The following is a 42,160-nucleotide window of genomic DNA, read 5'->3' as shown; positions in this document are numbered from 1 at the left end:
GGACACTAGCACGACACCCTCCTGCCGACCCGCAACGCACCGCCGTCGGCGTTGACTACCCCATCGGCGATTCGGACCTTACTGGCTATTAAGGAAACGAGTCCAGCCACGGAGTGTCTGAGTCGGAGATCTCGGTCACAGTGACCGGGCTCGATGTTCCTCTGACTCGATGGGACCACGAGAATGGCGGGGACCACATCCATATCGTGCCTCGTGCGGGTTGTGTTGGGGGTCATGTGCGTCGTTCGGCGGTGCGCGTTGACTGGGGTAACCTTCGTCTGGCTTGCGGGTTCAACATGCCTGAAGGTCCGTCGGGGGCAATAATCTGTGGACGATTAGGTTCACCTGGCGATATTCGGAGATGGACGTGGCGGAAGACAGGATCCCGGGGCAGGACGTGACCCGGCCGGGACCTCGTGCCGTGGAACGCAGTTCGGATGTGGAGAAGCGGCAGATCAGCAATGAGGCCCGCCTGATCCGAGGGGCATTCCGGGCGGCTGGGCTGGCGGTCGGCACCGCGGTGCGCGGGACCGAGTGGGCGGTCGGCACCAGCTTCGAGATCACCAAACAGCTGACCCAGGCCGCGCTGGACGGCGAATCCTCGGCCGATATCGCCGAGCGCACGGGGGCGGCGCTGCGATCCATCGCGCGCAGCGCGCTGGGCGTCACCGAGGGGTCGGTGCGCGAGATCGTCAGCTACGTACCGACTCCCATGGGGCAGCCGCAGCAGGCCATCGCCACCGGGCTGATGCGCTCGGCCACCAATGACGAGCTGCGCCGTCGCGGCGACGCGCTGCTGGCGCGCTCGGCCGACGTCTACTTCACCGAGGACGTGCACCCGGCCTACGACCGCATCCTCGATCAGCTCGCACCGGACGAGGCGCGCATCCTGCGGTTCATGGCCCTGCAGGGGCCGCAGCCGTCGGTGGACGTGCGCACCAACCGGCCCCTGGGCATCGGCTCGGAGCTGGTCGCGGGCGACCTCACCTCGGTGCCCGAGCAGTCCGGCGTCCGCTACCCGGACCGGGCCCGGCACTACCTGATCAACCTGAACCGCCTGGGCCTGACCATGACCTCCGAGGATCCGGTCATCCTGTCGCGCTACATGGTGCTCGAGGTGCAGCCGGTGGTCGAGGAGGCGCTCAAGAAGGCGGGGCGGGTGCCCAAGATCGTGCGAAAGAGTCTGCGACTGACCGAGTTCGGCGAGGATTTCTGCAACACCTGCTTCACCATCAACGGATAGCCCGGGAACTTTCGGGGGGCCGGTGCTCCCGTGCCTCCGTCCCTGTGTACCGGGCTGATAGCGATCCGGTACAAATCTGTGCCGATCCCTGAAGGTTTCGTATACCTGATGGGATTGTGGACGGTATGGATTCCGATGCCGTCGCCGCGATCAGCCGGCTGAAGTTCCGCTACCTACGCGCGTTGGACACCAAGGCGTGGGACGAGTTCGCCGACACCATGATTCCGGAGGCCACCGCCACCTACAGCGAGTACCTCCAGTTCGAATCGCGCGACGCCTTCCTGGCCTTCATGCGCAACACCCTGGGTCCGCACGTCATCACCGAACACCGTTGCGACCATCCGGAAATCGACGTGGACGGCGACGAGGCGACCGGGACCTGGTACCTGGCCGACAAGGTGCTGATCCCGGGCCACAATATGCTGCTGCGGGGGGCCGCTTTCTACAGCGACCGCTACGTGCGATGCGATGACGGGCAATGGCGAATCGCTCATACCGGATACGAGCGCACCTACGAGGTCGTGCTCTCGCTCTCGGATCTGCCGAGTCTGCGCCTGACCTCGAGCCGCTGGGGGCTGATCGCCCGCGATCCGGCGGACTCGCCGCGCATCGAACCCAGCTCGGACGGCTCCGGCACGCTCGGGTGAGCGTGAATTCGCGCTGAAATTTCTTGCGCGTCAGTGCAATTGATTCTGCGCGGTCTCCAGACCCACGCGCAGCAGCAGTTCGACCGCGTCCGCGGCCTGTTCCACGATCACCGGAACCTCTTTGCGCTCCGGCGCGGCGAAGGGCTTCAGCACGAAATCCGCCGGATCCTGCCGCCCCGGCGGCCGTCCGATCCCGAAGCGGACGCGCAGATAGTCCTTGGTGGTGAGGGCCTGCGAGATCGACCGCAGCCCGTTGTGCCCGCCCTCGCCGCCGCCGCGCTTGAGCCGGACGGCTCCGAACGGGAGGTCGAGTTCGTCGTGGACGACGATCACCTCGGTGGCGGGGACGGAGAAGAATTTGGCCAGCGCCGCGACGGGCCGCCCGGACAGGTTCATGTAGGTGCGCGGCTTGGCCAACAGCACCTTGCGCCCGTCCAGGCGGGCCTCGAGCAGATCCGCGCCGGACTTCTTGTGCACGGTGAAACGGCCGCCGACGCGCTCCGCGAGCACATCGGCGACCATGAAACCGACATTGTGCCGGGTGCGCTCGTATTCGGATCCGGGATTACCCAGACCGACCACGAGCGTGGGCCCGGCGGTTGCCTCGGTCATTGAAAACCGTTAGGGGAGTAGAGAATTACTCGGCGGCAGCTTCTTCGGAAGCGGCTTCCTCGGCGGCGGCGGCCGGGGCGGCGATGATGTTGACGATCAGGGCCTCGGCGTCGCCGGCCAGGGTGGCGCCCTTCGGCAGCGCGATGGCGCCCGCGAGGATCTGAGTGCCGGCCTCGGCGCCCTCGATGGAGATCTCGATCGACTCGGGGATGTGCAGGGCCTCGACCTCGATGGAGAGGGTGGTGGCCTCCTGGGTGACCAGGGTGCCCGAGGCGGCGTCGCCGACCAGGGTGACGTGCACGTCGGCGGTGATCTTCTCGCCACGACGCACGATCAGCAGGTCGGCGTGCTCGATGTAGCGGCGGATCGGGTGGACGACGACCGACTTGGTCAGCGCCAGCTGCTTCTTGCCCGCGATGTCCAGGTTGAGGACGGCGTTGGTGCCGTGCTCACGCAGGATGGCGGCGAAGGCCTGGGCGTTCACGGACAGGTGCTGCGGCTCCTCGTTGTGGCCGTACAGCACGGCGGGAACATTGCCGTCGCGGCGGGTGCGGCGGGCAGCGCCCTTGCCGAACTCGGTGCGAACGGTGGCTTCGAGAAGGCTGGCGTCGGACATGATTGTCTACTCCTACGGCTCGTCCGGGCTGTAATGTCAGCGGGTCGCCAGGCGACGGGGCCGCCCTGGCTGAGGTTGGTCTGCTCGTCGGCGACAACCGAACATGGACGGCCGAATGGGCCGAGCCGCGTCGATCACGGTGGGCAGTTTGGGTGCCGCACCCTCGCCGAGACAACCTGAAGACTCTAACATGCGGCCGGAACGGCTTTGCGCCACCCCCTGTCGAGGGTCACCCCCGGTCAGAACAATGCGCGCGATTACCTGATCTTTTTCCGGACAATCTGACATACTTCCGTTTCGGATGCTGCCCGGGGTTCAGGGAATGGCTTGCATCCTAAGGAATTACGCTCCAAGTTAGGAACAGATTCATGACGAACCTCCGCAGGGTGAGCTTGGGCGCCGCGGGCATTGCCGCGATCTCCGCCACCGTCGCCGTCGCCGCCCCGTTCGCCGCCGCGGACACCACCGCCAATGGTCTGACCGTTTCGGGCAGTAACTACGCGGTCGGCACGACCTACACCATCACCGTCGTCACCGGGTCGCCCGGCGTCACCGCGGCCGTGTTCGACACCACCGGTTCCAACACGGTGGGGCTGGGCACCGCCACCCCGTCGGGCACCAGCACCTCGGCCGCCATCTACTGGACCCCGTCGGCCGCGGGCACCCACCGCATCTCGGTCACCCTCAGCAGCGGCGGCCAGGCCGTCGGCCCGGTGGACGTCACCGTCACCGCGGCCTCGACCAGCACCGGCAGCGCGGAGTCGTTGATTCCGTTGATCTCCGGCGCGTTCGGTGGGGCGAGCGCGTACTCGCGGGTCAGCTGAATCGAAATCAGGCGGCCGGTTCCCGAGGGAACCGCCGTTTTTCGTTTACGCGGCCTGCTGCTTGAAAGTGGCCGCGTAGCAATCGACATAGGGGCGGCCCGAGCGGCGGACGAGATCGGCCATGAGTTCATCGGTGGCGCGACGCACGGCCTGCTGATCGGCGGGCTGGAAATAGCGCGGGCGGCCGAAGGCGATGTGGAATTCGCGACCGCGCGGCCGGAAATGTTCACCCTCATGTTCCGCCACGATCTGCTCGAGGGCGCGGGGGAGAACCGGCGGGTGACCACGACGCTGCCGATGTTCGCGCGCTGGCGCGAACTCGTCGCGGAGTGCGTGCCGGATCCGTCCGGTGAACGCGCGCTGAGCCTGTGGACGCAGGTGCACGGCATCGCCGTGGTGGTCGCCAATCGCAGCATCGAGGCGATCGCGCCGGGTGCTGATGTCGAAGGGCTGGTCGCGGCGGCTGTGGCCCGGCATATCGAGGGCTCGTAGGGCTTGTTTCCCTAATTCTGAAGCATTATCGTTTCGCATCAATTCTTCCGAGTTAGGAACAGTTGTATGAAGAACATTCGTCGGGCCGGAATGGGTGCCGCGGGTATCGCCGCCATCTCCACCGCCATCGCCCTCGCCGCCCCCTCCGCCGTCGCCACCACCGGCAACGACTGCCCGCCGACCACCACGCCGCCCACCACCACGACGACCTCCCCGTCGACCATCGGGACCGGTAGCGCGAGCTCGATGGGCTCGCTGCTCAACAATCTGCTGAAGGGCCTCGGCTCCGGCCTGCCGGGCGCGAGCTCCAGCGGTGCGGGCGCGGCCGTCAGCTGATTCCCGGCTCGCCGGTTGTCCGGATCCCCGGTGTATTCGGACAACCGGCCGTTCTGGCTCACGGGCTGGTCGCGTACCCTGGGGCGGTTGCCTCGTCCGCACAAAAGGAGTCCCCCGTGAGTTCCCCGACTGCCAGCGCGACCTCAGCTACCGCCGGGCGGCTGGCCGACGAGGCGGCGCGGCGGCGCACCTTCGCGGTGATCTCCCATCCGGACGCCGGTAAATCCACGCTCACCGAGGCCCTGGCGCTGCACGCGAAGGTGATCTCCAAGGCGGGCGCCATTCACGGCAAGGCCGGACGCAAGTCGACCGTGTCCGACTGGATGGAAATGGAGAAGGCGCGCGGTATCTCGGTCAGCTCCACCGCGCTGCAGTTCGAATATGGGGACTGCGTCATCAATCTGGTGGACACCCCGGGCCACTCCGACTTCTCCGAGGACACCTACCGCGTGCTGACCGCGGTCGACGCGGCGGTCATGCTCATCGACGCCGCCAAGGGCCTGGAACCGCAGACGCTCAAGCTCTTCCAGGTCGCGCGCGATCGCGGGATTCCGGTCATCACCGTCATCAACAAGTGGGACCGGCCGGGCCAGGCCCCGCTCGAACTGCTGGACGAGATCGTCGAGCGCATCGGGCTGACTCCGACCCCGCTGTTCCTGCCGGTCGGTATCGCCGGTGACTTCCGCGGCCTGCTGCGCCGCGGCGAAGAGGGCGCGGCCACCGAATACATCCACTTCACCCGCACCGCGGGCGGCGCGACCATCGCCCCCGAGGAGCACTACTCCCCCGAGCAGGGCGCCGAGCGCGAGGGCGAGGCGTGGACCACTGCCGCCGAGGAGAGCGAACTGCTCTCGGCCGCCGGGCAGGACCACGATCAGGAACTGTTCCTGGCCGGGCACACCTCGCCGGTCATCTACGCCTCGGCCATGCTGAATTTCGGTGTGCGCCAGATCCTCGAGACGCTCGTCGAGCTCGCGCCGCCGCCGCGGCCCCGCAAGGACAACAACGGCAATCCGCGCGAGATCACCGCGCCGTTCAGCGCCGTCATCTTCAAGGTGCAGGCCGGGATGGACACCGCGCACCGCGACCGGCTGGCGTTCATGCGCATCGTGTCCGGTGAGTTCGAGCGCGGCATGGTGGTGACCCACGCGCAGACCGGGCGGCCCTTCGCCACCAAGTACGCGCTGACCGTGTTCGGCCGCGAGCGGACGACCGTGGATACGGCGTATCCGGGCGATGTGGTCGGTCTGGTCAACGCGACCGCGCTGGCTCCGGGGCACACGCTGTTCGTGGACAAGAAGGTCGAGTTCCCGCCGATTCCGTCCTTCGCACCGGAGCATTTCGCGTCCCTGCGCGCCAAGACCGCGGACAAGTACAAGCAGTTCCGCAAGGCCATGGATCAGCTCGATTCCGAGGGCGTGGTGCAGGTGCTGCGCAATGACGCCCGCGGCGATCAGTCGCCGGTGCTGGCCGCGGTCGGCCCCATGCAGTTCGAAGTCGTCACGGCCCGAATGCAATCCGAGTTCAATGTCGAGACCCAGCTCGACTTCCTGCCGTTCCAGCTGGCGCGGCGCACCGACGCGGAATCGGCCGAGGAGCTCAGCCGTCAGCGTGGTGTGGAGGTGTTCACCCGCACCGACGGCGCGATCCTGGCGCTGTTCAGCGACAAGTGGCGGTTGCAGTACATCGCCAAGGAAATGCCGAAGCTGACCCTCGAAGTACTGGTCGCCGGAACGGAATAGCGCTACGGCAGCTGGGTCGCCGTGGCCGAGCGGCGCAGCTTGCCCGAGGAGGTCTTGGGCAGCGCGCCCGGGCCCAGCACGGTGACGCTGCGCGGGCGGACGCCCACCTCGCTGAACACGGCGTGCACGATGTCGTGCTCGATGCGGTGGACCTCGTCCGGATTCTGGTGATCGTTGGATTCGACCACCACGGCGAAGCTTTCGCGTTTCTGGCCCGCGTCCAGCCGCACGGCCACCGCATTGCCGGGGCGAACGCCCTTGACGCGCAGGGCCGCTCGTTCGATATCGGTCGGGTAGATATTGCGGCCCGCCATGATGATGACGTCCTTGATGCGGCCGCAGACGACCACCAGGCCATCGTCGGTGAAGTAGCCGATGTCGCCGGTGTCGAGCCAGCCGTCACGGTCCTGGGCCGGGCGGAAGCCGTCGACGGTGACATAGCCGGAAGTGACCGCCGGACCGCGCAATTCGATGACACCGACGCTGCGGACGGGGAGCGGCTGATGCTCGGCGTCGACCACCCGGCCCTCCAGATTGTCGACCAGGTAGCCCAGCGTGGGCAGGCGGCGCACACCGCCGTGATGATGCTCGGGATGGCGGACCGGGACGGCCTTGCCGAGTGCCTCGAGCAGGTCGGCGTCGACGATATCGAGGATCTGGCCCAGGCCCGGATCCGGAATGGACACGGCGAGCGTGGTTTCGGCCATGCCGTAGACCGGGGTGAGCGACATGGGGTTGAGGCCGAAGCGTTTTCCCGCCTCCGCCAGGGTATCCATGGTGTCGGCGTCCACGGGCTCCGCGCCGTTCCACATGTAGCGGACACTGCTCAGATCGACCGCGCCGTCCTCGGCATTGCGCAGGCGGCGGGCCAGCAGCGAGTAGGCGAAATTCGGTGCGGCGGTGACGGTTCCGCGGTATTTCGAGATGAGCTCGGCCCACAGGATCGGGCGGGTCAGGAAGTCCAGTGGCGTCACGCACACCACTTCCGCGCCGAATTGCATTGGGACGGATAAAAATCCGACCATGCCCATATCGTGGAACAGTGGCAGCCAGCTGATCATCACATCGTCGTCGAGCTGGAACTTCACCCGGTCGAACATGGCGTAGGCATTGACGAAGAAGTTGCCGTGCGTGATCCGCACCGCCTTGGGCGAGCCGGTGGAGCCGGAGGTCAACTGCTGCAGGGCGATATCGTCCTCGCCGGTCGGCACCGGATCGATGGGGGAGCCGGCGCGCATGGCGTCGATGGTGATGACCGCGATACCGCGTTCGCGCAGCAGCGGTTCCGCGATCTCGAAGGGTGCGCCCAGGATCACCGCGCGCGCCTCGATCATGTCCAGCACGGTCTCGGTGTCGTGGGTCCACACCGCCAGATCGGTGCGCGGGGTGGGCTGGTGCAGCATGGTGATCGAGGCCCCGCGCATCCACACCGCCTGGCAGGCGGGCGCGATATCGACCGGCATGCCGGCCAGCACCCCCACCGCGTCGCCCGGGCCGATGCCCGCCGCGGCCAGACCGCCCGCCATGGCGCGGGCTACCTCGTGGATCTCACCCCATTCGTGCCGCACCGGCGCGTCCGGTTCCCCGGTCACCAGCCCCCGGCGAGAGACGCGGGCGGTGGCATACATTTCGTCGGTGAAGCGGCTCACGATGGACTCCTCGAGCGCAGAACCAGCACCACAAATATCCCGCGAGTGGTGAAGGCTGTTAACCGTTTCGGACCAATGCGGCCGGTTATGCGAGGGTTGCGACCTTCCCGATGAAGCGATCGAGGTCCTCGAAGCTGACGAAGCAGTGCGGGGAGGCGCGCACCACCGAGTTCAGTTCGCGCGCGGACATGTCCAGCAGGGTCGAGCCGCGGAAGCTGACCGTGACGGTGATGTTCTCGGCCGCCAGCCGGTCGCGAACCCGGACCGGTTCCAGGCCGTCCACGGTGAAGGACACGATGCCCGCGTGCTGAGTGCCGCGGTCGCGCACGTCCACGCCCGGAATCTCCTGCAGCGCCTTGCGCAGGTACTCGGCGCGCTCGGCCACGGCCGCGTAGACCTGTGCCGGGCCGAGGTCGAGCAGGTAGCGCACGGCCGTGCCCAGGCCGAGGCGGGCGGCCACGCTGTGCTCCCAGAATTCGAAGCGGGTGGCGTCGGGGGCCAGCACGTAGTCGTCGGGGGCGGTCCACTCGGCGCTGTGCAGGTCCAGACGGGTGGGTTCCAGGCTCAGGGCCAGCTCGGGGCGGACGTAGAGGAAGCCGGTGCCGCGTGGGCCGCGCAGCCATTTGCGGCCGGTCGCGGACATGGCGTCCACTTCGAGCTCGGCGACATCGAGGGGCAGTTGCCCGGCCGACTGGCAGGCGTCCAGCAGCACCACCGCGCCCACCCGATGGGCCAGGCGGGCGGCCTCGGCGACCGGGTTCACCAGGCCGCCATTGGTCGGAACATGAACCAGCGACACCAGTTTCACGCGCTCGTCCAGCATGGCTTCGAGCGCGTCGAGATCGAGCTGGCCGCTGGAGTCGCTGGGGATTGCCTCGACGGTTGCGCCGGTCGCGCGGGCGCGCTGCAGGGCGGCGATGGCATTGCTGCCGTAATCCGCGCCGGAGATCAGGATGCGGTCGCCGGGCGCGAGCGGGATCGAGTAGAAGAAATCGCTCCACGAACGGCTGGCGCTGTCGCTGAGGGCGAGGGCGGCCGGGTCGGCGTTGATCAATTCGGCGATGGCCGTGCGGACGGCGTGCAGGTCGTCGATGCGCTCGTTCGCGGCCCGATAGCCACCGATCTCGGCCTCGCGGCGCAGGTGAGCGATGGTGGTGTCGACGACGATGCGCGGGGGCAAGGAGGAGCCCGCACTGTCGAGAAATACCTGATTTTCACAACCGGGCGTATCGGCCCGTAGCCCCGCGATTTCCAGCATGGCGGTTTTTCTTTGCACGATGCGACGATAACGGTTGGTGTGTTCTCCATTTCGTCAGATTTGTTGTCATAGGTGGTCGCTACTCTGGTTTGGGTCGCCGTCATGATCCTCAGCGGCGATCGCATCAGACGGAGGTTGGCAATGGCTGTCACAGCGTCACCCGCCGATGTGCTGCGCAGTGGCCTGGCCGAATCGGAGCCGGGCGGCGAGTTCTCCTCACGCGCCGCCGCCGAGGCTTATATCGGCAAAGTTTGCTTCAAACAGGGCCCACCGCTGCTCATCGGTGCCGAACTGGAGTGGCTCACCGCGCAAGGTGAACTTTCGGCATCCAACTCGCGTCCGGATCTCACGGTCCTCGCGGACGCCCTCGGGCCGTATGCGCCACGGTCCATTTCCCCCGATTCCCCGGCCGTTCCGTTGCCGGGAGGCAGCCGGGTCACCCTCGAACCCGGCGGTCAGATCGAACTGTCCAGTGCCCCGTTCGGCTCCGCCGCCGAATTGTGCGAGCGCTTGCGGGCAGACGCGATCCTGCTGCGGGAGCTGCTCGAATCCCGCGCCATCCGAACCTTTTCCGCCGCGGCCGACGCCACCCGGCGGCCGCTGCGCGTGCTGCAACTGCCGCGGTACCGGGCCATGGAGCGATCCTTCGCCGGTATCGGGCCCTTCGGCGCGCTGATGATGTGCAATACCGCGGCCACGCAGGTCAGCGTCGACGCGGGGGCGAATCCCGCCGAGGTCGCGGCCCGCTGGCGGGTGCTGTACGCCATCGGCCCGGCACTGCTGGCCGCGTTCGCCTGTTCGCCCGGCCTGCACACCGCCCCGCCGGGGGATTGGGCGTCGCAGCGCATGCGGGCCTGGCAGCGGCTCGACCAGCTACGTACCCGGCCGCCCGTGCACGACTGGGCCGATCCCATTGCCGGGTACGCGCGCTGGGCGCTGGACGTGCCGCTGCTGTGCATCCGTTCCGAGGCGGCCGATTGGTCGGCTCCGCCGGGGGCCACCTTCGCCGACTGGCTGTGCGGGGCACTGGACGAGGAGATCGGCCGCCGTCCCGACCGGGCCGATCTGGACTACCACCTCACCACGTTGTTCCCGCCGGTCCGCGCGGCCGGCCACCTCGAGGTGCGGTACCTCGACGCACAGCCGGGAGACGGGTGGTCGGTGCCGGTGCACGCCTTCGAAGCGCTGCTGTCCAGCCCCGGAACCATCACGGAGGCAATGGAGTCGGCGGCATCGACCGCGCATCTGTGGTCGGAGGCCGCGCGCCTGGGGCTGGCCGATCCGGAGCTGCGGTCCGCCGCGGTGGCCTTGCTCGATCTGGCCACCGCGAACGCTGCCACCCCCGAGGCCGCCAAGGAGCTGGCCGCCGCCACCGATCGATGTCGCAGCGGATGCCCGCCCGTCGCGGGTGAATCCGGAGGCGGCGCATGACATTCCACCTCGGCCGTATCGCCCGCGTAGGCGGGATGCACCGGCCGGGGCAGCACCCGCTGCGCTTGTCGAACTTCGGCGCCCCGGGTGCGGTCTCGGCGCGCCTTCTCCACGAATCGGGAGTTCTCTCATGACTATTCAGCATTCGCCGGGATCGGATCTGACGGAGACCGAGCGGCTGCGCGAGCGCATCGCCGACACGCTCGAGCGGGCCCGGCGGCGGACCATCGGGCTGACCGAATGCCTCGACGAGGCGGAACTGGTCGCCCAGCACTCGCGGATCATGAGTCCGCTGGTCTGGGACCTCGCGCACATCGGGAACCAGGAAGAACTGTGGCTGGTGCGCGATGTCGGCGGGCGGGAGCCCGTGCGGCAGGACATCGATCACCTCTACGACGCCTTCAAGCACGCGCGCGCCGATCGGCCCGCACTGCCGCTGCTGGATCCCACGCAGGCGCGTGCGTACGTCGGCACGGTGCGCGAAAAGGTGCTGGATGTGCTGGACCACAGCCCATTACGCGGCGGTGATCTCGTTCGGGACGGCTTCGCCTTCGGCATGATCGCCCAGCACGAGCAGCAGCACGACGAGACCATGCTGGCCACCCACCAGCTGCGCTCCGGCGAGGCGGTGCTGTCCGCGCCGCCCACCCCGCCCGCGCGGGTGGCGGTCACCGGCGAAGTCGTCATTCCCGCAGGCGAATTCATCATGGGCACCGACGCCGACCCCTGGGCGCTGGACAATGAGCGCCCCGCGCATCCCGTCCACGTCGACGCCTTCGCCATCGACGCCGCGCCCATCACCAACGAGCAGTACCTCGCCTTCCTCGACGACGGCGGCTACGAGCGCCCCGAACTGTGGTCCCAACGCGGCTGGGCGCATCGCGTCGAAGCCGGGCTGACCGCGCCACAGTTCTGGGAGCAGGACGGCGGAGGCCGTTGGTGGCGACGGGTTTTCGGCACCATGCAGCCGCTGCGCGCCCACCAGCCGGTGGTCCATGTCTGCTTCTTCGAAGCCGAGGCGTACGCGACCTGGGCGGGCAAACGCCTCCCCACCGAGGCCGAATGGGAGAAGGCGGCCCGCTTCGACCCCGCCACCGGCCGCTCCCGCCGATACCCTTGGGGCGATGCCGATCCCACCGATTCGCTCGCGAATCTCGGCCAGCACCACCTGGAACCGGCCGACGTCGGTGCCTATCCGGCGGGCGCGTCCCCGGCGGGCGTCCACCAGCTGATCGGCGACGTCTGGGAGTGGACCTCCTCCGGCTTCGAGGCCTACCCCGGCTTCCGAGCCTTCCCCTACCGCGAATACTCCGAAGTCTTCTTCGGCGGCGACTACCGAGTCCTGCGCGGCGGCTCCTTCGGCGCCGACCAGGTCGCCTCCCGAGGCACCTTCCGCAACTGGGACCACCCCATCCGCCGACAGATCTTCTCCGGCTTCCGCCTGGCCGGAGACCTCACCCCGGACGCACGCTGATGTGCCGCCACCTGGCCTACCTCGGCCCGCCGACCCCGGTAGGAAGCTTGCTGACCCGGGGCCCGCACTCGCTGCGAACCCAATCCTGGGCTCCCAGCGAAATGCGAGGCGGCGGCACCATCAATGCCGACGGCTTCGGCGTCGCCTGGTGGCACCACCCCGACGCCGCCACCCCCGACCACGGCCCGGGCGTCATCTGGCACGGCGGCGCACCCCGAGACTCCGCGGAAACCCCCACTCCCATCGCAGAACTCGTGGTCAGCCGCTACCGCAACGCCGCCCCGATCTGGACGGATCCGGCGGTGGACGAAGTACTCCCGCAGATTCACTCCACGGCGGTGCTGGCCGCGATCCGTTCGGCGACGGTCGGAATGCCGGTGGAGCGAGCGGCCTGCGCGCCGTTCACCCACGGCCGCTGGGCTTTCAGCCACAACGGCGCGATCCCCGACTGGCGGCGTGTGCTGAGTGAGGTTGCGGCCGAATTCGATTCGCCCCCGCTGCTCGAGGCCGAGTCCCTCACCGACTCCGCCGCGCTCTGGGTGATCCTGCGGGGGCTGCTCGAAGGCAATGTCGCGGAACCGCCGCACGGGTTCTCCACCACGGTCACGTTCGGGTCGGCGGTTCACGTGAGCTCGACTTCCGGTGCGCCGCCGGAGGTTCGGGCCTGGGGGTGGGCGGCCGGAGACGTCACCGGGGCGGCCGGCGCGACCGGATCCAGCTCTGAGGGCCGGGATTCGGAGTCGCCTTCGGGCATGGATCCGGGGGAGGCGCTGCGGCTGGTGATGGCGGCGGTGTTGAAGCGGTCGCCGAAGGCTCGGCTGAACTTGTTGCTGGGGGATGGGGTTGGGGTTTGGGGGACGACCTGGCATCACTCTTTGTCGGTTTCGGAGGCCGACGGGTTCGTAGTGGTGGCCTCGGAACCGTTCGATGACGATCCGCGGTGGCGGCCGGTTGCTGATCGGCGGTTGGTGCGGGTGCGGGGCGGGCGGGTTTCGGTGGGGCCGCTGGATATCGAGATCGGAAGGGCTGGTTCATGAGTACGGTTACGGTGGAGATTCACCTCACGGATGCGGATTTGACCGAGGCGTTGCGGGAGGACGTGCGGCGCGGGCTGACGGCGGAGCCGAAGTGGTTGCCGCCCAAGTGGTTCTACGACGCTCGGGGGAGCGAGCTGTTCGAGAAGATCACCGAGCTGCCGGAGTACTACCCGACTCGGACCGAGCGGGCGCTGCTGGAGCGGGTGGTGGGCGAGATCGCCGGGATCGCGCGGGCCGCGGTGCTCGTGGAGCTGGGGGCGGGGTCGGCGACCAAGACCCGGCTGCTGTTGAATGCCCTGACGGCCGATGGATTGTTGAAGACCTATGTGCCGCAGGATGTTTCCGTTTCCGCGCTGCGCATGGCGGCCGACGAGGTGGCGTCGGAGTTTCCGGGGCTGACCGTGCACGGCGTGGTCAGCGATTTCACGGCCACGCTGGACAATCTGCCCGGTGGTGGCCGGCGCATGGTCGCGTTCCTGGGCGGCACCATCGGCAACCTGGTTCCGGCCGAGCGAGCCGAATTCCTCGGCGGCATCCGGGATGTGCTGGAGCCGGGTGAGCAACTGCTGCTCGGCGCGGGCCTGGTCATCGATCCGGCGGTGCTGGTGCCCGCCTACGACGATGCCGCCGGTGTCACCGCCGAGTTCAATCGCAATGTGCTGCACGTGCTCAATGCCCGGCTGGGCGCGAACTTCGATCCGGAGAAGTTCGCGCACGTCGCCATCTGGGACGGCGAGCACGAGTGGATCGAGATGCGACTGGAGGCCACCGAGGCCATGACGGTCCGCATCGCCGAGCTCGACCTGACCGTCGAGTTCGCCGCCGGTGAGCAACTGCGCACCGAGATCTCGGCCAAGTTCCGGCGCGAGGTACTCGAAAGCGAGCTGGACGCGGCCGGTTTCACCACCGAGCGGGTCTGGACCGACCCCGACCACCGCTTCGCCCTGGTGCTCGCCGAACGGCGTTGAGCCGGGCTACTTCTGGTCGGTCACCGCGGCCAGCCACTCGATGAGCGGCCGCATCTGCTCCCACGCCGCCCGGATCTCCCGGGCGGCGCGGGGCGTGCTCAGCCACTTGGGCGCACCGAAATCCTTTCCGGCCGTGAGGGATTTGTGCCGGAGCAGGTCGATGCGCGGATGCTCGAGGTCGTAGCCCTTGGGCTTGGTGGCCAGCTTGTCCCCGCCGATGGCATACCCGTTCGACTCGAGCTCCGCGATGAGCCCTTCCAGCTCGGCCCCGCGCACCTCGTCGTCGATGGCCGCCCGCAGCGCGGTCAGCTGGGCGGGCGAGGCGGCGTACATGCCGCCCGCCACCCGCAGCCCGGCCGCCCCGATCTGCACGTACCAGCCGGAATACTGCGCGGAGTACACCACCGCGCCCTGATGGTTCTTATAGGGCGACTTGTCCTTGGCGAAGCGCACGTCCCGGTACGGCCGGAAGATCTTGGCCGCCCCGAAGTCCGGTTCCAGCTCGGCGACAAGGGCTTTCATCGGATCCCGCACCGAGGACTCCCACACCTGCTTGTGGGCGTTCCAGAAGGCCTTGGAGTTGTCGGCTTCCAGGTCCTCGTAGAAGTCGAGTCCGGCGAGTGGGAATCCGGTGAATGCGGTCATGGTCAATCAGTGTTCGGCATGGCCCCGGTGTGGTGAACGGCGACCCCGGGCTAGTCGCCCGGTTCGTCCACGATATCCATGGCCGCGACCTCGGCGGGCCGGTCGTCCTCGGAGCCGTACTCCTCGCGTCGCCGCCGCCGCGTCCACTCCTGATCCAGCTCGGCCCCGATGCCCAGGCGGCCGGTGTCGTCGTTCTCGCGATTGCGGATGACGAGGTCCTCGGGCGGATCGCTGATGAACCGCTCGTACTCGCGGATCTCGTCTTCCTGGTCGTCGTCGCCGAGGTCGTAGTCGAGGTTGTCGACATCGCCGTCGAAGACCTGATCGGTGTCGAAGACCTCGTCCATCAGCCGGGCGTCGTCCTCGTCGGGCCGGTCGGCCATTCGGCACCACCTCTCCGCGCTATCAGCGCACCAGTAGCAAACCCAGCGTCCGGGTCCAACGCTACCGCCTGGCCAGCAAAACGGACATCCATTGTCGCCCATTCATGACGAAAGCCCCTGCCGCGGTGCGGCGGGGGCCTTCGGGAGCTATTTTCGAGCCGGTTACGCGTTCCCGTTGAAAAGCCCGGTGACGGAACCGTTTTCGAACACCTCGCGGATGGTCTGGGCCAGCAGCGGGGCGATCGAGAGCACGGTCAGCGTCGGGAACTTCTTGGACTCGTCGATCGGCAGGGTGTTGGTCACCACGCCCTCCTTGGCCCCGCAGCTCGCGAGCCGCTCGGCGGCCGGAGCCGACAGGATGCCGTGGGTGGCGGCGATGACCACGTCGCCCGCGCCAGCCTCCTTGAGCACCTTGACCGCGCCGGCGATGGTGCCGCCGGTGTCGATCATGTCGTCGATCAGGATGCAGGTGCGGCCCTCGACCTCACCGACCACGCGGTTGGACACGGTCTGGTTGGGGACCAGCGGGTCGCGGGTCTTGTGGATGAAGGCCATCGGCGCGTCCGCCAGCGAGTTGGCCCACTTCTCGGCGACCTTCACGCGGCCGGCGTCGGGGGAGACGACCGTGATGTTGTGCAGGTCGTAGTTGTTGCGGATGTGCTCGGCCAGCTGCACCTGCGCGTGCATGTGATCGACCGGGCCGTCGAAGAAGCCCTGGATCTGATCGGTGTGCAGGTCGATGGTGATGATCCGGTCCGCGCCCGCGGTCTTGAGCAGGTCGGCGATCAGGCGAGCCGAGATGGGCTCGCGGCCGCGGTGCTTCTTGTCCTGGCGGGCGTAGGGGTAGAACGGCAGCACCGAGGTGATGCGCTTGGCCGAACCGCGCTTGAGCGCGTCGATCATGATCAGGTGCTCCATGACCCACTGGTTCAGCGGGGCCGGGAAGCTCTGCAGCACGAAGGCGTCGGAGCCGCGGACCGATTCCTCGAACCGGACGAAGGTCTCACCGTTCGCGAAGTCGCGGGCGGTCTGGGGAGTGACGTGGACGTTGAGTTCCTTGGCCACCGCCTCGGCGAGCTCTGGATGAGCGCGCCCCGAGAACAGCATCAGATTCTTCTGGTTATCGGTAGAGAACGCGGTCACTGACGTTCGCCATCCTTTTGCTCGTTGGATATCTCGGTGGTTCCCGGCAGATCCGGGATTGCCGCGAGGGCCGCTTCGGCCGCGCGGGCAGCATCGGTGCCGGGGCGATTGCGCTGCACCCAGCCTTCAAGGTTGCGCTGTGCTCCACCCGACACCGCGAGCGCTCCCGGTGGAACATTTCTGCGCAGTACAGTACCCGCTCCGGAGTACGCGCCGTCACCCACGGTGACCGGGGCGACGAACATATTGTCGCTGCCGGTGCGCACGTGCGAGCCAACGATGGTGTGGTGCTTCTTGACTCCGTCGTAATTGACGAAAACGCTGGACGCGCCGATATTGCTGTACTCGCCGATGGTGGCGTCGCCCACGTAGGTGAGGTGCGGGACCTTGGAGCCGGTGCCGATGGTGGCGTTCTTGGTCTCGACGAAGGTGCCGATCTTGCCCTTCTCGCCCAGCGAGGTGCCCGGCCGCAGGTAGGCGAAGGGGCCGACATTCGCGCCCGGGCCGATGCTCGACTTCTCACCGTGGGTGCGGATCACCTTCGCGCCGTCGCCGACGGTGACGTCGGTGAGCGTGCAGTCCGGTCCGATCTCGGCGTCCTCGCCGATCACGGTGTCGCCCAACAGCTGTACGCCCGGGCGGATGATCGCGTCGCGGCCGATCACCACATTGCCGTCGATCCAGGTGGTGCCCGGATCGATGATGGTGACCCCGGCGCGCATGTGCCGTTCCAGGATGTAGCGGTTGAGGGTGTGGGCCGCCCCGGCCAGCTGCACCCGGTCGTTCACGCCGGTGACCTTGGCGTGGTCGACCAGCCGCGCGCCGTGCACCGGATGCCCGGCCTCGCGGGCCAGCTTGAGCACATCGGTGAGGTAGAGCTCATGGCGGGCGTTGGCGGTATCGATGCGGGAGATCATGATTCGCAGCACGGACGCGTCGAAGACGTAGACGCCGGAGTTGACCTCGGTGATGGCGGCCTGCTCCGGGGTGGCGTCGGCGTGCTCGACGATCTCCATCATGCGACCGTCGGCGTCGCGGACGATGCGGCCGTAGCCGTTGGGGTCCTCGGGCTCGACAGTCAGTACGGTGACGGCGGATCCGTCGGAATAGCTGTTGTGCTCGTCGAGCAGCGCGTTGAGGGTGTGCCCGTCCAGCAGCGGCACATCGGCGTAGGTGACCAGGACGTTGCCCGCGAAATCGTCGGGGAGTGAGCTGAGCGCGCACTGTACGGCGTGACCGGTGCCGCGCTGTTCCTCCTGCACCGCCAGGGTGATCTGGCGCCCCAGTTCCGCGCCCACCTTGCCGACCGCGTCGCCCACCGCTTCGCGGTCGTGGCCGATCACGGTGATGAGCGACGTCGGGTCGATCTCGTGCGCGGCATGCAACGCGTGCGCGAGCATGCTCCGACCGGCGAGCGGGTGCAACACCTTGGGTGTCTTGGACCGCATTCGGGTTCCGGCTCCGGCGGCGAGAACGACGACGGCGGTCTGCTGTGGCATGGATCTCCCTCGGCTGCCGGTCATCGTGTGCTGGAAAGCAATATGCGGGGCCAACGATACGGCCCTGCTCGCGAGCTCCGCCGCCAGGACTCGAACCTGGACAAACTGAACCAAAATCAGTTGTGCTGCCATTACACCACGGCGGATTGCAGCGTCATGCGGGTCTGATCCTCGCATGAAGTACCCCCCAACGTCGAACCGCTTACACAGATTCGAACGTGTCTGTCGATAGGCTACCTACGAAAGCGCGGCGGCAGACTGCCCCGCACCCCCTGCGAAGACGCTCGGGGGAGGGCGAAAGGGCAGGTGGGCAATGACCGGTGGCGAGGGGCCGAGGCCGGCGCGGGCGCGCATGACCGGTACCCAGCGCCGTCAGCAGCTCATCGAGATCGGGCGGGCGCTGTTCGCGGAGCGCGGGTACGACGCCACCTCGATAGAGGAGATCGCGGCGCGGGCGCAGGTGTCGAAACCGGTGGTGTACGAACACTTCGGCGGCAAGGAAGGGCTGTACGCGGTTGTCGTCGATCGCGAGATGTCCACTTTGCTGGAGATGATCACCGCCTCGCTCAGCCAGAACCGGTCGCGGGTGCGGCTCGAACAGGTGGCGCTGGCGTTGCTCACCTATATGGAGGAGCGCACCGACGGGTTCCGGATCCTGATGCGGGATCAGCCGGTGTCCGCGGCCGAGGGCACGTATTCGAGCCTGCTGAACGAGGCCGTGAATCAGGTGGCCCACATTCTGGCCGGGGATTTCGAGCGCCGCGGGCTGGATCCGAATCTGGCGACGCTGTACGGGCAGGCGCTGGTGGGAATGGTTGCGACGGCGGCGACCTGGTGGCTGGACGAGCGCCAGCCGTCCAAGGAAGTGGTGGCCGCGCACCTGGTGAATCTGTGCTGGAACGGCCTCACGCATCTGGAGGCGGACCCCGTGCTGGCGTCGGAATGGCCGAGCGGCAAGGGGTTATAGAACCCCGCGGTCTGAATTTTGGTCTGGTATGTCTGTCCTAGCGGGGCAGAACTGGACAGTTAACCAGCGAATTGCGAAGGAGGACGGGCCGAATGCTCGAATCGGCTGGCGGTGCGCAGCCGGGTGGTACGGTTCACCCATCCTTCGAGTGCTGTTCGAACTGTGATGTCGGTCAACTTCGGGATATCGGTCTACTTCAGGATGGCTGGTTTGATGACAGGCGGCTCTGATGGCTAGGCAAGCGCGTGCGGAGATCACTCGCGATTCCGTGCTCGCGGGTGCGGCGGATGTCTTTCTGCGACTGGGTTACGCGAACGCGTCCCTGTCCGAGATCATCGCGCAGTCGAATGTGACCAAGGGCGCCTTGTACTTTCACTTCGGCTCCAAGGAGGAACTGGCCCGCGCCGTCGTCGATCAGGGCAACGAGCGACTGATCAGCGCCTGCCAGGGCTTCTTCGATCCGCGGGTGCCCGCGCTGGAGGCGTGCATCGGGATCACCTACGTGGTGGCGGATCTGACGATGAACGATCCGATGGTCGGCGCGATGCTGAAGCTGACCCATCAGATCGGCGACTACCGCGGCGCGACCGGCGACAATATCGCCAAGACGTGGGGCGAGACGCACCGTTTGCTCGCCGAACGCGCCATTGCCCAGGGCGATCTGAAGGCCGACCTGGATCCCGACACCATCGGCCTGCTGCTGCAGGAGATGACCACCGGCGTCCACATCGTCGCGGTCAGCACCGAATCCATCGATCAGATGGCGACCCGGATGGAACGGGCCTGGTACTTCCTGCTGCCGAGCATCGTGCCGGATGAGAAGGTGGCGTACTTCCGCGAATTCGCCGCCCGCCGCCTGCGGCGCTACGTGCAGTGACATTGGCCCTCCGCTTCGCTCCGGGCGGGTTCGCGGCCCTGCAAGCTCGGTCTTCCCTCCTCCGCTCCTCCGCTTCGCTCCCCCGCTCCGTCAGTCCAGACCGAGCCGGGCCGCGAACTTGGAGCGGTTGTTCAGGGATGTGGGGGTGCGCGGGTTGTCGTCGGGCGGCACTAGACTCGAACGGCCGTCTGAAACGCTGATCCGCGCCGAGGAGTCTGCCCCATGACCACCCATCGTCCACCTCTGGCTGGCCTGGCTGCGGTGGCCGGTGCCGACGCTGCTCTCGAGCAGGTCAGGAGCCTGGTCGGGCGGAAGTCGGCCATGCTGGTCGCGCCCTCGGCGGTGCGGCCGTTCGTGGCCTCGACCATCGCCGGACAGCGGCCGCTGCTGGTGGTGACGGCGACCGGGCGCGAGGCCGACGATCTGACCGTGGAGCTGACCGAGATCCTCGGCGACACCGTCGCGCTGTTCCCGTCCTGGGAGACGCTGCCGCACGAGCGGCTCTCGCCGGGCGCGGACACCGTGGGCCGCCGGTTGCAGGTGCTGCGACGGCTCGCGCATCCCGACGACCCGGGCTCCACCGGACCGCTGCGCGTCGTGGTCACCACGGTGCGTTCGCTCATGCAGCCGATGGCGGCCGGGCTGGGCGATATCGAGCCCGTCGTGCTGCGCCCCGGCGCGGAATTCGACTTCGACGAATTGCTCACGCGGCTGGTGGAATTCGCCTACGAGCGGGTCGACATGGTCGGCAAGCGCGGGGAGTTCGCGGTGCGCGGCGGCATTCTGGACCTGTTCCCGCCGACCGCGGATCATCCGGTGCGCGTGGAGTTCTGGGGCGACGAGGTCTCCGAGCTGCGCGCCTTCTCGGTGCAGGATCAGCGCTCGATCCACGAGGTGCCGATCGATCTGGTGGTCGCGCCGCCGTGCCGGGAACTGTTGCTCACCACCGCGCTTCGCGAGCGCGCCGCGCAGGTGGCCGCCGAGAACGCGGCCGATGCCGCCCTGGTGGAAATGCTGGAGAAGATCTCCGAGGGCATTCCCGTGGAGGGCATGGAAGCTCTGCTGCCCGTGCTGCAACCGGGCGAACTTCAGCTGCTCGTCGACGTGCTGCCCGCGGAAACCCATGTGCTGCTGTGCGATCCGGAGAAGGTCCGCACCCGCGCCGCCGACCTGGTGCGCACCGGGGAAGAGTTCCTGGAGGCGTCGTGGACGGCGGCGTCCTTCGGTGGGGCCGCGCCGCTGGGCGCGCACGGACTCGACCTGGCCGCCTCCGGCTACCGCGGTCTGGACGTCGTGCACGCCGACGCCGAACGCCGCGGCCTGCCCTGGTGGACGCTGAGCCCGCTGGCTGCCGACCATCCGGACGAGATCGCGCTGCCCGTGCTGGCCGCCGCCTCCGCGCGCGGCTCCGAGGAACTGGTCGCCACCATCTTCGCCTCGCTGCGCGCGCACGTCGCCACCGGCGGCCGGGCGGCCATCGTGGTGGCCGGTCACGGTACGGCGCAACGCATTCTGGAGCGGCTCGCCGATGCCGAGGTGCCCGCGACGGCACTCGAGGCCGGGGCCGAGCCGCAGCCGGGCGTCGTCGCCGTGTTGTGCGGTTCGCTGCACGACGGCGTCGTCTTCGATGAATCCAAGCTCGTGGTGATCGCCGAATCCGATCTCACCGGCAACCGGGTCACCGCGCCCGGCGAGGGCAAGAAGCTGCCCGCCAAGCGGCGCAACCAGGTCGATCCGCTCGCGCTCACCGCCGGGGACATGGTGGTGCACGATCAGCACGGCATCGGGCGCTTCGTGGAGATGATCGAGCGCACCATCGCCGGGGCGCGGCGCGAGTACCTGGTCATCGAGTACGCGCCGGGCAAGCGCGGCCAGCCCGGGGACCGGCTGTTCGTGCCGATGGACTCCCTCGATCAGCTCTCCCGCTACGTCGGCGGCGAGATGCCGTCGCTGTCCAAGCTGGGCGGTTCCGACTGGGCCAATACGAAGCGCAAGGCGCGCAAGGCGGTTCGCGAGATCGCCACCGAGCTGGTGCAGCTCTACGCCGCCCGCCAGGCCGCGCCCGGCCACGCCTTCGCCCCGGACACCCCGTGGCAGCAGGAGATGGAGGACGCCTTCGCGTTCACCGAGACCGTCGACCAGCTCTCGGCCATCGCCGAGGTGAAATCCGATATGGAGAAGGCGGTCCCGATGGACCGCGTCATCTGCGGCGACGTCGGCTACGGCAAGACCGAGATCGCGGTGCGGGCCGCGTTCAAGGCGGTGCAGGACGGCAAGCAGGTGGCGGTGCTGGTGCCGACCACGCTGCTGGCGCAACAGCATCTGCAGACCTTCACCGAGCGCATGGCCGGATTCCCGGTGGTGGTGAAGGGCCTGTCCCGCTTCACCGATCCGGCCGAATCGCGGGAGATCCTGGAGGGCATGACGTCCAAGGACGTCGACATCGTGGTCGGCACCCACCGGCTGCTGCAGACCGGGGTCCGCTGGAAGGATCTGGGCCTGGTCATCATCGACGAGGAGCAGCGCTTCGGCGTCGAGCACAAGGAACATATCAAGGCGCTGCGCACGCACGTGGACGTGCTGACCATGTCCGCCACGCCGATTCCGCGCACCCTGGAAATGTCGCTGGCCGGTATCCGCGAGATGTCGACCATCCTCACCCCGCCCGAGGAACGGCATCCGGTGCTCACCTACGTGGGCGCGTACAACGACAAGCAGGTCGCCGCCGCCGTCCGCCGTGAGCTGCTGCGCGACGGCCAGGTGTTCTACGTGCACAATCGGGTGGCCTCGATCGACAAGGCGGCCAAGCGGATTCGCGACCTGGTGCCGGAGGCGCGAGTGGTGGTCGCGCACGGTCAGATGAACGAGGACATGCTCGAGAAGACCGTGCAGGGCTTCTGGGAGCGGGAATTCGACGTGCTGGTGTGTACCACCATCATCGAAACCGGCCTCGATATCTCGAACGCGAACACCCTCATCGTGGAACGCGCCGACTCCCTGGGGCTTTCGCAGCTGCACCAGCTGCGCGGCCGCGTCGGCCGGTCCCGCGAGCGCGGCTACGCCTACTTCCTGTACCCGCCGGAGAAGCCGCTCACCGAGACCGCCTACGACCGCCTCGCCACCATCTCGCAGAACTCCGATCTGGGCGCGGGTATGGCGGTCGCCATGAAGGACTTGGAGATTCGCGGCGCGGGTAACGTGCTCGGCGCGGAACAGTCCGGCCACGTCGCCGGTGTCGGCTTCGACCTCTACGTCCGTCTGGTCGGCGAGGCGGTGGAGGCCTACCGGGCCGCCGCCGACGGCCGGCCGATCACCGTGGACGAAGAGGTCAAGGAGGTCCGCATCGACCTCCCCGTCGACGCCCACATCCCGCCCGACTACATCGCCTCCGACCGCCTACGCCTGGAGGGCTACCGCAAACTGGCCGCCGCCCAGGACGATTCGGCCCTCTCGGCCGTGGTCGAGGAATTGGTGGACCGCTACGGCCCGCTCCCGGTCGAGGTCGGCCGCCTGGTCTCGGTCGCCAAACTCCGCCTCCTGGCCCGCGAATACGCCATCGCCGAAATCGGCGTCACCGGAACCACTCTGAAGGTCTCGCCCCTGCAACTCCCGGACTCGAAGCAGATGCGCCTCAAGCGCCTCTACCCCAACGCCACCTACCGCGCGGCGACCGGCATCGTGCAACTCCCGCTGCCGCGCGTGGAAGACAGTGTCGGCGCGGCCCGCGTCCGCGACGTCCAGGTCCTCCAGTTCGTCGCGGATCTGCTGCTCGCCCTGGACGGAAAGGCCCCGGGCGCAGTGGATGTGAAGGTCGCCGCGGAGGTCCTGGCCCCCCGATGAGCCCGGGCGAAGATCTCTCGACGGAAGCCGCGTCCGATACCGCGCGCATGACCGAGGCGCTCGGCGAGGCCGTCGACGTGATGGATCGGCTGTGGAACTTCGGCGGGTGGGAGGTCACGCAGTCGCACGATTCGCTGCGGCCCTACCTGCTCGAGGAGACCTACGAGCTGCTCGACGCCATTCAGGCCGAGGACGCGGAGACGATCAAGGAGGAGCTGGGGGATCTGCTGTTGCAGGTGCTGTTCCATTCCCGGATCGCCGAGGCCGCAGGGGAATTCACGGTGGCCGAGGTAGCGGCGGCGCTGGTGGCCAAGCTGGTGCACCGCAGTCCGCACCTGCACGCCGAACTCGGCGAATACGGCATCGATCCGGACGCCGCCGTGGCGGACAAGATCGCTGCCCAGGAAAAGGCTTGGGAGGAGCGGAAATCCGCCGAGAAGGCGCGGCGGTCCTGCCTGGACGGCATCGCCATGGCGCAGCCCGCGCTGGCCCTGGCCGAGAAGGTGCGCTCGCGCGGTATCAAGGCCGGTTTACCCGAGGACCTGGTTCCGGACGCGCTGCGGGTGGTGGAGCTGGGCGGGCCCGACAGTGCCGAAGAGCGGTTGCGCAAGGCCACTCTCGACTTCGCGGCCCGCATCCGCGCCGCCGAGGATGCCGCGGAAAGCGCCCGGGGTGAACGGCGCGCGCTGACCGCCGCGGACTGGCGAGCGTTCTGGTAACGGCGGTGTTGCCTCGGCCTCGTTTGGGCTAGCGTCTGAGGGGTGCATGCTTCGGGGCGCGAATCGATCACCGAGTACTACCCGTCGAGAACGGGTGCGGTCATCGCGCTGGTCTTCTTTCTGGTGATGACCGCGCTACCCGGTTTCGTGGTGTTCGACGGTAATGAGCAAGCGGTCATGCGGGTGCTGGGCGGATTGGCCATGGCGTTGTTCGGTTTCGGGGTGTACGCCATGGCCGATGATCTGATCCGCCCGCAGCCGACCCGGCTGATGACCGATCACGGCTTCACCTATCGCGGGTTCCCGCACGTGGCGTGGACCGAGGTGGACCGGGTGCGCCTCGGCATCGGCCGCCTGCGCAAGGGCGGCCGCGCGGAGCTGTTCGCCGAGGTGGTGCTGCGCGATCCCGCCGAATTCCGCGGCCGCGTCCAGGCTCTCGGCGATGTCGTCGCCCGCCGCCATGCCGACCGCCCGCTGTTCATCGTGGCCGAGCGACTACCGGTGCCGGTGCCCGAGGTCGTGGAATCCATGCGCGAGCACCACCCAGGCCTGATCGTGAGCACCGCCGACGACGCCCCCGCCGATCCGCCGCCCGCCGCCCCGCCGCGCTCGCCCGACCGCGACATGGTCGAAAGCGCCTTGGTCAGTGCCCTGACCGATATCCTGCCCGCCGACTGGGGTGCCGCCGTCCTCTGGTTCTCCCTGGTGGGCGATGACGGCCACGCCGGTGTCCAACTCGACTCACCCGACGCGGATCCCACCGAGCAGGAGCCCTCCGAGGAAATCCTCATGCTCCTCAACCGCCTCAAGGAAGTCTGCTACGACCAGATGACCGGAACCTGGCTCAGCGGCCAGCTGGTCCTGCGCGCCGACTCCACCAAGGCCCAATTCACCTTGTCGTTCAAGGAAATCCCCGACTGGCTGCCGCTCCCGGATCCGGCCGAGTGCCGCCGGGAACTGGCCACCTACCCCCGCGCGGGCGACGAAATCCCCACCTGGCTCCGCCAGCGCATCGGCTGAGGCTTACTCGGCGAGATACCGTTCCACGGTTTCGACCTTGGCGGTCATGGCATTCGTGACGCCGGGCCGGATGTCGGCCTTGAGAACGAGGCTGCACCGGGGAGCCACCGCCAGGATCGCATCGGTGGCCTGCTTGACCACCGCCATCACCTCGTCCCACTCACCTTCGACGGTGGTGAACATGGCATTGGTCTCATTGGGCAGCCCGCTGGCGCGCACCACACGAACCGCTTCGGCGACGGCGCGGCCGACATCCGCACCGGCGCCGAGCGGGGAGACCGAGAAGGCGACGATCAAACGTTCACGCCGTAATCGCGGGCGATACCGGCCAGGCCGGAGGCGTAGCCCTGCCCGATGGCGCGGAACTTCCATTCCGGACCGTGCCGGTAGAGCTCGCCGAAGACCATGGCGGTCTCGGTGGAGGCGTCCTCGGACAGGTCGAAGCGGGCCAGCTCGGAGCCGGTCGCGGCGTCGATCACGCGAATGTAGGCATTGCGGACCTGGCCGAAGGACTGGCGGCGGGTGTCGGCCTCGTGGATGGAGACGGGGAAGAAGATATTGGTGATGGTCGGCGGCATGGCGGCCAGGTCGACATTGATCACCTCGTCGTCGCCGTCGCCCGCGCCGGTGAGGTTGTCACCGGTGTGCTCGATGGTGCCCTCGGGGGAGCGCAGGTTGTTGTAGAAGATGAAGTGCGCGTCGGACAGCACGCGCTGGTTGGAGCCGCAGGCCAGGGCGCTGGCGTCCAGGTCGTAATCGGCTCCGGTGGTGGTGCGTACGTCCCAGCCGAGCGCCACCGAGACCTTCGTCAGGTTCGGGGCCTGTTTGGACAGTGAAACATTTCCGCCCTTGGCCAAGCTGACAGACACACGGTCTCCTTCGATACTCAGTTCCGGTCGGCCGCCATGGCTTTGAGCACCGCGACCCGTTGCTCCAGATAGCGTAGTTCGGAGTCGTCCAGGACGGTGCGTTGAATTCCCGTGGCCACCGCGAATGCCGACTGCCGGTGATCGTCGATCACCTCGACCTTCAGCTCCACCGCCACGTAATCGTCCGCGCCCGGCAGCGGGTCGGCCACCACCTCGGCGGTGCCGCGCGCGCACAGCGCCACATTGCCGCCGCCCAGGATCAGCAGCGCCACCGGGGGCCGCTCCCGCAGTCGCGCCAGCGAACCGCGATCGGACTTGAGGCTGAGCAGGATTCGCCGATCCCCGGCGCGCACCGGCCACGAGACCGGGATGGCGTGCGGTGCGGGATCGGTGGTCACCAGGACCGCGATGGTGTCGAGCGGCCAGTCGGGTAGGACGTCCAGTTCGGGGTGATCCTGCTCGCCTGCGGTGTTGCCGGTTACTGCCACTGTCGAGGGCTCCTGACGTTCCCGTGCTTCGGCCACCATCCGCGTCACCTCACCATCGGGTCGCGCACAGCGGGCTGGACTGTGCTGTGGCAAGTGTATGCCGTTGTCGCGCTGGCCCGCTGGCGTCCGCGGTGCGTCCCCATCCTGCGAGCCTTGTCCTGTTTGTCGGTTACGTCTGTGAAAACATAGCCGGACCTGCGGGGAAACGGATTGACGAGAAGCGATAACGGTTGCATCATTCGTTACAGTCCCTCGTCTGAACGAGGTCATGCGAGTAACCGGCCGATGACCGTCCGGTGAAGCTCGTCCGCCCACAGCGGCTTTTCCCCGAGCGCCGTGGTGTCGACGAACGCGAAGAGCTTTTCCGCCGGCGCGACAGGCGTCATGTGAACGAGTGAGGTGAGTGCGAATGGGATTCCGGCCGTATCAGCGACGACCGTGGAACACACCTCGCACCGCCCTGTCCGCTCCGTTCTTCTGACTGCGCAACAGTTTTCACGGCATGCGCCGGCCCCGGGTCCCCGCCCGGGCCGGCGCGGGGCCGTGTCGGCGCGGGGGAGCAGTGAGTGAAGTGCGAACAGAGCGGAGACGGTGATGGTGAACGAGTGGGTGGGTGGCGCGACCGTGGCGAATCTGGTGGTGTCGAATGCGGTGATCGACGATCTGCGCCATCTGCGTGGGGAATTGACCGCCGCCGAAGTCCCGTACCTGCTGGTGCGCGACGCATCCCACCGGCTGGTGCTGGCCGTGGACAGCGGTCATCGGGCCGCGCTCAGACGGGTGCTCGGGGCCGCCGTGGTCGCCGGGTTCTCGTGCAATGAGAAGCAGCACAATGTCTTCCGGCTCGGCCGCGACCTGGACACCGCCCATCACATCGAGATCGAGCTGTGGGAGTACCACGGCGACACCGTCGAGTGCCCGCGCCCGAATGCGTTGACCCGCATGGTCTTCGACGTCGCCGACGTCGAGCCGACCACCGTGCTGCTCTACGACGCCAGCTGGCCCACCCTGGCCGGCATGTTCACCCCGCACCCGACCGACGTCGGTTTCGATATCGACATCGTGTTCTCCTGGGTGGACGGCACCGACCCCGAATTCCGCGCCCGCCGTGCGGGAATGCTGGCCCAGGTGGTCGTCGGCGAGGGCGACGACGCGGATGCTCGCATCCGCCAGATCGACGAACTGCGCTACGCCCTGCGCTCGGTGCACAAGAACGCCCCGTGGATCCGCCGCATCTTCATCGCCACCGACTCCCGGGTGCCGGACTGGCTGGCCGAGGATCCGAAGGTCACCATTGTCCGTGCGGTGGACCATTTCTCGGACATCAGCGGGCTGCCGGTGTTCAATTCCCATGCGATCGAATGCCAATTGCAGCACATCGAGGGACTGTCGGAGCACTTCCTGTACTCCAACGACGACATGTTCTTCGCGCGCCCCGTGCGCCCGTCCATGTTCTTCACCCCCGCCGGCGTCAGCCGCTATATCGAGGCGGGCACCCGAATCGGCCCCGGCGCCAACAACGAACGCCGCAGCGGCTTCGAGAACGCGGCCCGCGTCAATCGCGCCCTGCTGACCCAGCGTTTCGGTCACGTCATCACCCGCCACCTCGAGCACACCCCGGTTCCCCTGCGCCGCAGCGTCCTCCACGAAATGGAACAGGTGTTCCCCGAGGATTTCGCCCGCACCCGCGCGAGCCGTTTCCGCGCCGCCACCGACATCTCGGTGACCAATTCGCTCTACCACTACTACGCCCTGCTCACCGGCCGCGCGGTGCCGCAGGAAGCCGCCAAGATGCGGTACGTGGACACCACCATGTACACCGGCCTGGCCCTGCTCGACGGCCTCGCCAAACGCCGCAATGTCGATTTCTTCTGCCTCAATGACGGCAGTTTCCCGGAGGTCCCGGAGGCCGAACGGGTGCGCGCCGTCAGTGAATTCCTGGATACGTACTTCCCGGAAGCGGCCCCCTGGGAGAAACCGGAAGCCGCGGTGAGCACGATGACGGCCTTCGAATCCGGCGCGGCCTGAGACTCGGACCGCCGACCATATGGGACGCTGGCCAGGAACGTCACTTTTCCGTCTGTACAGACCAGGAAGCGAGTGCGGGAATGGCCGAATACCCGGCTGTAGAGCCGACCCCGGAACCCATTGTCGGGCTGGATGTCTTCCCGCCCGAACAGCAGCGTCGCTGGACGGTCCTGCTCCGCGCGATCCTGGCCGTCCCGCACCTGCTGATCCTGATCGTCATCGGCCTGGCCTCGGCGGTGGTGGCCTTCCTCGGCTGGTTCGGTGCACTGTTCACCGGTGCGCTCCCGGCCTGGTGCGGCGATTTCCTGCGTGCCACCCTCGCCTACACCATCCGGGTGCTGGCCTACATGTACCTGCTGGTGGACGCGTATCCGCCGTTCAGCCTCGACGTCGACGCGAATTACCCGGTGCGCGTGCAGTTCCCCGCCCCCACCCGCCTGAACCGGTGGGCGGTGTTCTTCCGCTTCATCCTGGCGATCCCGATCCTCGCCTTCACCAGCTGGCTGTCGACGGGCTGGACGGTCATCGCCGTCATCATCTGGCTGATCATGCTCGTCACCGGCCGCATGCCCGCCGCGGTCTTCCAGGCCACCGCCGCCGTGCTGCGCTGCCAGGTCCGCACCGACGCCTACTGGCTGATGCTCACCCCGACCTACCTGACCCAGCCCTTCGGCGACGGCCCCGTCCCCGCACCGGGTGAGGTCCCGCCGCCCGGCTTCGTCCCCGCCTCGCCGACCCGTCCCCTGCTGGTCTCGCAGGCCGCGAAGGTCCTGCTCTGGGTCATCCTGATACTCGGCATCCTCTGGAGCATCTTCAACCCCGGCCCGGACTACAGCACCGACGACCAGCCCACCCCGACCCACATCGAATGGCCGCAGCCCACCCCCTGATCGCACCCGATCCCCAATTGCCCTGCGACCACCAATTGCCCTGCGACGTGCGCCGATAGTGTGCTGTTGGTATCCGATTGGTGCCCCCGCCCATCCTCGTGCCATGACCAAGAAGTTCCTGGCCGCCGCCCTCCTCGCCGCCGCCTCCACCGCCACCATCCTCGGCTCCGGCACCGCCTCCGCCGACGACAACCACATCTACTTCGCCTACGGCACCGACAACGGTCACGTGGACGGCCGCCTCATCGGCTTCAGCCACGACACCTGGAAACTCGACGCCCGCGGCGGCCAGGTCATGATCGTCGACGCCAACCCGAACTGGTCCGACGTGGTCGTCACGATCACGGGCCCCACCGGCACCCTCTCCTACCAGCGCCAGTGGTCCCGCGTCACCCTCCCGGTCACCGGCACCTACGAGTTGACGGTCACCTCTCCCCACCACAACACCATCGACTACGGCATGAACGTCAAAATCGACTGACCCCCAACAGAACACGAGCCGTGGAGCGCCTCCGGGGTGCGCTCCACGGCTTTTTTCATGCTCCCGTCGCCCGCATGGACTTGGTCACCCGCGACAGCCGGTTGATCTTCTCGAAATGGCCCTCGCCGCTCCGATTTCCGGATGTGAAGTCGGTCGACTCGAACCGCTCCCCATTGCATAGAGTGATTCGCCCGCTCGAGCCGACCGCTGTGATGACGCACCGGACATCGTCGCGTCCCGTCATCCGAAAGCGGACCGGCGCACCCACTTTCACCCAGTCCGGCAGCCTGATCACGGCCGCCTCCCCGCCCGCTCGTCGCGCAACCGCACGAGATGTCTTCGTAGCGCGCACCCAGCCCGTTCGCACGCCTCGCTGTGAGCCCGCAGCAGGGCCTCGATATCCCGATCGGAGAACACCGCGTCACGAGAGGGTCGGGCGTGCCAGGAGGGGTGATCGCGCAGCGACGCAGTGCGGTCCCGCCCGGGCGGATCGGCAGGTGCCACATAAGGATTGGTCATCATTGACTCCGATGTCAGAAGAGGTTGCGCGTCACCACGCGCGATGCCTGCCATGCCTGCGATGACGGTTCCGTAGCGGTATGCGCGGGAATCCACCCGCGACCTGCGCCGAATCCTCGGATGCGGACGAGGCGGCATCGGTGAAACCCCACCGAGCGATGGCCGTGAGGGTCGATCCAATGCCGGTAATCAGAAGTAAAAACCAAACGTCCCAAAGCATTACGTCAGCCCCTAGCTGAATACGCTTGTGGATACAGGATTTTGATCAATAGCGGCTTCGTGCCGTGTCTATGCAGTGAACCATACTCTGGTTTAGTAAACCTGGCAATGAATCTCTTGGGGTGTTCGAGACCTCTTGGGCTACGGTTGGGGCACCCCACTGCAGGGAAGAATCGAGGTCAGATGGCTCCGGTGTCTCCGACGGTTGCGCGCTGGGAACTGATGTTGCGCATCGGCTCTCGTGCCGAGGAGCGTGGCGAGAAGGGGCACATGCTCGCGCGGGCGGTCGATGTGACTCCGCAGTACTGGTCGAAGGTGGTGAAGGGGCGCGGCGTCCTGACCGAGGGGAAGCTGACGACGCTTATCAAGCTGCTCGAGTTCGAATCCGACGAACGGGATGAACTACTTGAGTTGCGTGAAGTCGCCAAGGGCAGTCATCCGTTCGCCGAATATTCCGCGCTGTTCAATGATCAGCTCATGCGCTTCTACGGCCTGGAGGCCGGCGCACAGAGTATCCGCAGCTTCGAGAACGTCGTGATACCAGGTCTTCTCCAGACCGAGGACTACATGCGCGTCCTCATGAAGTCCCGAGTGACAACCTATAGGCCGACCGAAGTCGAGCAACGGGTCAGTGCGCGATTACGTCGACAGCGGCGGCTGGAAGATCCCGACCCGCTCGAACTCTCGGTGGTGGTGGGGCAGGCGGCATTGATGTACAAGGTCGGCGGAGATGACATCCGCAGCAGGCAACTGCAGCATCTGATCTCCATGGCGGAACGGCATCCGGGCATCCTTGACCTCCGTGTCATTCCGTACGAGGCGGGCAGCGACATCGCAAGCCTCAATTCCGCTACCTTCCACCTCTTGGGCTTCGAAACCGCCCGCCTCCCCACGCTGGGCTGGGCTGAATCTGCCGCCTACTTCGAGATTGTCGATGAGCCGAAGCGAGTCACCGCACTCGAGTACCACTTCAACCAGATCCAATCGATCGCGCTCGACCGCGAGCGGTCGCTCGGTCTGATCAAGGAGGTCGCAGGCCGGAACTAAGGTGAAAACGTGAGTACCGAGTTCTTCAAGTCCACGTTCAGCGGCGGTGAAGGAACCTGTGTCGAGATCGCCCATCGCACCGACCGTGTTGTCATCCGAGACAGCAAGTACGCGGGTCCACCTCACATTCAGCCGATTCTCGAAATTGTCGCCGCCCTCTGGCCCACCTTCCTGGACCTGGTGCTGAGCGGCGAATCCGGCCGAATCGGAGATCGCCTGTCCCTCAACCTCTCAGCCGACGGCAGCGCGACCATCGACGACGCCCAAGGCTTTACTCTCGACTTCGACCCCGCCGAGTGGACCGCCTTCACCAAGGGTGTAGTCAACGGCGAATTCACCTTCTGAACAGTGCTTTAGCAACTTCACTGGTCTTCCGGCCTGAACCGCTTCCGCTGCTGGATTCTGCCCGGCGGGAGTTGGATTCGGTTGCTGGAACACAAGATAACTGGGCGTACACCGCCTCCCTGGAGAAACTGGTCAGCCTCCTGACGGTTGGCTGAGAGGTCGGGCTGATCGAACCGGTTCGGCGGACTACTTGGAGCGGTGGGCGGCGGCCCACTCCTTGCTCCAGGTCAGGACGGCGGCGAGGACGGGTTCGAGCTTGGTGCCGATGGGGGTCAGGGTGTAGCGGATCTCCACCGGGCGGGCCACGGTTACCTGGCGTTCCACCACCTCGGCTTGTTCCAGTTCCGTGAGGCGTTGGGAGAGCATGGCGTCGGTGATGCGGGGGATGCGGTCGCGTAGTTCGTTGAAGCGGTGGGGGCCGGTGAGGAGGTGTTGGAGGATCACGCCGGTCCAGCGTTTGCCGATCAGTTCGATGGCGGAGTGGAAGTCGGGGGTGGGGTCGGGCATGGAGTCATCCTAGACATGCATAGTTGGTATGGTCTTGATAGTGCACTATAAAAAATATAGTGTGATGGCGTAGTCGAAAACGGACGCCTTGGGAGGGGTTGTCATGACCATCGATATTGGGATCGCTTCGTTGGCCGATATGCAGGCGGTCACCGTGGACGGGGCCGGGCGCACCGCCGCGGAGCGGATCGAGCAGATCGTGTCGCTGGGCGAGCTCGCGGATCGGTTGGGGCTGGGTCACTTCGGGGTTGGGGAGCATCACAATCTGGATTTCTCCGTGTCGTCGCCGGCGGTGGTGCTGGCTGCGATTGCGGCGCGGACGGAGCGGATTCGGCTGACGAGTTCGGTCACCACGCTCGGGGCGCTGGATCCGGTGCGGGTGTATCAGGATTTCGCGACCGTGGATCTGATCAGTGGGGGGCGGGCCGAAATCGCGGTTGGTCGCAGCGCTTACCCGGAACCGTTCACCCTGTTCGGTGTCGATATGAGCCGCTACGACGAGCTGTTCGCCGAGAAACTCGAACTCCTGCTGCGGATTCGGTCGGAGCCGGTGGTGACGTGGCGGGGCGAGTTCCGCGCCGCACTCGAGGATGCCGCCGTCACCCCGAGGGCGGTGCAGGATCCGCTGCCGGTGTGGCTGGGAGTGGGCGGCACCCCGTCCAGCGCGGTCCGCGCCGGAACCCTCGGCCTGCCAATGATTCTGGGTTACATCGGCGGACCGTACGAACGCCTGCTGCCCCTGGCCGAAATCTATCGGGAAGCAGGTGAACGAGCAGGCCACGCCGACAAACTCCGCCTCGGCGTCGCCCTGCACTACTTCGGTGCGCCGACCATGGAAGCGGCCGCCGCGACCTATCCGTACTACTACGACTTCCTGCGGCCCAAGCACACCGGCGGCGGTGGGTTCATCGTGACGCCCCAGCAATTCCAGCGCGGACTGCAACCGGGGCAGCACCTGATGATCGGAACCAGCGAGTACGTCACGGCCAAACTCGCCGAGCTCCACGATGTGATCCGTTTCGATCGCGTTCAGGCGCTCGTCGACTGGGGTGGTCTGCCAAGACAATTGGTGGAGGAATCGATGCACCGCCTCGGTGCGGAAATCGCGCCTTCGCTGCGCCGCCTCGCCGATGCGACGCGGTCCGTCGCGGCCGGTTGAGGTCCGCCGCCGCGGCATTCCGACCGCGCGGCTTGTAAATACGTTGTGCTGCAAGGAAATTGGGGACTTGCGGCTCTGGCGGGTCATGTTGTGGGTCGAGACAATGGATGGGCGGCGCCCGCCCGCGGCTCGGGGAGCGGGTGATGTAGTGGCGATGCGCATTCGATAGCCACTGTGGAAGGCACGGAGATGACCACCCAGAATCGAATCAAGCCATCTTCTTCACCGCTCGTCAGTACGCGGGTGAACCGTACGTGTACAGCATCGACGACGGTGTAGTCGAAGTCCCCGGGCAGCTCAACGACAAGTTCCTGTCGGTCAAGGTCGGTGCGAACGCGAAGGTGATGGCTTGGCAGCACTACGGATTCGGTGGTGCCTACGCCGAGTGGGACACCGACCAGCCCGACATCAGCGGCATACACGGGCTGTCGGTGTTCACCGTCACCTACCGCAGCACGCAGTTCATAATGGCGCGCTTCGTGAATGCCACCCAGACCGACCGGACGCTCGCGATGAAGGTCAACACCGCCGGCGCGGATCCCGGGATCAGTGAGCGGTGGCTCGCGCAGGACGACCCGCACTTCTCTCCGATCGCCCTGGCGTTCGAGGACGGCAGACAGGTGACCACGGCGCTGTATGTCCGCGACGAGAACACCTACATCTTCAATCCCACCGGATCCTGCTACTTCCGGTGGAACAGGACCACGGATGCGGTCGAGTTGGATCCGGGCGTGAACTTCCCGCAGGGCATGAGCCACAAGCAGGCCAGCGCCAACGAATTCATCTTCGAACTCTGACAACCACATTCGACCGATACGAGAACTCGGGGCACCAGAAGGAGTGCCCGCAGTTGTCGCGGCTTGTCGGTTTCGGTGGCCTCTTGAACGATCATGGGGACTTTTTACAACGCACGAAAGCCGTTGAGTGCCAATGATCTACCAACCGGAGAACCCCGAAACCGACTCTGCCGGACCGATGCTGTCGGTCGTCATCCCGGTACTGAACGAGGCGCGGTGCATCCGGCGCACCCTCGACCGGCTCTCGGCGCAGGACGCCGTCCACGAGATCGTCGTGGTGGACAATGGGAGCACCGACGGGACACGCGAAATCCTCGGTGAGTACGCGCGTGTCAATCCGAAGGTGGAGGTGATCGACGAGTCCGAGCGGGGTGTGGCCCGGGCCCGGAACACCGGATTCGACAAGGCGCGTGGTGAATTCATCGCCCGCACCGATGCCGATACCGTCGTCGATGCCGACTGGGCAGCGGTGATCCGGGATCAGTTCGTTGCGCATCCCGGCATTGCCGCGCTCACCGGAATCACCACCTACTTCGATTCGCCCGTCGGTTTCTTTCTGGAGTTCGGTTACTGGCTCCAGGCCAGGCGCGGCAAGCTGGGTGGCCGGGTCGGCAATATGCACGGCCCGAACATGGCCATCCGGGCCACGGCGTGGGAGCGGCGGGTTCGCGAGGACACCGTCACCCGGCCCGATGTGATCGACGACCTGGACTTGGCCTTGTGCCTGACCAAGGTCGGACTGCACATCGAGCAATCGACGACCATGCGCGCGCAGACCTCGGCCCGCCGCCGCCGAACCAGCCCGGCCGGATGGTGGCGGTTCCAATTGAGCGGGCTGCGCACGATCACGAACCAGGGCTATGCGGTGCTGCCCTACCATCGGCTGATCATTATGGGCGCGTGGGCAACTCACACCGTCCAATGGCCGATCTACCGGTTCTGGGATTTCGAGCGCCGCCGATTCTCCTTGCGCCCGGGGCAGGAACGCGAGTTTCCGCTGATCGCCTCGCGGTGAACGTCAGCGCGTGAACCATGATCGATTTCGGATGCGGCGGAAGCGGATTCGGCTCCAGTCGCAGTACTCGCGGCCTCCGTCCGAGGACTGTCTCGCCGTCGGATTCGGGGGCCTCGGTCCGGCGGCGGAGGACGTGTGGGATTCGGGCCGCCGGGGGGATGACGATGCCGGCGTCGGCGAGTTTATTGGCGGCCTGCTCGGGATCCGAGGGGTTGCCGACGGTGGGGCCGTGGCCGATGGGGACCACGGAATGCACGATGGTGTCGGGGTAGACGTGGACGTAGTTGAAGGCTTGGGCCCCGTCGCGGCCGCGCTGGCCGCCGTCGGCGGCGGCCATGTCCTGGCTGTAGCAGGTGGCGGAGGCGACCGAGACCGGGATGCCCGCGAACAGGGCGGTGCTCGAAAGGTGCAGGTGCCCGGCCAGAATGGCGCGGACGTCGGTGCCGTCGAGAACGTCGGCCAGGCGGCGCTGGTCGCGGAGTTCGACCAGGACGGCCAGGTCCTGCACGCAGGGGATGGGCGGGTGGTGCATGGCCAGGATGGTGCCGAAGGGGGCTGGTTCGGCGAGTACGTCACGTAGCCAAGCCAATTGGGCGTCGGTGATCTCACCCCCGTGGTGGCCGGGGACGGTGGTGTCGAGGGCGACGATGCGTAGGCCGTCGAACATGTGGACGGTGTCGTACGGTGCGACGGAACGCTTTTCGTCGAGTAGGTGCTCGCGGAGTTCGGCGCGGCTGTCGTGGTTGCCCGCGACCCACACCACGGGCGCGCCGATGCGCTCGGCCCACGGCTCGACCAGATCCCGCAGCTTGCGGTATGCGCCCGGTTCGCCCTGGTCGGTGAGATCGCCGGTGAACACGATGGCGGTCGGCGCGATGCCGCTGGCCTCGGCCTGCCCCAGCAGCGTGGACAGCCGCGCCTCGGCGTCGACGGCACCGTAGAGCTCGGTGTCGGCGGCGATCAGGTGGGGGTCGCTGAAGTGGAAAAGCACATGGTCTGGCTTCGGATACTCGGCGACTCGCGTGATGTACACGGACATCCTCCCCGGCGTCGTTGATGGTGTGCGCCCTTGGCTCTGCCGATTCTGACGAGATTTGCGCTTGCCGATATCGTCGCCAGAATAGCGAAAGCCGTTTCTTTCAGCTTGCCTGCGGCCAGTGACGACATGCTTGCGGGAAGGTGAGATTTGGGTGTCGGGCTAATGCCCGAGGCTACCGGCCAGCACCCGCGGATGTTCCTGCTCACGCACATGCAGCAGGGTGAAGAAGCGGCGCAGCATAAGGGCAGCGGTGGTCGCGAGACCGGCGGTGAGACCCCACCACACGCCCGCCGCACCCAGGTTCGCGGGGAAAGCGAGCAGCAGCGCAGTGGGCAATCCCACAACCCAGTAGCCCACGAGGGACAGCCGGAAGCCCGCCCTGGTGTCCTTGAGCCCGCGCAGCAGCCCGACGCCGATGTTCTGGGCAGCGTCGAAGAATTGCAGCACGACGGCGATCAACAGCAGTGTGTGCGTCAGCGCCACGGTCGCGGAATCGCTGTCGGCCAGGAACGGCCGCAGCACCCAATCCGGCGCCAGCGCATAGGCGATTCCGGTGACCCCCGCGACCAGCCCCGCGCAGCGCAGCGCCAGCCACGCCACCGACCGCGCGTGCGCGAACTCCTCCCGCGCCACCGCCTTGCTGACCAGGATCGACGCCCCGTGCGAGAGCCCGATCGCCACCTGGAACACGATGTAGACGATCTGGTAGACGACATTGTGGGCGGCCAGCGCCGCGGCCCCGATGCCGCCCATCACCAGCGCCAGCACCGAGAACATCCCCGCCTCGGACCCGTAGGTGAGCGCGATCGGCGTGCCCAGGCGCAGCTCCTCACGCACCGTCGCCGCGTGCACCGGCCACATCCGAAGCGGCAGGGTCGCAACGAGTTTCGGATCCCGGCGCACCATGGTCCAGAACACCCCGAAGGTGATCATGAAGACCAGCGAGGTGGCCACGCCGACACCGGTCAGCCCGAGCTCCGGCAGACCCGCCCAGCCCTGGATGAAGGCCAGCGCCAGCACCAGATTCAATGCCACCGACCCCAGTGTCACCAGCAGCAGCGCCTGCGGCCGCTGCATCCCGACCGTGTACTGCCGCAACACCTGGAACCACAGGCACGGCACCAGACCCGGGGCCAGCGCCACCATCATCGGCCGCGCCTGCGCCAGCACCGCGGCGTCCTGCCCGAGCCAGCGCAGCGCCCAGCCGAGCCCGATCAGCAGTGCGCCGCCGAGCAATCCGGCCAGCGTCGCGATCAGGAAGCTGGACCGCACCACCTCCCGGACCTGGTCCTCGGCCCGCCGCCCCTGCTTCTCGGCCCGGCTCACCACCGTCGCCACCTGATTGCCGGTGCCGGTGATCAATCCGACGCACATGGTCCGAATCTGGTTGAACAGCACCAATGCCAGCCCGCCCGCGGCCACCTCCCGCACGCCGAGCGTGCCCATCAACGCGATATTGGTGGTGGACACCGCGACCTGGGCGCGCTGAGTCAAAGCGATCGGCGTGGCCAGCGAAGTCAGCTGTCGCCCATCGGATTGCCGGAGCGCTCCGGTCATTTCGCGGCAGCCCCATCCAGATCCATTGCCGGATCCGGCATCAGGATGGTGTGCGTGTTCTCGGCGCTCCGCATGCTCGCCAGCACCTGCGCGACCTGGGTGGCCTGATCGGTGAGCCGCTGCCGGTGCTTCTCCAGCGCCAGATAGACGTGATCGTCGTTCCCGGCGGCCAGCAGTTCGGCGATCTCGTGCACCGGCATGTCGACCAGGTGCAGCAGGTGAGTCAGCTTGGCCTGCGGCACCTGCCGATCGGCGTAATCCTCGAGCGTCGCCCCGGCCAGCCCGTTCTCGATGGCGAAGGTGTCGGGCAGCGCGTAATGCAGATGCCGCAGCACCTCGATCTCCCGCGGATCCGGGCGATGCCGCGGCCGGTACCGCTCGAGCAGCCCGGCGACCTCCGCCTCGCGCACCTTGTCGATCAGATCCCGGTCACTCATCCACTCGTCGTCGAAGACGGTGTCCAGGTATTTCTCCCCGTCGTCATTGATCACCACGACCACGGTCGAATGGTCCGGGAACTCATCGAGCCTGGTGAGCGCGGCATAGACCGAGCTGCCCGAGGACCCCCCGATCATCAGCCCGAGCCGCGCCGCCAGCGCCCGCGTGGTCGCGAAGGCGTCCACATCGGACACCTTGATCCGGTCCCGCTCGTCGATCCGACGCAGATCCTGATCCACGTGCACCCCCGGCACCGCGCCCTCGGGCGTCCCGGTCCCGGATTGCCAATAGTCGTGCGCCGGCCCGCCGAACGCGATGGACCCCTCCGGCTCGACCCCGATCAGCCGCGCATCGCAGCCCCGATCGCGCAGTCCTTGCGCGGTGCCGAACAGCGATCCACCGGTCCCCACGGCCCCGAGGAGAATGTCGATTTTGTCCAGATCTTCGAGCAGTTCCTCCGCCAGCGAGAAATAACCGACGCCATTGGCCAGATTCTCGTGCTGTGCCGGAAAGAAAGCGTCCGGACCCTCCAGGTCCGCCATCTCGGCCGCCCGTTCCTCGCGGACCGACGTCGAGAGCCCGTCCCCTTCGTCGGAAACGAATTCCAGCTCGGCCCCCATGGCCTGCATGGCGTTCAGTTTCGCGCTACAGGCGTGATGGTCGACCACCGCGGTGAATCGATATCCGCGCTCCCGCGCCACCACGGCCAGCCCCAATCCGGTGTTGCCCGAGGTCGATTCGATAATGTGCCCGCCCGGCCGCAGCAGCCCCCGCCGCTCGGCGTCCAGCACCATGGACCGCGCCATCCGGATCTTGGCGGCCCCGGTCGGGTTCATGGTCTCCAGCTTGAGAAATAGCCGGGTTCCGGTTTTATCGTCGACCGCCAACTCGAAGAGTGGGGTTTGTCCGATCAGCTCCGAGACGCGCCTGGCGACGACGGGCATTTTAAGGCTTCTCCTTCAGGAATTTGTGGCGATCGGACATGGCGGCGATCAGACACGCAACGTTAGTCCAACGGGCCGGGGTCTTCCAGTTCCCAATCGAAACTTCGCGAACCGTCCGAACTTCGTTTCAGCAGTACCTTGGGTGGAATTGGTAGCTGATGGAATGCGGATTCGTTCGAATCCATCTGATATCCGGCCGTATTGGGATAAATGAGCAGATCGTCCGTTTGTGCCGCGCGGGGGAGCGGGATGCGCCGCCACGACAGCATGTCGTCCTCCAGGCAGGAGGAACCGCCGACGCAGGTCGGGGTCACCGCGCCCGGATATTGCGGCCACAATGCCGGGTCCGGCAGGTATTCGCTGTCGAACCACTGCTCGGACAGGCTCAGGCTGGTGCCGTCCACGGTCAGGATGACATAGGGAATCTCATGTGCCAGACGGACTTTGACGCCCTGGACGCGGAAGACCGTGCAGCCCGCGCGATCCAGGAGGGCGCGGCCGGGTTCGATCGCCAGCCGGATGCCGGAGGTTCGCAGGCGGCGGCCGAGTTGATCGTGGTCGAGCACCGCGGCGAGCATGGCGGGGCCGGGGACCGGGCAGTGGTAGGGGTAGTAGGAGCCGGGTTGGGGGGCGCGGTCGCCGTGGAACCAGTGCGGATTCACACCGTCGAGGAAGGCGTGCCAGGCCTCGGCCGGGACGTAGTCGACACCGAAACCGCCGCCGATGGAGATGGTTCCGACGTACTCGTGGCCCAGGGTGCGGGCCTTGTGGCAGAGCTCGATGAGCTCGGCGGCCAGGCGGGCGCGCGGTGGGATCTCGTAGCCCTGGAGATGAAAACTGAAGCCCTCCAAGCGAATCGCGGAGGGATCGGTCAGGGTCAGGGCCAGGTCGAGTTCGACCTGGGTCATGCCGAAACGGCTGGGTGAATCCGGCGGGAGCACTCGCAACACCACGCGGGTCGGAATGCCGAGATCGGTCAGGCGGGCCAGCTCGTCCAGATCGTCGATGGCCACCAGCGCGCCGTAGGTCGCCGACATCCGCAGCAGCTCATCGGATTTCGCCGGACCGGTGACCATCAGGTCGATGCCGCGAATGCCGCCGCGCAGGGCGGCACGGAATTCCTGCGGACTGGAGACGTCCACGCCGACGCCGGTTTTCGCGCAGGCGCGGACCACGCTGGGGGATTTGTTGGCCTTCTTGCCGTAGTAGATGTCACCCATGACGCCCGTCTGCCGGAAGACCTGCTGGAAGGCGTCGATATTGTGGACGACCCGGGCCGGATACATGATGTGGAACGGTCGGTCGATCCGTCTCGACAGGGTGCGCAACAGATCCGGATCATCCAGCAGTTGCTGTTCCCAGCTGTCGCGATGCGCGGGCATCGGAGTGGCGGTGATATCGGAGATGCCGGGCGGCACGGTGAGCGGCTTCACGGTGTCGGTCAGCGTGCTCTCCCTTCGCCGGGGAATCGCCTGCGCCTCAGTCCCATAGCGACACCTCCGTGCCCCGGCCCTCGGCGATGGCGCGATTGGCCAGGGCGTGCGCGACGGCGATGTCGGTGAGGACCAGGCCGCTGTTGTAGACGAAGATGCGTTCGTCGTCGGTGAGGCGGCCGACGGCGCGGTGGTCGAGGATCTGGGGTAGCTCGGCGTCGACCCGGCGTAATCGGCCGTCGGGACCGGCCATGTCGGTGCCGGTCAGGGCCATCTGCTCGGCGCTGGTGGCGACCACGCGGTCCGCCTCGGTCAGAGTCGAGGGGGCCAGGCCGTAGCCGACCAGCACCACGGTCGTGCCGGGGGAGAGATCCTTGGCCTCGATGGCGACCCGGGTGCCCGGTCCGGCGGTGGCCAGAATGATGTCGGCCTCGCGCGCGGCCACGTGCGGATCGCTGACGATCTCCAACTCGGCCCGCGGATGATGCTGCGACAGTTGCTGGTACACCGCCTCCAGGCCCTCGGTATGGGTGCCGTAGAGCATCAGCCGGTTCAGGTGCGGGTTGGCCGCCAGCAGATGCGGCAGCGCGTTGCGGCCCTGGGTGCCGGTGCCGATCAGCAGCACGCTGCGCGCGCCCGGCCGCGCGCACTCGCGGACCAGCAGGGCCGACACCGCGGGTGTGCGCAGGGCTCCGACGCGGGCGCAATCCATCAGCGCGATGGGCGTTCCGGTGGCGTCGTCGTAGAGCGAGATGGTGGTGAAGTACCGCTTGTTGGAGCGATCGTGGTGGGGATCGAACTTGTAGCTGGTCTTCATGGCCACCACCCGGCGGCGGCCGTCGCGGCCCAGCATGGCGTAGGCGACCGACCAGCCGTCGGGATGCGCCACGCTGAGCTTGCGGGGATTGTCCGAATCGCCGCCCGCGAAGGCGAGATACGCGTCCTCGACGGCGCGCACCACCT

At 67.3% G+C, this 42,160-nt stretch carries 39 protein-coding genes, 1 tRNA gene and 2 pseudogenes; 23 read left to right on the top strand and 19 right to left on the bottom strand.

Going from position 1 to position 42,160, the window contains the following annotated elements:
- Nucleotides 1–361 precede the first annotated feature (361 nt).
- Both NS2_RS37625 and NS2_RS18910 read left to right on the top strand, forming a co-directional pair.
- The gene (locus tag NS2_RS37625; RefSeq protein WP_082062658.1) at nucleotides 362–1,243 is read left to right on the top strand and encodes a DUF4393 domain-containing protein; all 882 of its coding nucleotides are present in this window, start codon (nucleotides 362–364) and stop codon (nucleotides 1,241–1,243) included.
- A 125-nt stretch (nucleotides 1,244–1,368) separates the two neighbouring features.
- A complete protein-coding gene (locus tag NS2_RS18910; RefSeq protein ID WP_033088765.1) occupies nucleotides 1,369–1,890 on the top strand; it encodes a nuclear transport factor 2 family protein in 522 nt (173 codons plus the stop codon).
- 30 nt (nucleotides 1,891–1,920) lie between these two features.
- Here the strand turns inward: NS2_RS18910 and pth are convergent, their stop codons facing one another.
- Both pth and NS2_RS18900 read right to left on the bottom strand, forming a co-directional pair.
- A complete protein-coding gene (gene pth / locus NS2_RS18905; protein ID WP_033088766.1) occupies nucleotides 1,921–2,502 on the bottom strand; it encodes an aminoacyl-tRNA hydrolase in 582 nt (193 codons plus the stop codon).
- Between the two features lie 25 nt (nucleotides 2,503–2,527).
- Nucleotides 2,528–3,118 (bottom strand): 50S ribosomal protein L25/general stress protein Ctc, encoded by a 591-nt coding sequence (locus NS2_RS18900; RefSeq protein ID WP_033088767.1) that lies wholly within the window; start codon nucleotides 3,116–3,118, stop codon nucleotides 2,528–2,530.
- A gap of 386 nt (nucleotides 3,119–3,504) precedes the next feature.
- Between NS2_RS18900 and NS2_RS18895 the strand changes: the two genes are divergently transcribed.
- A complete protein-coding gene (locus NS2_RS18895; protein WP_052086617.1) occupies nucleotides 3,505–3,942 on the top strand; it encodes a hypothetical protein in 438 nt (145 codons plus the stop codon).
- A 45-nt stretch (nucleotides 3,943–3,987) separates the two neighbouring features.
- On the opposite strand, the gene NS2_RS18890 is transcribed toward NS2_RS18895, so the two are convergent.
- Nucleotides 3,988–4,188 (bottom strand): hypothetical protein, encoded by a 201-nt coding sequence (locus NS2_RS18890; RefSeq protein WP_045438184.1) that lies wholly within the window; start codon nucleotides 4,186–4,188, stop codon nucleotides 3,988–3,990.
- Here NS2_RS18890 and NS2_RS18885 point away from each other — a divergent pair.
- The 3 genes from NS2_RS18885 to NS2_RS18875 all read left to right on the top strand — a co-directional run bounded on the left by NS2_RS18885 (nucleotide 4,177) and on the right by NS2_RS18875 (nucleotide 6,512).
- Nucleotides 4,177–4,434, top strand: coding sequence for a hypothetical protein (locus NS2_RS18885; protein WP_052486697.1), 258 nt, complete (start codon nucleotides 4,177–4,179; stop codon nucleotides 4,432–4,434). The two genes, NS2_RS18890 and NS2_RS18885, sit on opposite strands and share 12 nt — an antisense overlap.
- Nucleotides 4,435–4,500: 66 nt before the next feature.
- Complete coding sequence (locus NS2_RS18880) at nucleotides 4,501–4,770, top strand: hypothetical protein (protein WP_036546312.1); 270 nt, start codon at nucleotides 4,501–4,503, stop codon at nucleotides 4,768–4,770.
- Nucleotides 4,771–4,886: 116 nt separating this feature from the next.
- Nucleotides 4,887–6,512, top strand: coding sequence for a peptide chain release factor 3 (locus tag NS2_RS18875; RefSeq protein WP_033088770.1), 1,626 nt, complete (start codon nucleotides 4,887–4,889; stop codon nucleotides 6,510–6,512).
- Nucleotides 6,513–6,514: 2 nt separating this feature from the next.
- Here NS2_RS18875 and NS2_RS18870 read toward each other — a convergent pair whose 3' ends face one another.
- Both NS2_RS18870 and NS2_RS18865 read right to left on the bottom strand, forming a co-directional pair.
- Complete coding sequence (locus NS2_RS18870) at nucleotides 6,515–8,161, bottom strand: fatty acyl-AMP ligase (RefSeq protein WP_033088771.1); 1,647 nt, start codon at nucleotides 8,159–8,161, stop codon at nucleotides 6,515–6,517.
- A gap of 85 nt (nucleotides 8,162–8,246) precedes the next feature.
- Nucleotides 8,247–9,419 (bottom strand): aminotransferase class V-fold PLP-dependent enzyme, encoded by a 1,173-nt coding sequence (locus NS2_RS18865; protein ID WP_033088772.1) that lies wholly within the window; start codon nucleotides 9,417–9,419, stop codon nucleotides 8,247–8,249.
- 141 nt (nucleotides 9,420–9,560) lie between these two features.
- On the opposite strand from NS2_RS18865, the gene egtA reads away from it, so the two are divergent.
- The 4 genes from egtA to egtD all read left to right on the top strand — a co-directional run bounded on the left by egtA (nucleotide 9,561) and on the right by egtD (nucleotide 14,329).
- A complete protein-coding gene (gene egtA, locus NS2_RS18860) occupies nucleotides 9,561–10,850 on the top strand; it encodes an ergothioneine biosynthesis glutamate--cysteine ligase EgtA (protein ID WP_081986025.1) in 1,290 nt (429 codons plus the stop codon).
- A 130-nt stretch (nucleotides 10,851–10,980) separates the two neighbouring features.
- On the top strand, nucleotides 10,981–12,324 hold the full coding sequence (gene egtB, locus NS2_RS18855; protein ID WP_033088773.1) for an ergothioneine biosynthesis protein EgtB: 1,344 nt from the start codon (nucleotides 10,981–10,983) through the stop codon (nucleotides 12,322–12,324).
- Nucleotides 12,324–13,361 (top strand): class II glutamine amidotransferase domain-containing protein, encoded by a 1,038-nt coding sequence (locus tag NS2_RS38240; RefSeq protein WP_033088774.1) that lies wholly within the window; start codon nucleotides 12,324–12,326, stop codon nucleotides 13,359–13,361. The genes egtB and NS2_RS38240 overlap by 1 nt, the downstream gene beginning before the upstream one ends.
- Nucleotides 13,358–14,329, top strand: coding sequence for an L-histidine N(alpha)-methyltransferase (egtD, locus tag NS2_RS18845; RefSeq protein ID WP_033088775.1), 972 nt, complete (start codon nucleotides 13,358–13,360; stop codon nucleotides 14,327–14,329). Before NS2_RS38240 ends, egtD begins: the two co-directional genes overlap by 4 nt.
- A 6-nt stretch (nucleotides 14,330–14,335) precedes the next feature.
- On the opposite strand, the gene NS2_RS18840 is transcribed toward egtD, so the two are convergent.
- The 5 genes from NS2_RS18840 to NS2_RS18820 all read right to left on the bottom strand — a co-directional run bounded on the left by NS2_RS18840 (nucleotide 14,336) and on the right by NS2_RS18820 (nucleotide 18,145).
- Entirely contained in the window at nucleotides 14,336–14,974 is a 639-nt protein-coding gene (locus NS2_RS18840) for a DUF2461 domain-containing protein (protein WP_071343586.1), read from the bottom strand.
- Between the two features lie 50 nt (nucleotides 14,975–15,024).
- Nucleotides 15,025–15,357: a hypothetical protein gene (locus NS2_RS18835; protein ID WP_033088777.1), complete on the bottom strand. Its 333-nt coding sequence runs from the start codon at nucleotides 15,355–15,357 to the stop codon at nucleotides 15,025–15,027.
- Between the two features lie 162 nt (nucleotides 15,358–15,519).
- The gene (locus NS2_RS18830) at nucleotides 15,520–16,500 is read right to left on the bottom strand and encodes a ribose-phosphate diphosphokinase (RefSeq protein WP_033088778.1); all 981 of its coding nucleotides are present in this window, start codon (nucleotides 16,498–16,500) and stop codon (nucleotides 15,520–15,522) included.
- Nucleotides 16,497–17,999, bottom strand: a complete 1,503-nt coding sequence (gene glmU, locus NS2_RS18825) for a bifunctional UDP-N-acetylglucosamine diphosphorylase/glucosamine-1-phosphate N-acetyltransferase GlmU (protein ID WP_147207232.1) — start codon at nucleotides 17,997–17,999, stop codon at nucleotides 16,497–16,499. Before glmU ends, NS2_RS18830 begins: the two co-directional genes overlap by 4 nt.
- A gap of 75 nt (nucleotides 18,000–18,074) precedes the next feature.
- Nucleotides 18,075–18,145, bottom strand: a tRNA-Gln gene (locus NS2_RS18820).
- Nucleotides 18,146–18,351: 206 nt separating this feature from the next.
- Between NS2_RS18820 and NS2_RS18815 the strand changes: the two genes are divergently transcribed.
- The 5 genes from NS2_RS18815 (at nucleotide 18,352) to NS2_RS18795 (ending at nucleotide 25,422) form a co-directional block, all read left to right on the top strand.
- The gene (locus NS2_RS18815) at nucleotides 18,352–18,966 is read left to right on the top strand and encodes a TetR/AcrR family transcriptional regulator (protein WP_033088780.1); all 615 of its coding nucleotides are present in this window, start codon (nucleotides 18,352–18,354) and stop codon (nucleotides 18,964–18,966) included.
- Between the two features lie 229 nt (nucleotides 18,967–19,195).
- A complete protein-coding gene (locus NS2_RS18810; RefSeq protein WP_036546290.1) occupies nucleotides 19,196–19,843 on the top strand; it encodes a TetR family transcriptional regulator in 648 nt (215 codons plus the stop codon).
- A 222-nt stretch (nucleotides 19,844–20,065) separates the two neighbouring features.
- Entirely contained in the window at nucleotides 20,066–23,683 is a 3,618-nt protein-coding gene (gene mfd, locus NS2_RS18805) for a transcription-repair coupling factor (protein WP_033088782.1), read from the top strand.
- Nucleotides 23,680–24,402: a nucleoside triphosphate pyrophosphohydrolase gene (locus NS2_RS18800; RefSeq protein WP_033088783.1), complete on the top strand. Its 723-nt coding sequence runs from the start codon at nucleotides 23,680–23,682 to the stop codon at nucleotides 24,400–24,402. The genes mfd and NS2_RS18800 overlap by 4 nt, the downstream gene beginning before the upstream one ends.
- Nucleotides 24,403–24,444: 42 nt before the next feature.
- The gene (locus NS2_RS18795; RefSeq protein WP_033088784.1) at nucleotides 24,445–25,422 is read left to right on the top strand and encodes a hypothetical protein; all 978 of its coding nucleotides are present in this window, start codon (nucleotides 24,445–24,447) and stop codon (nucleotides 25,420–25,422) included.
- Nucleotides 25,423–25,425: 3 nt separating this feature from the next.
- Here the strand turns inward: NS2_RS18795 and NS2_RS18790 are convergent, their stop codons facing one another.
- From NS2_RS18790 to NS2_RS18780, 3 genes are read right to left on the bottom strand one after another with little or no spacing between them, the layout of a single operon-like run.
- Nucleotides 25,426–25,719, bottom strand: a complete 294-nt coding sequence (locus NS2_RS18790; protein ID WP_033088785.1) for an MTH1187 family thiamine-binding protein — start codon at nucleotides 25,717–25,719, stop codon at nucleotides 25,426–25,428.
- The gene (locus NS2_RS18785) at nucleotides 25,716–26,291 is read right to left on the bottom strand and encodes a TerD family protein (RefSeq protein ID WP_033088786.1); all 576 of its coding nucleotides are present in this window, start codon (nucleotides 26,289–26,291) and stop codon (nucleotides 25,716–25,718) included. The genes NS2_RS18790 and NS2_RS18785 overlap by 4 nt, the downstream gene beginning before the upstream one ends.
- 17 nt (nucleotides 26,292–26,308) lie before the next feature.
- Entirely contained in the window at nucleotides 26,309–26,818 is a 510-nt protein-coding gene (locus NS2_RS18780; RefSeq protein WP_228102654.1) for a pyridoxamine 5'-phosphate oxidase family protein, read from the bottom strand.
- 555 nt (nucleotides 26,819–27,373) lie between these two features.
- On the opposite strand from NS2_RS18780, the gene NS2_RS18775 reads away from it, so the two are divergent.
- From NS2_RS18775 to NS2_RS18755, 5 genes are all read left to right on the top strand, one after another.
- Nucleotides 27,374–28,807, top strand: coding sequence for a stealth family protein (locus NS2_RS18775; RefSeq protein ID WP_063865021.1), 1,434 nt, complete (start codon nucleotides 27,374–27,376; stop codon nucleotides 28,805–28,807).
- Nucleotides 28,808–28,887: 80 nt separating this feature from the next.
- Complete coding sequence (locus NS2_RS18770) at nucleotides 28,888–29,697, top strand: DUF4389 domain-containing protein (RefSeq protein ID WP_052086619.1); 810 nt, start codon at nucleotides 28,888–28,890, stop codon at nucleotides 29,695–29,697.
- A 103-nt stretch (nucleotides 29,698–29,800) separates the two neighbouring features.
- Nucleotides 29,801–30,178, top strand: a complete 378-nt coding sequence (locus NS2_RS18765) for a hypothetical protein (protein WP_033088788.1) — start codon at nucleotides 29,801–29,803, stop codon at nucleotides 30,176–30,178.
- Nucleotides 30,179–31,099: 921 nt separating this feature from the next.
- A complete protein-coding gene (locus tag NS2_RS18760; RefSeq protein WP_033088790.1) occupies nucleotides 31,100–31,963 on the top strand; it encodes a DUF5753 domain-containing protein in 864 nt (287 codons plus the stop codon).
- 9 nt (nucleotides 31,964–31,972) lie between these two features.
- A complete protein-coding gene (locus NS2_RS18755; protein WP_033088791.1) occupies nucleotides 31,973–32,308 on the top strand; it encodes a DUF397 domain-containing protein in 336 nt (111 codons plus the stop codon).
- 186 nt (nucleotides 32,309–32,494) lie between these two features.
- On the opposite strand, the gene NS2_RS18750 is transcribed toward NS2_RS18755, so the two are convergent.
- The gene (locus NS2_RS18750) at nucleotides 32,495–32,815 is read right to left on the bottom strand and encodes a winged helix-turn-helix transcriptional regulator (RefSeq protein ID WP_033088792.1); all 321 of its coding nucleotides are present in this window, start codon (nucleotides 32,813–32,815) and stop codon (nucleotides 32,495–32,497) included.
- 103 nt (nucleotides 32,816–32,918) lie between these two features.
- Here NS2_RS18750 and NS2_RS18745 point away from each other — a divergent pair, with 103 nt between their 5' ends.
- The 3 genes from NS2_RS18745 (at nucleotide 32,919) to NS2_RS37620 (ending at nucleotide 35,786) form a co-directional block, all read left to right on the top strand.
- A complete protein-coding gene (locus NS2_RS18745; protein WP_033088793.1) occupies nucleotides 32,919–33,974 on the top strand; it encodes an LLM class flavin-dependent oxidoreductase in 1,056 nt (351 codons plus the stop codon).
- 215 nt (nucleotides 33,975–34,189) lie between these two features.
- Nucleotides 34,190–34,771, top strand: coding sequence for a beta/gamma crystallin domain-containing protein (locus NS2_RS18740; protein WP_228103006.1), 582 nt, complete (start codon nucleotides 34,190–34,192; stop codon nucleotides 34,769–34,771).
- Between the two features lie 133 nt (nucleotides 34,772–34,904).
- The gene (locus NS2_RS37620) at nucleotides 34,905–35,786 is read left to right on the top strand and encodes a glycosyltransferase family 2 protein (RefSeq protein WP_052086621.1); all 882 of its coding nucleotides are present in this window, start codon (nucleotides 34,905–34,907) and stop codon (nucleotides 35,784–35,786) included.
- Between the two features lie 142 nt (nucleotides 35,787–35,928).
- Here the strand turns inward: NS2_RS37620 and NS2_RS18730 are convergent.
- The 5 genes and pseudogenes from NS2_RS18730 to NS2_RS18710 form a co-directional block, all read right to left on the bottom strand.
- Nucleotides 35,929–36,825 (bottom strand): annotated as a pseudogene (locus NS2_RS18730) (phosphodiesterase); the annotation flags it as partial.
- A 159-nt stretch (nucleotides 36,826–36,984) separates the two neighbouring features.
- Nucleotides 36,985–38,382 carry an MATE family efflux transporter gene (locus tag NS2_RS18725; protein WP_033088794.1) on the bottom strand — a complete coding sequence of 466 codons (1,398 nt, stop codon included), beginning with the start codon at nucleotides 38,380–38,382 and terminating at the stop codon, nucleotides 36,985–36,987.
- Between the two features lie 350 nt (nucleotides 38,383–38,732).
- Nucleotides 38,733–39,764: pseudogene (locus tag NS2_RS18720) on the bottom strand (PLP-dependent cysteine synthase family protein); the annotation flags it as partial.
- Between the two features lie 62 nt (nucleotides 39,765–39,826).
- Nucleotides 39,827–41,197, bottom strand: a complete 1,371-nt coding sequence (locus NS2_RS18715; protein WP_228102653.1) for a type III PLP-dependent enzyme domain-containing protein — start codon at nucleotides 41,195–41,197, stop codon at nucleotides 39,827–39,829.
- Nucleotides 41,198–41,243: 46 nt separating this feature from the next.
- The gene (locus tag NS2_RS18710) at nucleotides 41,244–42,158 is read right to left on the bottom strand and encodes an ornithine cyclodeaminase family protein (protein WP_147207230.1); all 915 of its coding nucleotides are present in this window, start codon (nucleotides 42,156–42,158) and stop codon (nucleotides 41,244–41,246) included.
- Between the last annotated feature and the right edge of the window lie 2 nt (nucleotides 42,159–42,160).

The organism is Nocardia seriolae NBRC 15557 (genome assembly GCF_007990715.1).
Taxonomy (GTDB): Bacteria; Actinomycetota; Actinomycetes; order Mycobacteriales; family Mycobacteriaceae; genus Nocardia; species Nocardia seriolae.
Note: the sequence above shows the minus strand (reverse complement) of the source record. Positions and strands in the feature narration are given on the sequence as shown.

Excerpts from the sequence above, each read along its gene's own strand:
- NS2_RS37620 (WP_052086621.1), top strand. The coding sequence starts at position 34,905 with ATGATCTACCAACCGGAGAACCCCGAAACCGACTCTGCCGGACCGATG.
- mfd (WP_033088782.1), top strand. The coding sequence starts at position 20,066 with ATGACCACCCATCGTCCACCTCTGGCTGGCCTGGCTGCGGTGGCCGGT.
- NS2_RS18815 (WP_033088780.1), top strand. The coding sequence starts at position 18,352 with ATGACCGGTACCCAGCGCCGTCAGCAGCTCATCGAGATCGGGCGGGCG.
- NS2_RS18780 (WP_228102654.1), bottom strand. The coding sequence starts at position 26,818 with ATGGTGGCCGAAGCACGGGAACGTCAGGAGCCCTCGACAGTGGCAGTA.
- NS2_RS18760 (WP_033088790.1), top strand. The coding sequence starts at position 31,100 with ATGGCTCCGGTGTCTCCGACGGTTGCGCGCTGGGAACTGATGTTGCGC.
- NS2_RS18750 (WP_033088792.1), bottom strand. The coding sequence starts at position 32,815 with ATGCCCGACCCCACCCCCGACTTCCACTCCGCCATCGAACTGATCGGC.
- NS2_RS18840 (WP_071343586.1), bottom strand. The coding sequence starts at position 14,974 with ATGACCGCATTCACCGGATTCCCACTCGCCGGACTCGACTTCTACGAG.
- NS2_RS18865 (WP_033088772.1), bottom strand. The coding sequence starts at position 9,419 with ATGCTGGAAATCGCGGGGCTACGGGCCGATACGCCCGGTTGTGAAAAT.
- NS2_RS18885 (WP_052486697.1), top strand. The coding sequence starts at position 4,177 with ATGTTCCGCCACGATCTGCTCGAGGGCGCGGGGGAGAACCGGCGGGTG.
- NS2_RS18810 (WP_036546290.1), top strand. The coding sequence starts at position 19,196 with ATGGCTAGGCAAGCGCGTGCGGAGATCACTCGCGATTCCGTGCTCGCG.
- egtA (WP_081986025.1), top strand. The coding sequence starts at position 9,561 with ATGGCTGTCACAGCGTCACCCGCCGATGTGCTGCGCAGTGGCCTGGCC.
- NS2_RS38240 (WP_033088774.1), top strand. The coding sequence starts at position 12,324 with ATGTGCCGCCACCTGGCCTACCTCGGCCCGCCGACCCCGGTAGGAAGC.
- NS2_RS18835 (WP_033088777.1), bottom strand. The coding sequence starts at position 15,357 with ATGGCCGACCGGCCCGACGAGGACGACGCCCGGCTGATGGACGAGGTC.
- NS2_RS18910 (WP_033088765.1), top strand. The coding sequence starts at position 1,369 with ATGGATTCCGATGCCGTCGCCGCGATCAGCCGGCTGAAGTTCCGCTAC.
- NS2_RS18725 (WP_033088794.1), bottom strand. The coding sequence starts at position 38,382 with ATGACCGGAGCGCTCCGGCAATCCGATGGGCGACAGCTGACTTCGCTG.
- egtB (WP_033088773.1), top strand. The coding sequence starts at position 10,981 with ATGACTATTCAGCATTCGCCGGGATCGGATCTGACGGAGACCGAGCGG.
- NS2_RS18800 (WP_033088783.1), top strand. The coding sequence starts at position 23,680 with ATGAGCCCGGGCGAAGATCTCTCGACGGAAGCCGCGTCCGATACCGCG.
- glmU (WP_147207232.1), bottom strand. The coding sequence starts at position 17,999 with ATGCCACAGCAGACCGCCGTCGTCGTTCTCGCCGCCGGAGCCGGAACC.
- NS2_RS37625 (WP_082062658.1), top strand. The coding sequence starts at position 362 with ATGGACGTGGCGGAAGACAGGATCCCGGGGCAGGACGTGACCCGGCCG.
- NS2_RS18745 (WP_033088793.1), top strand. The coding sequence starts at position 32,919 with ATGACCATCGATATTGGGATCGCTTCGTTGGCCGATATGCAGGCGGTC.
- egtD (WP_033088775.1), top strand. The coding sequence starts at position 13,358 with ATGAGTACGGTTACGGTGGAGATTCACCTCACGGATGCGGATTTGACC.
- NS2_RS18880 (WP_036546312.1), top strand. The coding sequence starts at position 4,501 with ATGAAGAACATTCGTCGGGCCGGAATGGGTGCCGCGGGTATCGCCGCC.
- NS2_RS18900 (WP_033088767.1), bottom strand. The coding sequence starts at position 3,118 with ATGTCCGACGCCAGCCTTCTCGAAGCCACCGTTCGCACCGAGTTCGGC.
- NS2_RS18770 (WP_052086619.1), top strand. The coding sequence starts at position 28,888 with ATGGCCGAATACCCGGCTGTAGAGCCGACCCCGGAACCCATTGTCGGG.
- NS2_RS18765 (WP_033088788.1), top strand. The coding sequence starts at position 29,801 with ATGACCAAGAAGTTCCTGGCCGCCGCCCTCCTCGCCGCCGCCTCCACC.
- NS2_RS18775 (WP_063865021.1), top strand. The coding sequence starts at position 27,374 with ATGGTGAACGAGTGGGTGGGTGGCGCGACCGTGGCGAATCTGGTGGTG.
- pth (WP_033088766.1), bottom strand. The coding sequence starts at position 2,502 with ATGACCGAGGCAACCGCCGGGCCCACGCTCGTGGTCGGTCTGGGTAAT.